The 57,671-nt window shown below is 72.0% G+C and carries 40 protein-coding genes and 1 pseudogene (2 of these 41 cut by a window edge); 18 read left to right on the top strand and 23 right to left on the bottom strand.

Features of this window, described 5'->3' with window-relative positions; genetic code table 11:
- Both ACWEN6_RS10595 and ACWEN6_RS10590 read left to right on the top strand, forming a co-directional pair.
- A protein-coding gene (locus ACWEN6_RS10595) for an NAD-dependent epimerase/dehydratase family protein (RefSeq protein WP_452569965.1) crosses the window boundary here: on the top strand, window positions 1-588 show its 3' portion. Its footprint begins 432 nt before the window's first position; the window shows 588 of its 1,020 coding nt (coding positions 433-1,020); its start codon lies off the left edge, out of view; it ends in the stop codon at window positions 586-588.
- Window positions 585-1,478 (top strand): SMP-30/gluconolactonase/LRE family protein, encoded by an 894-nt coding sequence (locus tag ACWEN6_RS10590; RefSeq protein ID WP_452569964.1) that lies wholly within the window; start codon window positions 585-587, stop codon window positions 1,476-1,478. Before ACWEN6_RS10595 ends, ACWEN6_RS10590 begins: the two co-directional genes overlap by 4 nt.
- An 86-nt stretch (window positions 1,479-1,564) precedes the next feature.
- On the opposite strand, the gene ACWEN6_RS10585 is transcribed toward ACWEN6_RS10590, so the two are convergent.
- From ACWEN6_RS10585 to ACWEN6_RS10540, 10 genes are all read right to left on the bottom strand, one after another.
- Window positions 1,565-2,611 carry a LacI family DNA-binding transcriptional regulator gene (locus ACWEN6_RS10585; RefSeq protein WP_452569963.1) on the bottom strand — a complete coding sequence of 349 codons (1,047 nt, stop codon included), beginning with the start codon at window positions 2,609-2,611 and terminating at the stop codon, window positions 1,565-1,567.
- Between the two features lie 119 nt (window positions 2,612-2,730).
- Window positions 2,731-4,026 carry a HAMP domain-containing sensor histidine kinase gene (locus ACWEN6_RS10580; RefSeq protein ID WP_452569962.1) on the bottom strand — a complete coding sequence of 432 codons (1,296 nt, stop codon included), beginning with the start codon at window positions 4,024-4,026 and terminating at the stop codon, window positions 2,731-2,733.
- Between the two features lie 371 nt (window positions 4,027-4,397).
- Entirely contained in the window at window positions 4,398-4,787 is a 390-nt protein-coding gene (locus ACWEN6_RS10575) for a TraR/DksA family transcriptional regulator (protein ID WP_452569961.1), read from the bottom strand.
- Between the two features lie 195 nt (window positions 4,788-4,982).
- A complete protein-coding gene (locus ACWEN6_RS10570; RefSeq protein WP_354930904.1) occupies window positions 4,983-5,420 on the bottom strand; it encodes a Rieske (2Fe-2S) protein in 438 nt (145 codons plus the stop codon).
- A gap of 123 nt (window positions 5,421-5,543) precedes the next feature.
- Window positions 5,544-7,574 carry an NACHT domain-containing protein gene (locus ACWEN6_RS10565; protein WP_452569960.1) on the bottom strand — a complete coding sequence of 677 codons (2,031 nt, stop codon included), beginning with the start codon at window positions 7,572-7,574 and terminating at the stop codon, window positions 5,544-5,546.
- Window positions 7,575-7,768: 194 nt separating this feature from the next.
- Complete coding sequence (gene yjfF, locus ACWEN6_RS10560; protein WP_452569959.1) at window positions 7,769-8,746, bottom strand: galactofuranose ABC transporter, permease protein YjfF; 978 nt, start codon at window positions 8,744-8,746, stop codon at window positions 7,769-7,771.
- Entirely contained in the window at window positions 8,743-9,801 is a 1,059-nt protein-coding gene (locus ACWEN6_RS10555) for an ABC transporter permease (RefSeq protein WP_452569958.1), read from the bottom strand. Before ACWEN6_RS10555 ends, yjfF begins: the two co-directional genes overlap by 4 nt.
- Complete coding sequence (locus tag ACWEN6_RS10550) at window positions 9,798-11,309, bottom strand: sugar ABC transporter ATP-binding protein (protein ID WP_452569957.1); 1,512 nt, start codon at window positions 11,307-11,309, stop codon at window positions 9,798-9,800. The genes ACWEN6_RS10555 and ACWEN6_RS10550 overlap by 4 nt, the downstream gene beginning before the upstream one ends.
- Window positions 11,310-11,373: 64 nt before the next feature.
- Window positions 11,374-12,363: an ABC transporter substrate-binding protein gene (locus ACWEN6_RS10545; protein WP_380829351.1), complete on the bottom strand. Its 990-nt coding sequence runs from the start codon at window positions 12,361-12,363 to the stop codon at window positions 11,374-11,376.
- A 695-nt stretch (window positions 12,364-13,058) separates the two neighbouring features.
- Window positions 13,059-13,547, bottom strand: a complete 489-nt coding sequence (locus ACWEN6_RS10540; protein WP_452569956.1) for an SRPBCC family protein — start codon at window positions 13,545-13,547, stop codon at window positions 13,059-13,061.
- Window positions 13,548-13,833: 286 nt separating this feature from the next.
- On the opposite strand from ACWEN6_RS10540, the gene ACWEN6_RS10535 reads away from it, so the two are divergent.
- From ACWEN6_RS10535 to ACWEN6_RS10500, 8 genes are all read left to right on the top strand, one after another.
- Window positions 13,834-15,978 carry a hypothetical protein gene (locus tag ACWEN6_RS10535; RefSeq protein WP_452569955.1) on the top strand — a complete coding sequence of 715 codons (2,145 nt, stop codon included), beginning with the start codon at window positions 13,834-13,836 and terminating at the stop codon, window positions 15,976-15,978.
- Window positions 15,968-18,091, top strand: coding sequence for a TOMM precursor leader peptide-binding protein (locus tag ACWEN6_RS10530; protein WP_452569954.1), 2,124 nt, complete (start codon window positions 15,968-15,970; stop codon window positions 18,089-18,091). Before ACWEN6_RS10535 ends, ACWEN6_RS10530 begins: the two co-directional genes overlap by 11 nt.
- Window positions 18,092-18,194: 103 nt before the next feature.
- Window positions 18,195-20,018, top strand: a complete 1,824-nt coding sequence (locus ACWEN6_RS10525) for a SagB family peptide dehydrogenase (protein WP_452569953.1) — start codon at window positions 18,195-18,197, stop codon at window positions 20,016-20,018.
- A gap of 72 nt (window positions 20,019-20,090) precedes the next feature.
- The gene (locus ACWEN6_RS10520) at window positions 20,091-20,270 is read left to right on the top strand and encodes a hypothetical protein (protein WP_354835813.1); all 180 of its coding nucleotides are present in this window, start codon (window positions 20,091-20,093) and stop codon (window positions 20,268-20,270) included.
- Between the two features lie 206 nt (window positions 20,271-20,476).
- Window positions 20,477-23,110 (top strand): lantibiotic dehydratase, encoded by a 2,634-nt coding sequence (locus ACWEN6_RS10515; RefSeq protein WP_452569952.1) that lies wholly within the window; start codon window positions 20,477-20,479, stop codon window positions 23,108-23,110.
- Window positions 23,111-23,265: 155 nt separating this feature from the next.
- Entirely contained in the window at window positions 23,266-24,321 is a 1,056-nt protein-coding gene (locus ACWEN6_RS10510; RefSeq protein WP_452569951.1) for a lantibiotic dehydratase C-terminal domain-containing protein, read from the top strand.
- Window positions 24,309-25,463, top strand: coding sequence for a thiopeptide maturation pyridine synthase (locus ACWEN6_RS10505; protein ID WP_452569950.1), 1,155 nt, complete (start codon window positions 24,309-24,311; stop codon window positions 25,461-25,463). Before ACWEN6_RS10510 ends, ACWEN6_RS10505 begins: the two co-directional genes overlap by 13 nt.
- Window positions 25,464-25,881: 418 nt before the next feature.
- On the top strand, window positions 25,882-27,198 hold the full coding sequence (locus ACWEN6_RS10500; protein WP_452569949.1) for an FAD-binding oxidoreductase: 1,317 nt from the start codon (window positions 25,882-25,884) through the stop codon (window positions 27,196-27,198).
- A 213-nt stretch (window positions 27,199-27,411) separates the two neighbouring features.
- Here the strand turns inward: ACWEN6_RS10500 and ACWEN6_RS10495 are convergent.
- Window positions 27,412-27,987, bottom strand: a pseudogene (locus ACWEN6_RS10495) (nitroreductase); the annotation flags it as partial.
- 323 nt (window positions 27,988-28,310) lie between these two features.
- Here ACWEN6_RS10495 and ACWEN6_RS10490 point away from each other — a divergent pair.
- From ACWEN6_RS10490 to ACWEN6_RS10470, 5 genes are all read left to right on the top strand, one after another.
- Window positions 28,311-29,207, top strand: a complete 897-nt coding sequence (locus ACWEN6_RS10490) for an alpha/beta hydrolase (RefSeq protein WP_452569948.1) — start codon at window positions 28,311-28,313, stop codon at window positions 29,205-29,207.
- A 544-nt stretch (window positions 29,208-29,751) separates the two neighbouring features.
- The gene (locus ACWEN6_RS10485; RefSeq protein WP_452569947.1) at window positions 29,752-32,130 is read left to right on the top strand and encodes a ricin-type beta-trefoil lectin domain protein; all 2,379 of its coding nucleotides are present in this window, start codon (window positions 29,752-29,754) and stop codon (window positions 32,128-32,130) included.
- 147 nt (window positions 32,131-32,277) lie between these two features.
- Entirely contained in the window at window positions 32,278-35,106 is a 2,829-nt protein-coding gene (locus tag ACWEN6_RS10480) for a carbohydrate-binding protein (protein ID WP_452569946.1), read from the top strand.
- A gap of 81 nt (window positions 35,107-35,187) precedes the next feature.
- On the top strand, window positions 35,188-36,936 hold the full coding sequence (locus ACWEN6_RS10475; RefSeq protein ID WP_452569945.1) for a lectin: 1,749 nt from the start codon (window positions 35,188-35,190) through the stop codon (window positions 36,934-36,936).
- A 266-nt stretch (window positions 36,937-37,202) separates the two neighbouring features.
- Window positions 37,203-39,044 carry a family 43 glycosylhydrolase gene (locus ACWEN6_RS10470; RefSeq protein WP_452569944.1) on the top strand — a complete coding sequence of 614 codons (1,842 nt, stop codon included), beginning with the start codon at window positions 37,203-37,205 and terminating at the stop codon, window positions 39,042-39,044.
- Between the two features lie 148 nt (window positions 39,045-39,192).
- On the opposite strand, the gene ACWEN6_RS10465 is transcribed toward ACWEN6_RS10470, so the two are convergent.
- Together ACWEN6_RS10465 and ACWEN6_RS10460 are read right to left on the bottom strand one after the other, a co-directional pair.
- Window positions 39,193-40,233, bottom strand: coding sequence for a LacI family DNA-binding transcriptional regulator (locus ACWEN6_RS10465; RefSeq protein ID WP_354926762.1), 1,041 nt, complete (start codon window positions 40,231-40,233; stop codon window positions 39,193-39,195).
- 354 nt (window positions 40,234-40,587) lie between these two features.
- Window positions 40,588-42,420 (bottom strand): RICIN domain-containing protein, encoded by a 1,833-nt coding sequence (locus ACWEN6_RS10460; protein WP_452569943.1) that lies wholly within the window; start codon window positions 42,418-42,420, stop codon window positions 40,588-40,590.
- A gap of 718 nt (window positions 42,421-43,138) precedes the next feature.
- On the opposite strand from ACWEN6_RS10460, the gene ACWEN6_RS10455 reads away from it, so the two are divergent.
- Complete coding sequence (locus tag ACWEN6_RS10455; RefSeq protein WP_452569942.1) at window positions 43,139-44,671, top strand: lectin; 1,533 nt, start codon at window positions 43,139-43,141, stop codon at window positions 44,669-44,671.
- 50 nt (window positions 44,672-44,721) lie between these two features.
- On the opposite strand, the gene larC is transcribed toward ACWEN6_RS10455, so the two are convergent.
- From larC to ACWEN6_RS10425, 6 genes are all read right to left on the bottom strand, one after another.
- Window positions 44,722-45,837: a nickel pincer cofactor biosynthesis protein LarC gene (gene larC / locus ACWEN6_RS10450; RefSeq protein ID WP_452569941.1), complete on the bottom strand. Its 1,116-nt coding sequence runs from the start codon at window positions 45,835-45,837 to the stop codon at window positions 44,722-44,724.
- Window positions 45,834-46,499 carry a nickel pincer cofactor biosynthesis protein LarB gene (gene larB / locus ACWEN6_RS10445; protein ID WP_354926770.1) on the bottom strand — a complete coding sequence of 222 codons (666 nt, stop codon included), beginning with the start codon at window positions 46,497-46,499 and terminating at the stop codon, window positions 45,834-45,836. The genes larC and larB overlap by 4 nt, the downstream gene beginning before the upstream one ends.
- Window positions 46,500-46,617: 118 nt before the next feature.
- Window positions 46,618-47,877: a nickel-dependent lactate racemase gene (gene larA, locus ACWEN6_RS10440; RefSeq protein ID WP_452569940.1), complete on the bottom strand. Its 1,260-nt coding sequence runs from the start codon at window positions 47,875-47,877 to the stop codon at window positions 46,618-46,620.
- Window positions 47,867-48,778: an aldo/keto reductase gene (locus tag ACWEN6_RS10435; protein ID WP_452569939.1), complete on the bottom strand. Its 912-nt coding sequence runs from the start codon at window positions 48,776-48,778 to the stop codon at window positions 47,867-47,869. Before ACWEN6_RS10435 ends, larA begins: the two co-directional genes overlap by 11 nt.
- Window positions 48,775-49,527, bottom strand: coding sequence for an SDR family NAD(P)-dependent oxidoreductase (locus ACWEN6_RS10430; RefSeq protein WP_354835851.1), 753 nt, complete (start codon window positions 49,525-49,527; stop codon window positions 48,775-48,777). The genes ACWEN6_RS10435 and ACWEN6_RS10430 overlap by 4 nt, the downstream gene beginning before the upstream one ends.
- 64 nt (window positions 49,528-49,591) lie before the next feature.
- Window positions 49,592-50,440: a fumarylacetoacetate hydrolase family protein gene (locus tag ACWEN6_RS10425; RefSeq protein WP_354835853.1), complete on the bottom strand. Its 849-nt coding sequence runs from the start codon at window positions 50,438-50,440 to the stop codon at window positions 49,592-49,594.
- A 166-nt stretch (window positions 50,441-50,606) separates the two neighbouring features.
- Here ACWEN6_RS10425 and larE point away from each other — a divergent pair, with 166 nt between their 5' ends.
- Window positions 50,607-51,416 (top strand): ATP-dependent sacrificial sulfur transferase LarE, encoded by an 810-nt coding sequence (gene larE / locus ACWEN6_RS10420; RefSeq protein WP_452569938.1) that lies wholly within the window; start codon window positions 50,607-50,609, stop codon window positions 51,414-51,416.
- Window positions 51,417-51,620: 204 nt separating this feature from the next.
- On the opposite strand, the gene ACWEN6_RS10415 is transcribed toward larE, so the two are convergent.
- Window positions 51,621-54,026: a ricin-type beta-trefoil lectin domain protein gene (locus tag ACWEN6_RS10415; protein WP_452569937.1), complete on the bottom strand. Its 2,406-nt coding sequence runs from the start codon at window positions 54,024-54,026 to the stop codon at window positions 51,621-51,623.
- 616 nt (window positions 54,027-54,642) lie between these two features.
- Between ACWEN6_RS10415 and ACWEN6_RS10410 the strand changes: the two genes are divergently transcribed.
- Window positions 54,643-55,389: a FadR/GntR family transcriptional regulator gene (locus ACWEN6_RS10410; RefSeq protein WP_452569936.1), complete on the top strand. Its 747-nt coding sequence runs from the start codon at window positions 54,643-54,645 to the stop codon at window positions 55,387-55,389.
- A gap of 250 nt (window positions 55,390-55,639) precedes the next feature.
- Here ACWEN6_RS10410 and ACWEN6_RS10405 read toward each other — a convergent pair whose 3' ends face one another.
- The 3 genes in view from ACWEN6_RS10405 to ACWEN6_RS10395 are tightly spaced (each overlapping or abutting the next) and all read right to left on the bottom strand, a layout consistent with a single transcriptional unit that may run on beyond the window.
- Window positions 55,640-56,470 (bottom strand): amidohydrolase family protein, encoded by an 831-nt coding sequence (locus ACWEN6_RS10405; RefSeq protein WP_452569935.1) that lies wholly within the window; start codon window positions 56,468-56,470, stop codon window positions 55,640-55,642.
- A complete protein-coding gene (locus ACWEN6_RS10400; protein ID WP_452569934.1) occupies window positions 56,467-56,811 on the bottom strand; it encodes an L-rhamnose mutarotase in 345 nt (114 codons plus the stop codon). Before ACWEN6_RS10400 ends, ACWEN6_RS10405 begins: the two co-directional genes overlap by 4 nt.
- A protein-coding gene (locus ACWEN6_RS10395; protein ID WP_452569933.1) for a mandelate racemase/muconate lactonizing enzyme family protein crosses the window boundary here: on the bottom strand, window positions 56,808-57,671 show its 3' portion. It continues 324 nt past the right edge of the window; the window shows 864 of its 1,188 coding nt (coding positions 325-1,188); the start codon falls outside the window, past its right edge; its stop codon occupies window positions 56,808-56,810. The genes ACWEN6_RS10400 and ACWEN6_RS10395 overlap by 4 nt, the downstream gene beginning before the upstream one ends.

The raw sequence follows: 57,671 nt of genomic DNA, 5'->3' as shown, positions 1-57,671 counted from the left end.
GACTTCCCGGTGACGATCGTGCGGCCGTCGCACACCTACGACGACGCCCAGCCGCCGCTGCCCGGCGGCTGGACCGCCTGGGACCGCGTCGCCCGCGGCGAGGAGATCGTCGTACCCGGCGACGGGACCAATCCCTGGACCCTCACCCACGCGCGGGACTTCGCCGTCGGCCTGGCCGGCCTGGCGGGGAACTGGCAGGCCATCGGCGAGGACTTCCACATCACCTCCGACGAGGCGCTGACCTGGAACGAGATCTACGACGTCATCGGCAGGACCGCCGGGACGCCGGTCCGCCCGCTGCACCTGCCCTCGGAGTTCCTGCCGGTCGTGGCCCCCGACTGGTTCTGGTCGGAGCTGATCGTCGGCGACCTGTCGCACAGCGCGGTGTTCGACAACACCAAGATCAAGCGCTTCGTGCCCGCGTTCCACCCGACGGTCACCTGGCCGGAGGGAGCGCGCCTCCTGGCCGGGTGGCGCGCCGCCCACCCCGGCGAGACCCGCCCGGACCCGGCCACCGACGCGATGCTGTCCCGGCTGGTGGAGGCGCACCGCCGCGCCATGGCGGCGGTCGCGCCGCCCGCGCCGTGACGCCCCGGACGGGCGGCGACCTGACCGCCGAGCCGTGGCTGCCGGTGTCCGGCGTCCACTGCGAGGGCGTGGTCTGGGACGACGCGGAGAACCTGGTGCGGTTCGTCGACATCCCGCGCGGGCGGCTGTTCGAGGCCGACGTCGCGACCGGCGCCGTCTCCTTCGCCGACCTGCCCGCCCCGGTGACCGCCGTGCACCCCACCTCCCGCCCCGGGACGGTCCTGGTCGCCGACGGCGCGGGCATGGCTCTCGCGGCGCAGGGCGAACTGGTCGAACGGCTCGCCTCGCCGCTGGCCGACCGGCCCGAGATCCGGATGAACGACGGCAACGTCGACCCGGCCGGGCGGTACTTCGCCGGCAGCATGGCCTACGACACCGCGCCGGGCGCGGCGAGCCTGTACCGCCTGGACCCCGACCGGTCGCTGCGCACCGTCCTGACCGGGGTCACCATCGCCAACGGCCTCGACTGGTCGCCCGATGCCGCCCTGTGCTACTTCGTGGACAGCCCGACGCGCCGCGTCGACGTGTTCGACTACGACGTGACCACCGGAGAGCTGTCCGGCCGGCGCGTCTTCGCCGACACCTCGGCCCTGCCCGGCGTGCCGGACGGGCTGACCGTGGACGCCGAGGGCGGCGTGTGGGTGGCCTTCTACGGCGGCTCGCGGGTGTGCCGCTTCAGCCCCGGCGGCGCGCTGGACCGCACGGTCACCGTGCCGGTGCCGCAGGTCACCTCCTGCTGCTTCGCCGGACCCGGCCTCGACCTGCTGGTGATCTCCACCTCCACCGAAGGGCTCTCCCCCGATGAGCTGCGAGATCTGCCAGGCGCCGGCGCGATCTTCCGAGCGGAGCCCGGATGCCGCGGCCGCCTGCCGAACAGGTTCGTGATCTGACCTGACCGAGAACTCGCCGGCCGCGGTGGGATCGAAACCCGGGTCGGGCCGGACGAAACTCCCGGGCGTGCGGTGTGGAGCGGCGGTCAGGGAGCCGGGCGGCGGACCGGCGGGGCCGTGCTCGCTCGCACGACCAGCTTGGTGGACAGCTCCACCCGGCCCTCGGGGACCCCGCCGCCGTCCTGGTGGGCGAGCAGCGTGCGGACGGCCAGGGCGCCCAGCTCGGCGATGGGCTGGCGCACCGTGGTCAGCGGCGGCGTGACCCACTGCGACATCGGCACGTCGTCGAAGCCGACGACGCTGAGGTCGTCGGGGACGCGCAGGCCCCGCTGCTGGATCGCGGCGTAGACGCCGAGCGCCTGCTCGTCGTTCGCGGCGAAGACCGCCGTCGGCGGGCCGGGCCGGTCGAGCAGGGACAGGGTCAGCCGCAGTCCGGAGGCGTAGTGGAAGTCGCCGTGCTCGATGAGCCCTTCGTCGGCCGGGATGCCGGCCCGCTCCAGCGCCGCCCGGTAACCGGCCAGGCGCGCCTGGCTGCACAGGAAGCGCATCGGCCCGGTGATCAGCCCGATGCGGCGATGGCCGAGGTCGATCAGGTGGCGGGTGGCGGCCAGCCCGCCGCCCCAGTTGCCCGCGCCGATGGAGGGCAGGTCGGACTCGCCGTCACCGACCGGGTCGACGAGGATCGCGGGCACGCCGAGCCTGACGATGCGCTTGTGGTCGGCCGCCGACAGCTCCGACAGGGCGAGGATGATGCCGCGCGGCGCGCGGCCGGCGATGTCCTCCAGCCACTGCCGCCCTCGGCCGGGGCCGCCGTCCAGCACCGACACCACGATCGCCGCCCGCGACGCCCGGGCGGCCTCCTCCGCGCCGCGGATCATCTCGGCCGCCCAGGGAGTGCCGGCGTCGTGGAAGAGCATCTCGATCAGGCCGGCGGGCCTGACCGCGGGCACCGCCCGCTTGGTGCGGGTGGTGGGGACGTAGCCGCGCGCGGTGAGCATGGCCTCGATCTGCGCCCTCGTCGACGGAGCCACGTCCGAACGGCCGTTGAGTACCTTCGAGACGGTCGCCCGTGACACCCCCGCCTCGGCGGCTATGTCGGCGACGGTGACCCGCCGTTCGATCGAGTGAGACACCAACGCTTGCTCCATCGCCGAAACTCGGCCTCGTTGTCGTGGTCACCATCGTACGGGGCTCCGAGCACCCGGACCCGGCGCTCGCCCGTTCGACGCGAGCCTCCCGTGACGGTGGCGGGTCACCGTTCCAGTGCCGGGAGCCGCAGGACGAACCGGGCGCCGCGCGGGGAGTCCTCGATGCGCAGCGTCCCGTGGTGGGCCTCGGCGATCTCCCGTGAGATGGCCAGCCCCAGGCCGCTGCCCGCGGGGTCGCGGCGACGGCCCTCCTCAAGGCGGGCGAAGCGGCCGAAGACGCGTTCGCGGTCCTTCGGCGCGATGCCGTCCCCGTCGTCGGTGACGACGAGCCGCGCCTCTCCCTCGGTCGCGCACACGCTCACGCCCGCCTCGGTGCGGGCGTGCCGCTGGGCGTTGGTCACCAGGTTCTCCACCACGCGCATCAACTGGACCCGCGAGCCCGCCACCCACACCGCGCCGCCGTCCCGGACGCGCACCGGGACCTTCCACACCCGGACGCCGACGACCTCGTACACCATGGCGGTGAGGTCCACCGGTTCGTGCGGCGCGGGCTCGGCGGCGCGCAGGCGGGCCAGCACCAGCAGGTCCCCGACGATCGCCTCCAGCCGGTCGGTGGTCGCCAGGGCCGCCCGCATGGCCTCCTGGGGGTCGACGTCCTCGGGGTGGCTGAGCGCCTCCTCCAGCCGCACCCGCAGGCCGGTGATCGGGGAGCGCAACTCGTGGGAGACGTCGGAGGCGAAGCGGCGCTGCTGCTTGACGGCGATCTCCAGCCGGGAGAGCGTCTGGTTGGCCGTCACGGCGAGCGTGGTGATCTCGTCGTGGCCGGGCGGCAGCGGGACGCGCCGGCTCAGGTCGGTGCCGGTGATCTCCGACATCCGCTCGCAGATGGTCTGCACCGGGCGCAGCGTGCGGCCGAGCATGACCCAGGTGATCCACCCGACGAGCCCGAGGATGGGCAGGCCGGCGACCGCGATGCCGTAGTCGAGTTCGCTGGTGGCGAGGATGGCCGGTTCGGGCACGCCCGCGTAGACCACCGGGGAGTCGGCCGCCGGGGAGACGCGGATCGCCATCAGCATCGCGCATCCCTCGTCGCCCGTGCACTCGGTGAGGTTCTGGAACCGGTCGTCGGCCGGGGGGCGCAGCGTGCTGAGCGGCGGCCTGCCGGAGACGGCCCTGCTGGCGTGCAGGACGCGCCCGGCGGCGTCGACGACCTGGATGAGATCGACCGCGGCGGACGCCGGGATGACGCGAGGCACCGCGCCGTTGCGCACCGCCGCGCTCCACTGGCTGGCGACACGCTTGGTGGCCTCGAAGGTGTCGACCTCGACCTTGTAGCGGATCGCCGCATCGATGCTCGCCCCGCCGATGGCGACGAAGACCGCCGACAGCGCCACGGCCATCAGGGTGCACCTCGCCCGGATCGACCGCGGGTGCGTCAGGCGGCGCCACATCATGTCCCGGTCCAGGCCATGGCGCCCGAGGAGCACGCTCACCAGGAGCGGCGCCGGTGGGCCGGCTCGGCCGGCGGACACAGTGGGGAGACGGGCCGGGACTGCGGCGGGGAGGACATGTCGTGGACGCTCCGATCAGGACGTTCGCCGGCGACGGGGAAGGCAGGTAAGCCTCTGACCTGCACCAACGGTACGGCAAACTGGAGCGCTTCCAGGAAAAAACTTGTTCAAGCTCACGAAGGAGCCCGGCATGGCCCGCGCCCGGCAGGGCGTCCCCGATGGTGTCGCCGGCGCGTTCCGGCCGCCAGGGGGCGACGCCCTCAGCGGTGGGCGGTGGCGCAGGGAACGCAGGACTTCGCCGCCGGGCGGACCTTCAGGCGTTCGGGGCTGATGGGGCGCCCGCAGCCCTGGCACACCCCGTAGTCGCCGTCGCGGAGCCGTGCCTGGGCCGCGTCCAGGTCGGCGAGGTGGCTTCGCGCCTGGTCGAGCAGCGCCTGGACGTGGGCGCGCTCGAACGCCGTGGACGACCCCTCGGGATCGTGCTCGTCGTCGGTGGCCACCAGGGCGGAGGACTCGACGATGCCCTCCCAGTCGCGCAGCAGCGAGGCGACGCGCGCGGTGGTCCGCTCACGCTCGGCGCCGAGGAGATCGCGGAGGGCCGCCCGCTCGGCGCAGGACAGGGCGGTGCCCTCGGGCCGCTGTGCCGCCATGTGGCCTCACCTCCGCCACCACCCTACGCGGCCGCCCCGGCCCCACCCGGAGACCCGATGCCCCATGCCGGCCCGCGGGCCCGATGCGCGGCACCGCCTGAGGACCCGATGCCCACCGCCCACAGGCCCGCGCCCCGTACCGCCCGAGGACCCGGTGCCCGGCGCCGGCCAGGGGCGGGGCACCGGGTGCGGCCGTCACTTCAGGCGGATGACGCCCTTGGAGACGGTGATCCTCTTGCGCGGGAGGGGACGGTCGGCCGGGCCGCGCGCCACGGCGCCGGTCGAGATCGAGAACCTGCTTCCGTGGCACGGGCAGTTGATCGTCCCGCCGCTGACGCTCGCGACCGCGCATCCCTGGTGGGTGCACTTGGCGCTGAAGGCGCGGAACACCCCCTTCGCGGGCTGGGTGACGACGTACTTCCCCTTGATGATCTTCCCGCCGCGAACCGGGATGTTCTTGGTCCTGGCGAGCACCGCGCCCGCGGTCTCGCCGGTCGCGTCCTCGCGTGAGGCCGTGCCCGCCGACGCCCTCGCCGGTCGCACGCCCATCAACGCCAGCACGGCGGCGAACCCGCCCGCCACGCTCCGCACGATCACCGAACGGCGCGTCGCGCCCGTCTCGTCAGCTCGCATGCCGACCTCCGCTCCTGGGGGTAAGGGAGACTCCTCCCCCGGAACGTACAGGCGCGGGACGCGGTTCGGGCCCCGGCGCGCCGTACGGAACGCGGGTCACGGTGAGCCGTGCGGGGCCAGGGGTCAGGGGGCCGGGAAGCGGGCCAGGTAGTCCTGGAGTTCACGGTGCCGGAACTGGTAGGCCACGCCTGCCACGCGAAGCAGCCCCGCGTCCTCATGACACCAGTGCAGGAACCGGCCAAGGCGCCAGGGCAACCGGCCACGCGTGCAGAGGATCAGCATCAGATAACGCGTCACCGCCCGGCGACCGGCTTGGACGAACCAGACCCAGACCAGAGGCGAGAGGAGCCAGAACAGCCCGTTCGTGAAACTGCCCATGAGCCAGTACCACATGAGCACGAACAGCAATGCGGCCTGTAGCCCGAGAACAAGTGAGCATGCGAGGTCGTTGCGTATCGGATCCCGGGGATCCACCACCCTTCCGGCGCCGGGGCTCAGTAACCAGAATCCGAGCCCGCCCACGATGACGGACGTGAGTCCCCCGGCGAGGCCGGGCGCCCACCCGCGGCTGAACCCGACCACGAGCCCGAGAACCGCTCCGGCCACGAGGCCGGAGATGGCCCCGCCCACGAGTTTGCGGTGCCCGAGAGGCGTTCTCATCCGCGGAAGTTCGATGCGCCAGGGTTCGGGCCACCGGACGCCCATCACACGGGTGAGCACCCAGGCGCCGATGAAGGCCAGCGTCAGCCGATGTGGCACGTGGAAGGCGAACAGCACCACCGCGAGGAACACGAAGGTGGAGACACCGGCGAGTGATTGCGCGAGGACGCGCGGGCGATCACCGGCCAGGGGCCACAGTTGGTGCAGGACCAGGTCGGTGCCACTGAGCACCCTTCCGGCGAACGGCCCCTTCTCGGCGTTGCCGTTCAGATAACGGGCCAGATGAGCCAGCCACCTGTGGATCTGATCCGGCGAGTAATGACGGGGATTGCGGCCGGCCGCGTCGGCGGCGGTGGTGGCGGCGGGAATGTACGCGGCCAGCAGATGGCGGCCGATCTTGGCGGGGGTGTCGAGATCCGGTGCCGTGAGTTCGGCGGGGTCACGCAGGTAGGCACCGGTGACCGGATCGAGCCGCCTGTAGACGGTGACGGCCAGTGTGAGCCGCCAGGGGGTGTCCAACGCGCGGGCCAGGGCGCCGTCGGGGTGGAAGTCCAGCGCGTCGAGGACCGGCCCCCATCGCACCAGGTCCTCGACACCCACCCGGGTCTCCAGGAAGGTCTGCGCGGTGCCGGTGTCCACGGGCTCGATCCGGATGTGGGCGGCGTCCTGGGCCCGGACCCTCACGTGCGCGTCATCCAGGGCGGCATACTGGTCGGTGCGGCAGGTGAGCACCACCTCCATCTTGCCGAGGCCGTCCTGAGCGGAGTTCAGCGCACGCAGGGCGTCAGCGGCGCGGGAGGTGTGACCGGGCGCGCCGATGTCCATCTCGTCCAGCCCGTCGATCACCGGGAGTATGCGTCCCGCCTTCACCAGGGCGGCGGCGGTACGTCGCGGCATCCGGAAGACCGTGACCAGGTGAGCGGCCACCCACGCCTGTAGCGAAGTGGCGGTGTCCCACTGCGTCGCGGACAGGCGGACCGGGACCCGGTCTCCTGGGGCAGGGGCGGCCAGCAGTCCCAGGAGCAGGCGCAGGGCCAGTACCGTCTTCCCCGCCCCGGCCGCACCTGTGATCACCAGCCGCCCGGGCCGCAGCCGCCGGTAGTACTCCACCACCTCGGTCAGGCACCCCGACGGCCGGACCCCGCCGGCCTGGTGGGCGCGGGTGGGCAACAGCACGAACCGCACGTCGATGGGTTTGTCGGCCTGGTCGTCGTCGCCCAGCAGTTTCCTCAGCTCACCGGTCTCCGCGCCTCGCACCTCGACGGCCAGCCGCCTGGCCCAATGGTCCAGGTCCATTTCACTGACGCGCTGCGCCCGCACCGCCAGCCAGACCGACACCACGGTCAACGCCAACCCCGACAGCCCGATGACCGCGCCGATCGGGTCGACGTCTCCGAGCTTCATCCGCGGCGACCCCGAGGCCGCCGCGGCCCCGATCACCAGCAGACCGCACACGGCCGCCCACACCGGGCCGGGCCCACGCTCCCATCTCATGAACGACCATCGTCGACGGGAACCAAGGCCCGTTCCCCTGACCTCCGGCGAATGTGACCAGAGTGCGATGAACGCGTGACACCGCCGCTCGCCGGCCGTCCGGACGGGCCGGGAGACCACATGCCGGCGCGCACGCGCCGGCATCAGGGACGGCCGTTCCGCGCGTCACGCCGCGGCGCCCGCCGGCTCCGCGGTCACCGCCTCCTGGCCGTGATCAGGCGCTGCATCAGGATGAAGACGAACAGCAGGAGCCCGATGACGATGCGCGTCCACCAGGAGCTCAGCGTGCCGTCGAAGCTGATGATCGTCTGGATCAGCCCGAGCACCAGCACTCCCAGCACGGTGCCGAGCAGGTAGCCGGTGCCGCCCGTGAGCAGCGTGCCGCCGATCACCACGGCCGCGATGGCGTCGAGTTCCATGCCCACCGCGTGAAGGCCGTAGCCGGACAGCATGTAGAACGACAGCAGCAGGCCGCCCAGGGCCGAGCAGAAACCGCTGATCGTGTAGACCGCGATCTTCGTCCGGGCCACGGGCAGGCCCATGAGCAGCGCCGACTGCTCGTTGCCGCCGGTGGCGTAGACGTTCCTGCCGAGCCGTGTGTAGTGCAGCGCGTAGGCCGCGACGGCCACCACGACGACCGCGATCACCACGCTGGGTGAGATCCACAGGTCGCCGAAGTTGATCTGCGTCTGGGCGAAGGCGGTGAAGGTGGGGTCGTCGATCGGGATCGACGCGGTACCGATCGTGTAGCACAGGCCGCGCGCGAGGAACATCCCGGCGAGCGTCACGATGAACGGCTGGATCTCGAAATAGTGGATGATCGCGCCCATGCCGAGGCCCAGAACCGAGCCGATGAGCACCACGAGCACCATCACCGCCCAGGGTGACCAGCCCTGCTTCAGCAACGTCGCGGCGACCATGGTGGAAAGCGCCACCACCGAACCGACCGACAGGTCGATGCCGCCCGTCAGGATCACGAACGTCATGCCGACCGCGACGACGAGCAGGAACGCGTTGTCGATGAAGACGTTGAGGATGACCTGCCCGGTCGCCAGCCCTTCGTACCTGATGCCGCCCACGACGAACATGGCGGCGAACAGCGCCGCCGTGACCAGGACGGGGACGTACTTGCGCGGCACCGGGGACGAACCCAGGACTGTCGCGATGGTCATGCCGTGACCCTCACCTTCTCTTCTGCCACCGGAGGCGCCCCGGCGGGCCGGCGGCGGCGGTGGAAGACCTTCGCGCGGAAGGCCGGGGACTGGATCAGGCAGACGATGGTGACCACGAGCGCCTTGAACAGCAGCGTCGTCTCCGGCGGCACGCCGATCGAGTAGATCGTCGTGGTCAGCGTCTGGATGATGAGCGCGCCGATCACGGTGCCGCCGAGCGAGAACCGGCCGCCCGACAGGGACGTGCCGCCCATCACGACGGCCAGGATCGCGTCCAGCTCGATCCACAGGCCGGCGTTGTTGCCGTCGGCGCTGGAGACGTTCGAGCTGATCATCAGCCCGGCGATCCCCGCGCACAGTCCGCAGAAGGTGTAGACGGTCAGGATCACGCCGCGTGCCCGGATGCCGGCCAGCCGGCTGGCCTTGGCGTTGCCGCCGACCGACTCGATGAGCATGCCGAGGGCGAGCCTGCGGGTGAGGAACGCGGTCAGCGCCAGCACCGCGAGCACGATGATGATCCCGAAGGGCACCGTGAGCCAGTAGCCGCCGCCGATCAGCTTGTACGGCGAGCTGTTGATCGTGATGATCTGGCCGTCGGTGATGAGCTGGGCCAGGCCGCGGCCGGCGACCATGAGGATCAGCGTCGCGATGATGGGCTGGATCCCGACGCCCGCGACGAGCAGGCCGTTCCACGCTCCGAGCACCAGTGACAGGGCCAGGGCGATGCCGACGGCCCCCATCACGCCGCCCACGGAGTTCTGGTCGCGAAGGTCGCTGATCTGCAGGCAGGCGAGGGCTCCGGAGATCGCGACGACCGAACCCACCGACAGGTCGATGCCGCTGGTCGCGATGACCAGCGTCATGCCGAGCGCCACCAGGATCAGGGGCGCGCCGAACCTGACGATGTCGATCAGACTGCCGTAGAGGTGGCCGTCCTTGATCTCGACGTTGAAGAAGTGGTCGGTGAAGACCAGGTTGAGCAGCAGCAACGCCACCAGGATCGCGACGGGCCAGAACAGGCGGTGTCTGAGGAACGGTCGCAGGTTTTCGGTCATGACGCGCCTCCGCTCGCGATCGTCTCCGTCAGGGCGTCGGTGGTCAACCGCTCGTCGTTCTCGACCTCGGCGACGAGTCTGCGGTCGCGCAGCACGGCCACCTTGTGGCTGAGCCGCAGGACCTCCTCCAGTTCGGCGGAGATGAACAGCACGGCCATCCCCCCGTCGGACAGCTCGGCCACCAGGCGCTGGATCTCGGCCTTGGCGCCGACGTCGATTCCGCGGGTGGGCTCGTCGAGGATGAGCAGGCGAGGCTCCAGGATCAGCCACCGGGCCAGCAGCACCTTCTGCTGGTTGCCGCCGCTGAGGTTCCTGACCGGCAGCTCAGGTGCGGCGGGGCGGATGTTGAGCGCGGTGATGTACTTGCCCACCAGCTCGTCCTGCCTGCGCCGGGGGATCGGCCGGGTCCAGCCGCGGGCGGCCTGCAACGCCAGGACGATGTTCTCCCGCACGGTGAGGTCGGGCACCAGGCCCTCCTCGCGCCGGTTCTCCGAGCAGAACGCGAACTTGCGGTGGATCGCCGCCCGGGGGCTGCGCAGGTTGACCGGCTCGCCGTCGATGCGCAGCGTTCCGGTGCCCGCGTGGTCGGCGCCGAACAGCAGCCGGGCGATCTCGGTGCGCCCGGAGCCGAGCAGCCCGGCCAGGCCCACCACCTCGCCCTGGTGGATGGTCAGCGTGAACGGCTCGATGGCCCCGGTGCGGCCCAGGCCGTCCGCCTCCACCAGCCGCGCGCCCTCGCGCGCCGGCGGCCTGCCCTCCAGCCGCTCCAGGTCGGCGAGCTCGCGGCCGATCATCTTGCCGACCAGGTCCACCTGGCTCAGCTCGCTCGTGAGGTGCTCCCCCACGAGCCGGCCGTTGCGCAGGATCGTCATCCGGTCGGCGATCTCGTAGATCTGGTCCAGGAAGTGTGAGACGAACAGGATCGCGATGCCCTGCTCCTTCAGCCGCCGCATCACCCGGAACAGCTGGGCGACCTCGCTCGCGTCGAGGCTGGAGGTGGGCTCGTCGAGGATGAGGACCCGCGCGTCGATGTCCACCGCCCGCGCGATGGCCACCATCTGCTGCACGGCCAGCGAGTACGCCGACAGGGGGGCCGCGACGTCGATGTCGAGGTCCAGGCGGCCCAGCAGCTCGGCGGCCCGGCGCCGCATCTCCTTCCACCGGATGCGGCCGAGGCGGCGCGGCTCACGGCCGATGAAGATGTTCTCGGCGACCGAGAGGTTCGGGCAGAGGTTGACCTCCTGGTACACGGTGCTGATGCCGGCCTGCTGCGCGGCGAGCGGGCTGGAGAAGGCCACTTGGCGGCCCTCCAGCTCGATCTCGCCGGCGTCGATGTCGTATACGCCGGTGAGCACCTTGATCAGGGTGGACTTGCCGGCGCCGTTCTCTCCCATGAGGGCGTGGACCTCTCCGGGCAACAGCCGGAAGTCCACCCCGTCCAGCGCCTTCACGCCGGGGAATTCTTTCCCGATCCCCCTCATCCGCAGGATCGGCGCGGGTGCGTCCATCAGGCGCCCCTCTCCTCCTCAGCCGGCGGGCCGCCCCGGTTGGACGGGGCGGCCCGGCGCGGTATCAGTACTTGCGCTCGGGGAGCGCCTGCTTCGCCTGCTCCTGGGTGAAGGCCGTCTCCTCGGTAACGACCCGGGCGGGGACCTCCTCACCGGCCAGGACCTTCTTGGTCAGGTCCATGAGTTGCGGGCCGAGCAGCGGGCTGCACTCGACGATGTAGTTGATCTTTCCGTCGGCCAGCGCCTGCATGCCGTCGTGGACCGCGTCCACCGAGATGATCTTGATGTCCTTGCCCGGCACCTTGCCCGCGCCCTCGATGGCCTCGATCGCGCCGAGGGCCATGTCGTCGTTGTGCGCGTACAGCACGTCGATCTTGGGGTTGGCCTTGAGGAAGGCCTCCATGACCTCCTTGCCCTTGGCCCGGGTGAAGTCACCGGTCTGCGAGGCGATCACCTTGAACTTGGGATCGGTGACGACCTGCTCGAAGCCGGCCTTGCGGTCGTTGGCCGGGGCGGAGCCCGTCGTGCCCTCGAGCTGCACGATGTTGACCGGGTCCTTGCTGTCCTTGTACTGGTCGACCAGCCACTGCCCGGCCTTCTTGCCCTCCTCGACGAAGTCGGAGCCGAGGAAAGTCTTGTACAGGCTCTTGTCGGGGGAGTCCACGGCCCGGTCGGTCAGGATGACCGGGATCTTGGCGTTCTTGGCCTCCTTGAGGATGGTGTCCCAGCCGGACTCCACCACCGGCGAGAAGGCGATGACCGACACCTTCTGCTGGATGTAGGAGCGGATCGCCTTGATCTGGTTCTCCTGCTTCTGCTGCGCGTCGGAGAACTTCAGCTCGATGCCCGCCTCCTTGGCGGACTCCTGGATCGACTTGGTGTTGGCCGTGCGCCAGCCGCTCTCCGCTCCGACCTGGGCGAAGCCCATGACGATCTTTTTGTCGCCCGAGCCGCTCGTGCCGGCACTGTCCGTGCCGCCCGAACCGCTGCCGCACCCTGCCATGACCAGCGTCGTGACACCGGCCAGCACCAGTGCCGAGATCTTCTTATACACGGGGGGTTTCCTTTCTGGATGTTAACGCTAACACGGCGAAACCGCGTCAACCATGCGTGTAACTCCCATGGACGGCCGGCATACGATCGCCGCATCCCTCCTGGCCACGGATGACGGAACAGATCACGTCGCGCTCACCCGCGCACGGATCCTCCGCCCCGGCGGGCCGGAGAAGCACGTCGATGCCGTGCCTGCCCACGGCCCCGAGTTTCTGCATGACGGTCGTGAAAGGAGAGCTCGCGGGCCCGTGAACCCGGCCCGCGACGCCGCCCGGTGCGAAACGCCGGCCGCCTTCGCCATGTCCACCATGACGGACGGGCGGCACCCGGCGCTTGGTCCCACCGGCTACTCCTCTCAATCGGCCTGGCACGACTGTGAGCGTTAACAGCACTTGTCGTCAAGGTAACGCCGGTCACGGTCTGATCACACCGAAACGGCCCGTCGGGGCGGGTCGTATTCGGCGGCCGATCGCCCGATCGGGGAAGTGCCGACATGCGCGGATCGGCGGGTGAGCCAGACGGGCGAAATCCACCAAAAAGGACGAAACAGGGAGGACCGGCGAGGAAAAGGCCCGGTCACCGGCATTGCCGGCGCCAAGGCCTCCACGTTCCGCCGCTCGGCGCCGACCTTGTCCCCCGGCGTCCCCCGGCATCCCTGGCGTCCCCGGCGCGCCCGGCGTCCCCCGCGCGCCCGGCCTACTCGGCGGTCGCGCCGGGAGCCGGGGACCGGCCCTCCTCGACGAGCGCGGCGAGCTTCGCCAGCGCCATCCGCGCCCCCATCTCGTTGTCGGCAGGGGGCACGCCGTCGGGGATCCCGTCGTGCGTGATGACGACCTCGGTGCCGCCGCCGGCGTCGGCGAGCGTCGTCGTCATCGTCATGGTGCCGCGCAGCGAGGGATCGCCGGTCTCGAACTCGAAGACCTCCACCGTGCGCTCGTCCGGAACCAGCCGCGCGAAATGGCCGTGGTAGGTATCGGTGTGCGAGGCCGATTTGCCGGTCGGCCCGGGCGCATCATAGGTGAGCGAAATCCGGAATCCCCCGCCTTCCCGGGCGTCGAACTCGTGGACGTGGCTCCTCATGCCCTCCGGCACCCGCCATTTCGCGATCGCCTCCTCATTCACCAGCGCCTGGTAGACGGCCGACCGGGGCGCGTTCACGTGCTGAGAGACCTGCGTCGAGTACATGGGCCGACCTTACTCGGCCTCCGAATTCCCCCGATGCGGCCGATCGTCCCACGTAGCACCATGGATGATGTTTCGGGGACGAGTCACGCGCCCGATGCCGACACGAACCCAACAGCGCCCGCATACCGTCCAATACCGACAAATCAGACAGACCATTTTCCATGTACTTCCGATAGGGAACCGTGAATTACGGCTCACCCCTATCCGAAATTCGCGCGATTCTACACATGATGGGCAACGTGCGGAAGATTTACATTTCGGTCATAGGATCTTAATATTGGGACCCATGGGAGCGCTCCCACGCGCCGATATGGCGATGCGGCCACGGTTGTCGGACGACGTGCGTTTCGTCGAGAGTCCGGACGGGGTCTACGTGCACAGCGACTACGGAGCATGCGTGCTGCGGGGCCGCCAGGCGTACGCGTGGCTCAGCAGGCTCGCCCCGGCGCTCACTGGGGAGCACACCCTGGCCGAGCTGACCGAGCGACTGCCGGGCGACAAGCGCGACATGGTGGAGAACCTGGTGCGCCGGCTGGCGGAGCAGCGGTTCGTCGTGGACGCGCGCCGCTCGCGGCCGCACGGCCTGACCGAGGACGAGCGCCGCGTGTACGCCGAGGAGATCGCCTTCATCGGCTACGTGCTCGACTCCCCGGAATGGCGGTTCGAGCGGCTTCGCGGCTCCCGGCTGGTGCTGGCCGGCGACGGGCCGCTGCTGACGGCGTTGCTCGCCGCGTGCGTCGGCACCGGCTGGCGCCGGATCAGCGTGGCCGGCCCCGGCCCCGCCGCTATCGGCCGGACGGTGGAGGAGGCCCGCCGCGATCCCGCGCAGGAGGTGCGGATCGTCCCGGGCGCGTCCCTGCCCGACGTCATCGCCAACGACGCCGACGTCCTGCTCCAGGTGAGCACGGACCTCGGCGCGCTCGCGCGGACGGCCCGCGGCTGCGAGGCGGCCGGCATCCCCGCGGGCCAGGCCCTGGTGCGCCCCGCCGAGGTGTGGCTCAGCCAGGTGGGCAGGCCGTCGGTGACGGCCGTCGAGTCCGGCTGGCACCGGCTGGCCGCGCTGCCGGCCGCGACCCCGGCCGCATCCGGCGAGAACCTGCTGGTCGGCCCGCTGCCCGAGGTCGTCGCCGCCATGCCGGCCCTGGCCTGTTTCTCCCACCTGACCGGCCTGGACGCCGTCGGCGCCGCCCCCGAGCCCGCGCTCACCCGGGTCGACCTGCGCAACCTGGACACCTTTCCGCACCGGTTCGTCCCCCATCCTCGTGTCGTCACCCGGCGGGCCCGTGGCCCCGAGGCGGCGCGGGCGCTGGCCGAGTCCCTGGCGTCGGCCGCGGCGGTCGGCGCGGGCGAGCTGCCGGACCGGGCGGCGGAGGCGATCGACTCCCGGCTCGGCCTCATCGGCGCGCTGGACGAGGAAGGACTGGCGCAGACCCCGCTCCCGGTCTGTCAGGCGACGGTCTCCGACCCGCTGGGCGCGCTGCCCGGGTGGGCGCCGCCCCCGCAGGTCGTCGGATGGGGCGAGGACCGCCGGACGGCGCGGCTGCGCTGCCTGCTGGCCGCGCTCGCCACCTACGGCGTCCTCGCCGCCGCGGACACCGACGGCCCGCACACCGCAGACCGGGACACCATGAGCCGGGACGCCATGAGCTGGGACGGCGGAGGCCAGGACGGCGGGAACGAGGACGTCCCACGCCGGGACGCCGAGCGTGAGGACGTCGCAGGCCGGGACGCCAGGGGCGGGGACGTTGGAGGCCAGGGCGTCGTGTGGGGGGTGGAGCTGCCGGAGGGCCGGCCGCGCGCGGTCCCCGTGGCGGCCCTGCGGCTCACCGGGACCGGCATGCTCCGAGCCCCCGAGGGCACCGGAGCCGGCCTCACCTGGCCGGAGGCGCTCGCCGCCGGACTCCGCGCCCACGTCGAGTCCTTGCTGGTCGCCCGCCTGACAGGAGGCACCGCGGGCACACCAGGCGCGCCCTCCGACGTGACGACCGACTTCGTCGCCGGCCCGGCGGTCGACCCGCCGGCCGGTCTGCTGTCCGATCCGGTGGCGGGGGCCCTGGCGCGCCGGCTCCGGCTGGCCGGGGTGCCGCTGGACGTCCGGGACTGCACGCCGGTTCTGGGCGTGCCCGCGCACGCCTTCACCGTCCCGGGCGGGGCGGTGCTGGTGTCGGCGGCGGCCACGGCACAGGCCGCCCTGCGGGACGGCCTGGAGCGGCTGCTGCTGGCCTGGCAGTCCCGTGCCGAACGGCAGAGCGCGTACTCCGCCGCGCGCCCCCTGTGGGCGCCGTCCGGCGACCCGGAGGAGGCCGTGCGGGTGATGACGCGGGCCCTGCGCGCGGCCGGCAGGGTGCCGGTCGCGGTGCCGCTGGACGGCGACCCCGAGGCGTCCCGGCTGCTCCCCTTCGTCACCCAGGTCGTGCTCCTTGACGACTGACACCGCCCCGGCGACCGCGCCCGCCGAGCCTCCTGGTCCGGTGACCGTGCAGGGAACGGGCAGGCTGTACGCGGCGATCCGCTCCCGCCTCATGGCCGCCGGTCCCGCCGGTCCGCGCGGCCGGTCCGATCTCGCGGCCCCCTCCGCCGATCTGTCGGACACCGGCGATCTCTCCGGACCCACCGGCCTTCCCCGTCCGGCCGGCCTTCCCCGTCCGGCCGATCTCTCCGGCGCCGCCGATCTCGCCGGTCGTGCCGCCGGCCGTGGGGTGGGGGCGATCGTCATCGCGACCGACGCCGATGACGTCCGGTCCTATCCCGCGGTGGCGCGGCGGGCGGCCGAGCAGGATGTGCCGTGGCTGCCGGTCCGGGTCGACGCGGGATGGGTGCTGATCGGCCCGGCGGTGCGCCCGGCCGCCCCCGGCTGCCCGACCTGCGTCGCGCGGCGGCGCGCCGGCAACCGGCCCGACGCGGTGGGACGCGACGCGCTGCGCGAGCGGCACGGCGCGGAGCTGGACACCCGGCCCTGCGCCCTGCTCACCCCGCTCCTCGCCAGGACGGTGGCGGCGCTGGTGGCCGACGAGGCCGACCGGCTGCGACGCGACCCCGCGTCCGCGCGGACCGCCGGCGCGCTGCTCAGGATCCACGTGCCGACGGGGCTGGTGCGCCGCCACGGGTTCCTGGCCGACCCGCTGTGCCCGGATTGCGGCGCCAGGCCGGACGACGGCCCGCACGCCGGCCGCTACATCCCCGAGCCGGCGCCAAAGCCGCACCCGGCGTCCTTCCGCGTCGGCGGCATCAGCGGCAGGGCGGCCGAACTGGAACGGCGGTTCGTCGACCCGGAGACCGGGATCGTTCAGGCTCTGGTCGCCGAGGAGCGCGGGGGCGGCCCCATGGCGGTCGCCCGGCTCAGCCCGGCGCGGACCGCGCACGAGAGCCACCACGGGTACGGCCGCAGCGACGACTTCCCCTCCGCGCGGGCGACGGCGATCGCCGAGGCCCTGGAGCGGATCGCGGGCATCCATCCGCGCGGCAGGCGGACCGCCGTGCGCGCCGCGTACGCCGACCTCGCCGGCCGCGCCCTGGACCCGCGGACGCTGGGCCTCTACCCCGACGGCTGGTACGACCAGCCCGACTTCTGGTTCACCCGCTTTCATCCCGAGCGGCCCACCGCATGGGTGTGGGCGTACTCCTTCCGCCGCGACGAACCGGTGCTGGTGCCGGAGAGCTACGCCTACTTCGGGCCTCGTCCGGCCGGCGACCTGGGGTTCGCCTACGAATGCTCCAACGGGTGCGCCCTCGGCGGCAACCCGGCGGAGGCGATCTTGTACGGGCTGCTGGAGGTGGCCGAGCGGGACGCGTTCCTCACCACCTGGTACGCCCGGATGCCCATCCCGCGTGTCGACCTGGCGTCGGCGGCCGACCGGCGCATCCCCATGCTGGCCCAGCGGGTGCGGGACCGGCTCGGGTACGACGTCCACGCCTTCGTCGCCATGCTGGAGCAACAGGTGCCGGTGTTCTGGGTGATGGCCGTCGAGGCGACGGGCCGGCCGGACCGGCCGCGGGCGCTGTGCGGCACCGCCGCCCACCTGTCGCCGGAGCGGGCGCTGCGCCGGGCGCTCGACGACCTCGGCCCGATGCTGGAGGGCCACATCGAGCGATACGACCCGCGGGAGGCGGCCCGGCTGGCGGCCGACTCCGGCGAGGTGCGGCTGCTGGAGCACCATCCCCTGCTGTACGGCCACCCCGAGGCGTTCGGGCGCCTGGGCTTCCTCCCGCTCGACGGGCCCGCGCTCACGGTGGCGGACGTCACGGCCCGGCTGGGCTGGCCCGAGCACGACGACCTCACGGCGGACCTGGCCGAGCTGGCCGGGCGCTACCTGGCGAGCGGGCTCGACGTCATCGCCGTCGACATCACCTCTCCCGAGGCGCGGGCGGGCGGCTTCTCCGGCGCGAAGGTCATCGTGCCGGGGGCGATGCCGATGACGTTCGGGCACCGGCACCGCCGCACCCACGGCCTGCCGCGGCTGCTGTCCTTGCCCCGGAGGCTCGGCTACCGGGACGACGACCTGCGGCCCGACGAGCTGAACCCCTACCCTCACCCCTTCCCCTGACCACGGCCAGGCCTCGACCACCGCACCAGCACCAGGAATGCGCGCACCGACAGTCCGCACACCAGGAGTTCGCAGGACCGGCGAAGGAAGAGAGGCAGACCGGATGCACGGCACCACGGCGACGGGCGCCCCCGGCGACGCCACCCGCCTCTACCTGGCCGCGATGCGGAACCGGGGGCCGCTGTCCATCGACCGCGCCAACGCCCCCACCCGCCACAAGCGGTACCCCGACGCCGAGCGCACCGTCCTGCCCTGGGCCACCCGGCACGACGCACCCCTCGACCCGGCCGGTGAGGGGGCCACCGGAGACGACACGGCCCTCCACCCGCCCGGCCGGACCGACCCCCGGAACGGCCCCGCGCTCGACCTGGTCGGCGAGTTGCTGCGGGAGCTGCTCGGCGTGGCCAGACTCGTGTGGTCGCACGAGTTGGACGACCTCGGCGATCCGCTCGGCGGGCCGCCCATGCTCCTCGTCGGCCGTCCCGCGCCCTCGGGGGGCGGGCTGTACCCCGTCGAGGCGTACGTCGCGGCCGGGGAGCCGCGCGTCCCCGGCCTGCCCGCCGCCCTGTACCACTACGACCCGGTGCACCACGCTCTGGAACAGGTGCGGCAGGGCGACCACATCCCGGCCCTGAGCGGCCTGCTCGCGGATCCGGCGACGCCGGACGTCACGCTCGTGCTGTCGGCGGTGTTCTGGCGGTCGATGTTCAAGTACGGCGACTTCGGCTACCGCCTGATCTGCCAGGAGACGGGCGTCCTGCTCGCCCAGGCGATGGCCGTCGCCGGGCGGCTGGGCATGACCGCCCGCGCCCGCCTGCGTTTCCCCGACGCGGACGTCGACCGTCTGCTCGGCCTCGACGGCGCGCGCGAGGCCACGCTGGCCGTACTCGCGCTCACCCTGCCGCCCACCGCCGCATCAGCGGCCTCATCGCTCTCGGGCTCGGACGACGCCGCGCCGCTCTCGCCCCCGCGTCCGTCCCAGGGGCAGGTCGCGCCGCTCTCGGGAGCGGTGGCGAAGGAGAGCACGCCGCTCCCCCTGCCGATGCCCGAGGGTCCCGCCGCCGGCCTGCACCGCGCCGGTACGGCCGGCCTCCGCCCCACCCCCTCCCCCGGCACCGTCCCCTCTCCCGGGGCCGCCCCGGCATCCATGGACGCGCCGTCCCCAGGTCCCGCACCGTCCTCGGCTCCCGTACCGTCGCCCGATGCCGCCCCGTCCCGCGGGGCGAGCCGGTTGCGGCCGCGTCCGCCGGTGGGGACGGGGGCCGCCATCCCGCTCCCCGAGCCCGCGCCCGGGGTGCGCCTGGCGGCCGGGGTGCCGCGCCGGGCGTCCCCGACGGCCGGGTACCGGCCGGTCGCCCTCCCGGGAGGCGCGCTCGGCGCGATCATGGTGGCCGCGGCCGGCGGCTACCCCGCCGACCTGCCCGATGCCGAGGAAGGGCCCGCGGCGACCGCCCTGTGCCTGCTGGCCCTGCGGGTGGACGGACTGCCCCCCGGCGGGTACTGGTACGACGCGGAGCGGCGGGAGCTGGTCGAGGTCGCCGGCGCGGAGCGGGTGGCCGCCGTGGCCGGCGCACGCCTGCTGCCCAACACCCGCGTCGCGCTGCGCGGGGCCGCCGCCGCGCTCGTCCCCGTGGGCGACCCGCTGGCGGGCGCCGGCCTGTTCGGCGACCGCTGGTACCGCCTGCAGCAGATCGAGGCGGGCCTGGTCGTCCATCGCGCGGCCCTGGCCGCCGCCGCGCTCGGCCTGGCCGCCCGCATCCATTCCGACGGCGCCAACGACACCACCGACGAGGTGCTCGGGATCGCCGCCACTCCGCTGCGGAGCCTGTCGTTCCTGGCGACGGGCACGCCCCTGACCGGCGGGCCGCTCCTGGCCCGCCAGATCCCGCCCGGCGCACGCGAGGAGGTGACGCCCATCCCCCGATGACGGCCGTGACCCCGTGGTCCGCGGCCGGTACGCGATCGAACCGCAAATGATCTTTCGCAGAAGGAGAACGACATGTCCAACAACAACCTGAACCTCGACCTGCGCGGTCTCGAGGTCGACTCCATCGACGTGCTGTCCGCCGACTCCATCGTCGTGGAGGGCCACGGCACCATCGAGACCGGCGCCTCCTCCTACACCGGTTACTGCTCGTCCTACCTGTCGGCCACCAGCTGCTGGGCCCCCGAGGCGTAGAGCGGCAGGGCACGACCGAATATCAGGACCGGTGAGCCCACGGGCCCGCCGGTGAGATGAGCAGGGCCGAGGGCGCCCACTCCACGGGCGCCCTCGGCCCCCCGGCGAACCACACGAGGAGCGCGTTTCCGTTGACCCACGTAGCGCAGTCCGCCCCCGCAGGCGGGGGCGGCGACCCGGTATGGCTCGCCTGTCGAGATTATGCCGTGTCGCCGGTCTTCGCGGTCCGCGTCGCGGGCCTGTCCCTGGCGGGGCTGGACCGGATGCGCTGCACCCGCACCTGGGAGCTCGTGGACGAGCTCGCGAAGATCTCGGCGTGGCTGCGCCGGGAGGGCGCCGAGCTGTCCGCCCCGCTGCACGAGGTGATCGGCGGCGCGGCGGGCGGGCCGCTCAAGCCCGGTCTGGTCGCGCTGCGGCGCGCGGTGTTCTCCGGGCGCCGCCCGTCCGGCCGGGCCGTCTCGGCCGAGGTGCTGGCCTCCCTGCCCGAGGAGCTCGCCGCGCGCGTCAGGGAGTGGACCGCCCGCAGGGACCGCGCGGACGCGCTGCGCGACGCGCTGCCCGCCGTGCTGGCGGAGGAGTCCCGGGAGAAGGTCGCGCTGCTGCGCGAAGCGGTCGCCGACGACGGCTTCCGGCGCGGGCTCTCCCAGGGCAGTGCGGTGCTGGCCGCCCGCCTCGACGCCTGGCTCGCCGGGCCCGCCGACCGCCCGCCGGACCGGCAGGAACTGCTGCGGCTGGCGAAGTACCTGGCGAGGGCGACCGTCAAGACCAGCCCGTACGCCACGTTCACCCTCAGCGGGCTCGGCCGCTGGACGGCGGGCGGCCCCGCCGTGGAGACCTGCGGCGAGCCACTGTGGCACGAGGTCGCCGAGCTGGACCGGGCCGTCCTGCGCCCGTTGTGGGCCGCGCTCGCCCGGCATCCTTCCGTGCGGCGGCGCGCGCGGCTGCGGATCAACCCGTCGGCGGCGGACGGCGGCGGACGGGTCTGGTTCCTCGGCCCCGGACCCACCGAACCGCTGTCCAGCGTGCCGGCGAGCCCCGGCGTGCGGCAGGCGCTCGGCTGGGTGGGCGAGCACCCCTTCCCCACGATCGCCGACGCCCCCGGGATCGAGCCGCTGGTCGACGCGGGCCTGCTTGAGCTGGTGCCCCCGTACGACGAGCAGTCGGCCGACCCTGTGGGACGGCTGGCGTCCTGGCTCGCCGAGGACGGGGCCTCACCACACGCGGCGCCCGTCGGCCGGGCCGCCGAAGCCCTGCGGCGGCTGCCCGGGCACCCCGCCGCCCCACGGCACACCGGCCGCCCCACGGCGCCGCCGCCGGCCGCCGGTCCGGAAGGCGGTTCGGAAGGCGGTTCGGCCGCCGGTCCGGAAGGCGGTCAGGAAGGTGATCCGGCGGCCGTGGTGCGGGAGGTCCTGGAGGAGGTGCTGCCGACCGGGACGGGCGGGCCGTCTCTGCCGGCCAAGAACCTGCTCTGGCACAGCGCCGTCATCCCCGGCGTCGCGGGACGGCTGGACGCCGCGGCCTGGCGCGGGGTGTGCGACGACCTCGACGCCGTGCGCGGGCTGATCGGCCTGTTCGATCCCGACCTGCCCGTCAAGATCGCCGCCACCGCCTTCTTCCTCGGCCGGCACGGCGCCAGCGGGCGGATCCGGGCCCTCGACCTCTACCGCGAGGTGCACGCGGCGACACCCGGGACCGGCGGCGCGCTGCTGCGCGAGATGCTGCGCAACCCGGTGGCGGTCCCGCGCGCGACGCCGGGCGAGCAGGCCCCGCCGGGCCTGCGTGAGCTGTCGGAGCTGCGGCGGCGGTTCTGGGACCTGGCCGGGGCCGGCCCCTCGGCGCGGGAGGCCGTGGTCGATGTCACCGCCGGCCGCCTGTCCGGCTTCGCCGCCTCCTGGCCGCGCTTCGTCCGGCCGCCCGGCTCGATCTGCTGCTACCTGCAGGCCGTGCCGGACGGGCCGGACGGCGTGCGCGCCGTCGTCAACTCGGTGTCCGCCGGATACGGCCGGGGGCTGTCGCGCCTGCACCGGCTGGTCACGCTGGCCGGCGGTGACGCCCCGCCCGCCGCGGAGCTGCGGGCCGCTCAGCGCGAGGTGCTGGTCGCCGAGTGCCGGGGCCTGGTGGGCGGCGGGCTCAACGTGCGCCCGGCCACGGCCGACCTGGCTGTCGACCACCCCTTCACGGCCGGGGACGCCGGGCTGCCGCTCCTCGCGCCCGCCGACCTGACGGCCGTCTACGACCCCGTGCGGGATCGGCTCGCGCTGCTCGACGGCGAGGGCCGCGCCGTACGGCCGGTCCACCTCGGGATGACCGCCCAGCACTGGCTGCCGCCGTGGTTGCAGTTCCTCGTGCGGGCGTTCGGCGAGCCTTCCGTCGCGATGGTGCCCGGGTGGGTGTTCCGCACCCGGGGCGATACGCCGGCCGAGGGCGAAGTGGAACGCTGGCCCCGGATGGACGTCGGGCGGGTGACGCTCGGCCGGACGGCCTGGCGGCTGCGGGCGGGCGAGTTTCCTGTGCCGGCCAAGGGCGAGGGCGAGGCGGCCTATCTGCCGCGGCTGGCCGCGTGGCTGGAGTCGCACGGCGTGCCCCGCCGGTTCTTCGCCCGGGTGGTCGGTCTCGGGGACGGTCTGCTGGTGGGGTTGCTGAGCAAGGACCGCAAGCCGATGTACGTCGATGTGACCGACATGCTGCTGCTGACCGGGTTCCTACGTTCGCTGCGCGACCCGGAGGCGCTGATGGTGCTGGAAGAGGCCCTGCCCGACCCGGCCGACGCCCCGCTGTACGGGGCCGGGCGACGCGTCACCGAGTACGTCGTCCAGCTCTCCGAAGGCCCCGGCCGATGACCGGAACGCGGACGGGCCCGGAGGCGGGGACAGGCCCGGAGGCGCCGGTGGACCGGGAGGCGCGGGCGGGCGGGCGGACGCGGATGGGCGCGGACGCGCAGCCGGGCTCGGGAGCCCCGGCAGGTGCGAAAGCGCAGGCGGGAGTGGAGGCGCGGATGGGCGGAGAAGCGCCGGTGGACGAGGAGGCGCGCGTGGACCGGGAGGCGCCTGTGGACGGGGAAGGGGAGGCCGCCGGCGGCTGGGTGAGTGCGCATCTGTTCCATTTCGGTGACATCGACGCGCTGCTCACCGGGGTGGTCGCGCCGGTGGTGCGGGAGGCGGCCGCCGACGGCCCGGCCTACCGGCACTTCTTCCTCCGCTACTGGGAGGGCGGCCAGCACGTGCGGCTGCGGCTGTGGGTCCCCGACCCCTCGCGGGCCGCGCACGTCCGCGACCTGGTACGCGAGCGCGCGACGGCCTACTTCGCCGCGTCGCCCTCTCCCCCGGTCGACGCGGACGCCTACCGCGCCTTCGCGGCGACCGTGGCCAGAGGCGAGCGGCGCGAGCGGTACGACGAGCGGCTGCGCCGCCCCGACTCGGTGGAGTTCATCGCCTACCGGCCCGAGCACGACGCCTACGGCGACAACGCCTGCGTGGCCGCCGCGGAGCGGCACTTCGCGGTGTCCAGCGCGCTCGCCCTCCACGTGCTGGAGGCGGGCGCGGCGATGGAACGGCGTGCCGCGATCGGGCTGGCCGCGCTCACCATCGTGCTCGCGGCCTGCGAACCCGACCTGCCCGCCGCCGCGGGCAGGTTCGCCGCCGCCGCCGAGGAGGCGAACCGGCGCCCCCGGACCCCGGGCGGCGAGGACGACTGGCTGCGCCGCGGGGACGCCGTGCTGGCCCAGACCCGCGCGCTGTGGGCGTTGCCGGAGCCGGGCGAGGGCCTGCTCGGCACGTGGGCGTCCTCGGTGCGCGCCCTGCGCGACGACCTCGGCGCGCTGCGCGCCGCGGGCAGGTGCGCCCCCGCGGACCCCGGGTCCCCGCACGCCTTCCTGGCCATGGCGGTGCCGCCCGAGCGGCGCACGGTGCCGCTGATCCTGCTGCGGTGCGCCCACCTGTTCCACAACCGGCTCGGTCTGCGCGCCGGCACGGAGCACCACGTGTCCTTCCTGGCCGCCCGCGCCCTCACCGCCCTGGCCGGCCGTTCCGACTCCCGGAGGTGGTCCCCCTGACCGGCTCGCCCGTGAACGAGGCCCCGGCCTGGCACTGCGCGCACGTCTACTACCACGCCCCCGACAAGGACGGCCTGCTGCTGGACGCCGTGCGGCCGCTGCTCGACGGGCTGCGCGGCCGGGTGGAGGCGGCGTACGTGCTGCGCCACTGGAGGCAGGGCCCGCACCTGCGGATCAACGTCAAGGCCGCGCCGCGGGTGTGGCGGGAGGTGGTGCGCCCGCGCATCGACGAGGTCGTCGGCGCCTACCTGCGCGAGCATCCGTCCACGACCGTGCTGGACCCGGACCAGAGCCTGACCCGGCACCGCCTGATGGCCGTGCGGGAGCAGGAGCACGGGCCGCTCACGCCGTGGCCGCCGGACAACTCCATCCGCGACGCGCCGTACGACTCGCGGCGGCACGTGCTCGGCAGCGAGGAGGCGGTGGAGCTGCTCACGGCGTTCTACGCCGACAGCACCCCGCTGTTGTTCGCCATGCTCGACCATGTGCGCGCGGGCGAGGACGGCAGGCTCGGCCTGGCTCTGAGCCTGATGCTGACCGTCGCGCACACCTCCCACCCCATCGCCCGCAGCTACCTGTCGTACCGCATGCACGCCGAGGGGTTCATCACCTGGGCGGCCGACCCCGACGCCGCGCGCGCCGGCTTCGAGCGCGACTTCGCCCAGCGGCGGGAGGCGCTGACGGGCCGGGTGCGGGACGTGGTCGCCGCGCTGGACGACCCGGCCGCGCCGCCCGTTCCGTTCGTGCGGGAATGGGCCGCGCTGCTCGAGCGCTACCGTGCCCGCGCCGGCGCGCTGATGGACCAGGGACGGCTGCCCCAGCCGATGACCCGGCCGGGCGAGGCGTTGGAGGCCCGGCTGGGCGACCTGCCGGTGCCGCGGCGGGAGCCGGGCGAGCTGCAGCGCCTGATCTTCGACAGCGCGGCCTACCACGAGGCGGTCTTCACCGACCCCGGCTTCCTGCGCTACCGGGTGCTGCTGAACTACACCTACCTGCACCTCACCCGCATGGGCCTGACCCCGCTGGACAGGTTCCGGATGTGCCACCTGCTTGCCGACGCCGTGGAGGAGGTCTACGGCGTCTCCGCCCTGGACTCTCTGCGCAGATTCGCCGCCGCCCGCGAGCCGCGCTCCCAGGTGTGACCGCCCGGGACCGCCGGCCCTCGCGACGGTGAGAACCGCACGAGCGACCGCCCCTGGTGATGGTGGCCGCCGCACGCACCGCCGGGCCCTCGCGACGGTGAGAACCGCACGAGCGACCGCCCCTGGTGATGGTGGCCGCCGCACGCACCGCCGGGCCCTCGCGGCGGTGCGGACGCGTCTCGCGCACCCCTGGACCGGTACCCCACCCCACCCCTATTCGGGTTGTGGGGGCGAGGCGCCGGGCGGAATCATGCGTGAGAGTGACTGCCTGGCCGATGACTCCGTCATCGCCGGAACGCGAGCGCGCTCTCTGTCAGCGACGAGCGGGTGAACAGGCCGCTCCGGAGGGGTTTTCCTTATGTCGATAAATGTGTCGATTGACACGATTTCGCACCTTCGTACAGTCCTCAGCGGCAGCGTGACCGAGCCCCATGACGAGGGGTACGACGAGGCACGCAGGGTCTACGGCGGGTTCGACCGCCGTCCGCTGGCCGTCGTCCGGCCGGCCGACGTGGACGACGTCGTGCGCGTCGTCACCTTCGCCCGCGAGACGGGCCTGGAACTGGCCGTGCGCGGCGGCGGCCACAGCAACGCCGGACACAGCGTCACCGAGGGCGGCATCGTGCTCGACCTCCAGGACCTGTCCGAGATCGAGATCGACGCCGAGAGCCGCACCGCGTGGGCCCAGGGCGGGGCGACCGCCGGCGCCTACACCGTCGCGGCGGAGGCGCACGGGCTCGCGACCGGCTTCGGCGACACCGGCTCGGTGGGCGTCGGCGGCATCACGCTCGGCGGCGGCATCGGGTTCCTGGTGCGCAAGCACGGCCTGAGCATCGACAACCTGCTGGCCGCCGAGATAGTGACCGCGGACGGCGAGGTGCTGCTCGTCGACGAGCGGAACCACCCGGACCTGTTCTGGGCCATCCGCGGCGGCGGCGGCAACTTCGGCGTGGTCACCCGGCTGCGCTTCAAGCTGTACCCGCTGTCGTCGGTCCTCGGCGGGATCCTGGTGCTGCCCGCGACCGCCGAGGTCGTCGCCGGGTTCATGGCGGCGGCGGAGGCCGCGCCGGACGAGCTGTCCACGATCGCCAACGTCATGCCGGCGCCGCCGATGCCGTTCCTGCCGGAGGAGCTGCACGGCTCGATGATCGTGCTGGCCTTCCTGGTCCACTCCGGGCCCGAGGAGGACGGCGAGCGGGTCCTCGCGCCGTTCCGCGCGCTGGCCACGCCGCTCGCCGACTTCATCCAGCGCATCCCGTACTCGGCCATGTTCCCGCCGGAGGAGCACGGAGAGCAGCCCTCGGCGGTGGCCTCGACGATGTTCATGGACGGCGTGGACCTGGAGATGGCCGAGACGATCATCGACTACCTCGCCTCCTCCGACGCCTCGATGCGGGCCATCCAGCTCCGGGTGCTCGGCGGGGCGGTGCCCCGCGTGCCGGCCGACGCGACCGCGTTCGCGCACCGGAACAGCAAGATCATGGTGAACGTCGCGGCGTTCTACGAGGGTCCCGAGGAGCGGGTCGTCCGCGAGAGGTGGGTCGCCGACTTCATGGCGGCCATCCGGCAGAGCGACTCCGGCGCCTACGTCAACTTCCTGGGCGATGAGAGCCAGGACCGGGTGCGCGACGCCTACCCGGGCGAGACCTGGAACCGGCTGCGGGCGGTCAAGGCCCAGTACGACCCGACCAACTTCTTCCACCTCAACCAGAACATCCCCCCGGCGACCGGCTGACCCACGCGGCGGTCCCCGGTCCTGGCCGCACCCGCGGAGTGACCGGCTCAGGGGCGATAGTGCGGCGCCGCAACGCCGCCCTGCCGCCCCTGATCCCGTTCGACCACCGTGTGGCACCGGTGTCCGGCCTCCGACGAACGTGACCGTCTCGTCGAGGGGCGCCCGGCCCGTACGGACGTGGGGCACCGTGACGTCCTCGAACCCGATCGACATGCCGCAGAACAGGATGAGCTCGTCCGGCGGCGAGAGGATCTCCGCGACGGTCCTGCGGTACACCGACCAGGCCATCTGCGGGCAGCTGTGCAGCCCTTCGGCACGCAGCAGCAGCATGACGGTCTGCAGGTACATCCCCACGTCGGCCCATTGGGGCCGGCCCAGGTCGCGGTCGATGTAGCAGAACAGGGCGGCGGGTGCGCCGAAGCACTGCCAGTTCTCCCCCGCGGCCCTCTGGCGCGCCTCCCAGTCCTCACGCGAGACCCCGAGCGCGCTGTAGCGCTCCCGGCCGAAGGCGGATCGGCGCTCCTGGTACGGAGACTTCAGCGTGGCCGGGTACATCTCGTACTCCCGCTCATCCCAGGAGTCGCCCGCGGCCAGGCGCTCGCCGGCGCGCTTCTTGAGCTCGGCCAGCGGCTCGCCGGTCAGCACGTAGACGTGCCAGGGCTGGAGGTTCGATCCGGACGGCGACCAGGCCGCGGCGGCCAGCACGCGCTCCAGCAGCTCCCTCGGGACCTCCCGGCCGGTGAATCCGCGCACCGCCCGGCGGCTCGTGACCGCCTCGTACACCTCCATGATCAACGCCCCCTCCGCTCGACGCATCCGAGTTCGTCACATCAACGATCGTATCAGTCGATACAGTATCATTCAATACTATCTGGCGGCACGCGGACCCTCGGCGGGGAGAAGGCGACTCGCGCCGCCCGTGCGCCCTACGCCCCCTCCCGTGGGACGGCCAAGCAGGTCAGGGGAAGGCTGGCCATGTCTTGGCCGGCTCCGGGTTGGTTCCCCGCCTCCCGGAGAGCAGACTCACGTCAGTGGAGTCCGAGGGTGAGCGGTGGCACCCGCCGTGCCCCCGGAACGCGATGGCGATCAGGAGAGAGCGCCCAGGGGGACCGATGAACCGCTCACGTGCCGGGAAGCCGACGAGATCCGTGGCCGCGCTCACCATGGTCGCCGCGTCGGTCGCCGCCGCGTCGGTGGCCGCCGCGCCCACGGCCGGCGCCCGGGCCGCCGCCACGGCGCGAGCGTCGTCCGCCCTCACGAGCACCCCTCTGCCGTGCCGGTCGCCGGGCCGGTCCAAGCCGACGGTCGTCCTGGTCCACGGAGCCTGGGCCGACACCTCGAGCTGGAACGGGGAGGTGGACGCCCTGCGCCGGGCGGGCTACGTCGCGCGCGCCATCGCCAACCCCCTGCGCGGCCTCGGCACCGACGCCGCGACCGTCGCGGACTTCCTGAAGACCATCTCCGGACCGATCGTGCTCGTCGGGCACTCCTACGGGGGCTCGGTGATCACCGAGGCCGCTGCGGGCGTTCCAGGGGTCAAAGCGCTGGTGTACGTCGACGCCGCCGCGCCGGACGTCGGGGAGGCCACCGGCCGGCTCAGCGGGCCGGACTCCGCGCTCAACGCCGATCCCGGCTCCCTCTACGACAAGGTCCCCTACCCGGGCGCGCCTCAGGGAGCGGCCGATCTGTACCTCAAGAGGGACGTCTTCGTCCGCTCGTTCGCCTCCGACCTGCCGCGCGACACCGCCCTTCGCCTGTGGGCGTCCCAGCGAGCCGCCTCGACCAGCGCGTTCACGACGCCGGCCACGGCCGCGGCCTGGAAGTCGATCCCGTCCTGGTACTTCATCAGCACCGGCGACCGGATCATCACCCCGTCCGCGGAACTGTCCATGGCCCGGCGGGCGCACGCCAGGGTCAGCCGGTTCGAGGGCGGGTCGCACCTCACGCTGATCTCCCACCCGGCCGCGGTGACCTCGCTGATCGGCTCGGCCATCTGCGCCACGCCCTAGAACCGGCGGCGCGCTCCATACAGATGCGTACCGGCCGCGGCCGGCCGCCGGTGAAGGTGTCAGCCTGCCGCCATCTCGGCCAGGTCCCCACGCGACTCACCGACGAGATCTGACGCGCGAGACGAGGACCGGCCCGGGACCGCCCGGCGATGAAACGTTCAGAGGCGGCGGCCTCCTTCCGACGGGCGGTCTCGCGTCGACGACATGCGGGACCGGCTAACACGGGCCGCACGGTCCCCACTGGGGTCGAATCGGTTCGCCGATACGTTCTTGACATGTTTCATACTTATTTCCACACTGAGCACTCACGGCGGCTGCCTCCTGCCGGGCCGGTGGTGAAGCGGCAGGAGCCCCGGCTGAGACACGGGCCGACGATGCCCCATGTCGTGACGCACGGAGCTCCCCCGCGTATCCCATCGAGACCAGCACTGGAGGTTCAGGTATGCGCGAGAACGCCAGACCGGTCAACCGGATCCGGCCTCGTTCACACCTGCTCGTTCGGACCGACCTCCTTGCCGAGACGACCCGAGAAGGGGTTCGCTACATGAGCCGACGAAGTAGAACAAGGGCATTCCTCCCGGCGCTCGTGGTCGCGCTGCTGACCGCCGCCCTCTCGTTGATCGGCGTCTCCTCGGCGCACGCCGCCGTCTCGATCACGATCAACGGCGGTTCCGGCGGCCGCACGCTCGACGGCGTGGGCGCCATCAGCGGCGGCGGCGGCAACAGCCGGCTGCTCGTCGACTACCCCGAGCCCCAGCGCGGCCAGATTCTGGACTACATGTTCAAGCCCGGGTACGGCGCCGCGGTGCAGATCCTGAAGGTGGAGATCGGCGGCGACACCAACTCCACCAGCGGCGCGGAGCCGAGCCACCGGCACACCTCCGCCGACCTGGACTGCGGCCGGGGCTATGAGTGGTGGCTGATGGAGCAGGCCAAGGCCCGCAACCCCAACATCAAGCTGGCCGGCCTCTCGTGGGGCGCGCCGGGCTGGATCGGCAACCGCAACTTCTGGTCCCAGGACATGATCAACTACCTGGTCGACTGGCTCAAGTGCGCGAAGAACAGCCACGGGCTGACCATCGACTACCTCGGCGGCTGGAACGAGCGGGGGCGCGACCTCAACTGGTACATCAACCTGAACGCCGCCCTGGACTCCAACGGTTTCAGCAACGTCAAGATCGTGGCCGATGACACCAACTGGGGCTCGGCCGACGACGCGGTGAACAACACCGCGTTCCGGAACGCCGTGGACATTTACGGTAACCACTACGTGTGCGGTTATCGCAGCGCGCAGACCAACTGCCCCAGTACCAACAACGCCATCAACTCCGGCAAGCAGTTGTGGGCCAGCGAGAACGGGTCCGACGACTACAACGACGGCGCCAAGGCCCTCGCGCGCGGCATCAACCGCGACTACATCGACGGCAAGATGACCGCCTACCTCAACTGGCCGATCGTCGCCGCCATCACCCCGAACATCCCGTGGCCCACGATGGGCGTCGCCATCGCGCCCCAGCCGTGGTCGGGGTACTACAACATCGGCAAGAACGCCTGGACGATGGCGCAGACCACCCAGTTCACCGCGCCGGGGTGGAAGTACCTGGACTCCTCCAGCGGGTACATCGGCGGCAGCCGCAACAACGGCAGCTACGTCTCGCTGAAGTCGACCAACAACTCCGACTACAGCACGATCATCGAGACCATGGACGCCGGCGCGGCCCAGACGCTGAACTTCAACGTCACCGGCGGCCTGTCCACCGGCACCGTGCACGTGTGGTCCACCAACCTCAACTCCAACAACTCCGCCGACCACATGGTGCGCGGCAGTGACATCACCCCCTCGGGCGGCGCCTTCTCGCTGACCGTCCAGCCCGGCCGCGTCTACACCATCACCACCACCACCGGCCAGGGCAAGGGCACCGCCACCAGCCCCGCGCAGGGCTCGATGCCGCTGCCCTACTCCGACAACTACGACGGGTACGAGGTCGGCAAGGAGGCCAAGTACCTGATGGACCAGCAGGGGGCCTTCGAGGTGACCGCCTGTGGCGGGGGCCGCGCGGGCAGGTGCGTGCGCCAGATGGCGCCGCGCATGCCGATCACGTGGGACGGTGACTACGACCCCTACGCGCTGCTCGGCGACGTGAGCTGGAGCAACTACACCGTCTCCTCCGACGTCCTGCTGGAGCAGTCGGGCTACGTCAAGCTCATCGGCCGCGGCGGCACCCAGCACTACAGCCCGGCCGGGCAGAATGCCTACTACCTGCGGGTGACCGACGGCGGCGCCTGGTCGATCCAGCGCAACACCGCCTCCAACGCCACCACGACCCTGAGCAGTGGCACCGTGGCGGCCCTCGGCACCAACCGCTGGCACACCCTGTCCCTCGGGTTCTCCGGGTCCACGATCACCGCCGCGATCGACGGCGTGACGGTCGGCACGGTCACCGACACGATGTGGGGCGCCGGCCAGGTCGGCCTCGCCACCGGTGCGACCGAGACGGCGCAGTTCGACAACCTGTCCATCACTCCCGGCTCGGGCGGCACCCCGACCAACGTGCTGCGGAGCATGGCGTCGGGCCGCTGCCTGGACGTCCCCGGCCAGACGCAGACCAACGGCACCCAGGTGGCGATCTGGGACTGCAACGGGCAGGCCAACCAGCAGTGGATCGCGACCTCGGGCAAGCAGCTCCAGGTGTACGGCACCAAGTGCCTGGACGCCCAGGGCACCAACGCCGGCGCCCGGGTCGTCATCAACGGCTGCAGCGGCGGCACCAACCAGCAGTGGAACCTCAACGCCGACGGCACGGTCACCAGCGTGCAGTCCAACCTGTGCCTTGACGTCACCGGCGAGGCGACCGCCAACGGCACGCTCGTCGAGGTGTGGTCCTGCACCGGCGGAGCCAACCAGAGGTGGACCCGTAACTGAGAGGCGCCGGGGGTGACCCCGGACGGACGTGCGCGCGGGCGGCGGCCCCCACTCGCGCGCACGTCCGTCGCCTCTGCGCGCAGAGCATGCGCGAGCTGATCTCGACAAACCATGGCGTTTCGCACGGCAGGAAGGACCCATCCCCCTATGTCCCGACGTTGGTGGCTCACGCTGCTGACCGCGTTCGCGCTGGTCGCTCCGGGAGCCCTCGTTCTCACCGCTCCGGCGGCCAACGCGCTGACCATCCCCGCGTCCGACTACCAGCAGATCAACCTCGCCTCCGGCGGCAACGAGCTCGGCGAGGCGATGTCGCTGGCCGTCTTGCCGAACCGGTCGGTGCTCCACACGGCTCGCGACGGCACACTCCGCGTCACCGACGTCAACGGCAACACCAAGGTCTCCGGCAAGCTCAACGTCTACACCCATGACGAAGAGGGCCTGCAGGGCGTCGCCGTGGACCCCAACTTCGCCACCAACCGGTGGATCTACCTGTACTTCTCGCCGCGGCTGAGCACGCCGAGCGGCGACGCGCCGGCCACCGGCACGCAGTCGCAGTTCGACTCCTGGAAGGGCGAGCTGCACCTGTCGCGGTTCACCCTCAACTCAGACGACACGCTCAACACCAGCAGTGAGAAGGTCGTGCTGGTCGTCGCGAACGACCGCGGCCTGTGCTGCCACGTCGGCGGCGACCTCGACTTCGACGCCCAGGGGAACCTGTACCTGACCACGGGCGACGACAGCAACCCCTTCGACTCCGCCGGGTACGCGCCGCTCGACGAGCGCACCAACCGCAACCCGCAGTACGACTCGCAGCGCACGGCGGGCAACACCAACGACCTGCGCGGCAAGCTCCTGCGGATCCACCCGGAGTCGGACGGCAGCTACACCATCCCGAGCGGCAACCTGTTCCCGCCGGGGACGGCGAAGACCCGCCCCGAGATCTACGCCATGGGCCTGCGCAACCCGTTCCGCATGTCGGTGGACAAGGCGACCGGCGTCGTCTACGTCGGCGACTACGGCCCCGACGCGGGCTCCACCAACTCCAACCGCGGGCCGAGCGGCCAGGTGGAGTTCAACCGGATCACCGGCCCGGGCAACATGGGCTGGCCGTACTGCACGGGCACCAACACCAGCAGCGAGACCTACAACGAGTGGGACTTCAACAGCAACAGCACCGGTCCGAAGTACAACTGCTCCGGTGGCCCCACCAACAACTCCTTCCGCAACACCGGCCTGACCACCCTTCCCGCGGCCAAGCCGGCCTGGATCAAGTACGGCGGCGACTCCGGCTCCCCGTCGGAGTTCGGCAGCGGCTCTGAGTCGCCGATGGCCGGCCCGGTCTACCGCTACGACGCCTCGCTCAACTCCTCCGTCAAGTTCCCCTCGACACTGGACGGCAGGTTCTTCGCCGGCGAGTACGGCCGCCGGTGGATCAAGGCGATCGAGGTCAAGAGCGACGGCTCGCGGGGCGAGATCTCCGCGTTCCCCTGGTCGGGCACGCAGGTGATGGACCAGGCCTTCGGCCCCGACGGCGCCCTGTACGTCCTGGACTACGGGACGGGCAGCAACAACCAGGCGCTGTGGCGCATCGAGTACATCGGCACGGCGGCCAACCGCAACCCGATCGCCAAGGCGGCGGCCGACAAGACCTCCGGCCCCGCGCCGCTGACGGTGAACTTCTCCTCCTCGGGCAGCTCCGACCCCGAGGGCGGCGCGCTGAGCTACTCGTGGAACTTCGGCGACGGGAGCACCTCCACCTCGGCCAACCCGAGCCACACCTACTCGAGCGACGGCGCATACACCGCGACGCTGACCGTCCGGGACCCGCAGGGGCTGACCGGAAGCGCGAGCGTCAGCGTGAGCGTGGGCAACACGGCACCGACGGTCACGCTGACGAGCCCGGGTGACGGCCAGCTGTTCTCCTTCGGCGACACGGTGCCCTTCACGGTCAGCGTCAGCGACCCGGAGGACGGCACGATCGACTGCTCGACGGTGTCGGTGACCTACTTCCTCGGACACGACAGCCACCGCCACCAGATCACCACCGCCAACGGCTGCAGCGGCACCCTGACGGTGCCGACCGACGGTGAGCACGACGCCGCGGCCAACATCTACGGCGTGTTCGTGGCCTCCTACACCGACAAGGGCGGCCTGACCACGACCAGCACCCGCACCCTGCAGCCGCGCCACCGCCAGGCGGAGCACTTCGGCGCCCAGCAGGGTGTCCAGGCGACCGCCCACACCCCGGCCGAGGGTGGCAACACCGTGGGCTACATCGACGACGGCGACTGGATCTCCTTCCAGCCGTACGCGCTGGGCAACGCCACCAAGATCACCGCACGCGTGGCCTCGGCCGGCGCGGGCGGGCGCATCGAGGTGCGCGCCGGCTCGGCGACCGGCACCCTGCTCGGCACCGTCACCGTGCCGGTCACCGGGAACTGGGAGACCTACGTCGACGCCACGGCCAACCTCAGCGGCGCGCCCTCCGGCACGACCACGCTGTACCTGGTCTTCCGCGGCTCCACCGGCGGGGGTTACCTGTTCGACCTGGACGCCTTCACCCTGGACACCGGGACCGTCACCAACCCGACCTCCACCACGATCAAGGGCACGGGGTCGGGCCGGTGCCTGTACGTCACCGGCGGGTCGCAGACCAACGGCACCGCCGCGGTGATCCAGGACTGCAACGGATCGGCCGCCCAGCAGTGGACGGCGACCAGCGCGACCGAGCTGCGGGTCTACGGCAACAAGTGCCTGGACGTCAACGGCGGCGCCACCGCCGACGGCACCGCGGTGATCATCTGGGACTGCAACGGGCAGAACAACCAGAAGTGGCGGTTCAACAGCGACGGCACCATCACGGCCGTCGGCGCCAACAAGTGCCTGGACGTCAACGGCGGCGGCACCGCCAACGGCACCAAGGTCCAGATCTGGACCTGCAACAGCGGAAACAACCAGAAGTGGACCCGCGTCTGACCCTCCCTGTTCATCGGCTCATGTGACGTCGTGGCGCGGCCCCCTGCCGCGTCACGACGTCACGACCTGGAAGGACCCCCCATGCTCCGACATCTGATCCCCGGCCGAAGCGCAGGGAGCGGCAGCAAGAGGTCGGCCCCGCGCCGGTTGGCGCTGGTGGCCGCGCTCGCCGTGGGCGCCGTCACCGGCATCGCCGTCGCCCCCGCCGACGCCGCCTCCTACAAGGTGCTGGTGTTCTCCAAGACCGCCGCGTTCCGGCACGACTCCATCCCCGCCGGCATCCAGGCCATCCGCGACCTCGGCGCGGCCAACGACTTCTCGGTGGACGCCACCGAGGACGCGAGCGCGTTCAACTCCGGCAACCTCGCGCAGTACAAGGCCGTCGTCTTCCTCAGCACCACCGGAGACGTGCTGAACGACTCCCAGCAGAGCGCCTTCCAGTCCTACGTCGACGGCGGCGGCGGTTACGTGGGCGTGCACTCCGCCGCCGACACCGAGTACAACTGGTCCTACTACGGCGGGCTGGTCGGAGCCTGGTTCAACAACCACCCGGCGATCCAGCGGGCCACCGTGCGCACCGAGGACCGCGCGCACGCCGCCACGTCCCATCTCGGGGCCACCTGGTCGCGCACCGACGAGTGGTACAACTACCGCACCAACCCGCGCTCCAGCGTGCACGTGCTGCAGAACCTGGACGAGTCCAGCTACAGCGGCGGCTCCATGAGCGGCGACCACCCCATCACCTGGTGTCACCCGCAGTCGGCCGGCCGCGCCTTCTACACCGGCCTCGGGCACTCCATCGACTCCTTCTCCGAGACCAACTTCCGGACGCTGCTCCTCGGCGGCATCCGCTACGCCGCCGGAGCGGTGAAGGCCGACTGCCGTCCGGAGACCGGGTACACCACCCTGTACAACGGCTCCACCACCGGCTGGTCGCAGGCCGGCTCGGGGTCCTTCGCCAACAGCGACGCCACGCTGACCTCGCAGGACGGCCTCGGCATGCTGTGGTACAGCGCCAAGGAGTTCAAGTCCTACTCGCTCAAGCTCGACTGGAAGCTGACCGGCGACTCCGACTCCGGCGTGGTCATCGGCTTCCCGTCCACCAGCGACCCCAACGCCGCCCTGAGCAACGGCTATGAGGTGCAGATCGACGCCAGCGACACCGCCGGTTACACGACGGGCGCCGTCAACGGGGCCAAGGCCGCCGACACCACCGCCCGCGACGCGGCGCTGAACCCGGCGGGGCAGTGGAACACCTACGAGCTGCTCGTCGAGGGCGAGCGGCTGCAGGTGTTCCTCAACGGCGTGAAGATCAACGACTTCACCAACACCGACTCGGTCCGGTCCCTCCAGCAGGGGTACATCGGCATCCAGAACCACGGGTCCGGCGACACGGCGGCCTTCCGCAACGTCCGCATCAAGGAGCTGGGCGGCACGACGCCGACCGGCAACGCGCTCCGGGGCGTGGGGTCGGGCCGGTGCCTGTACGTCAACGGCGGGTCGCAGACCAACGGCACCGCCGCGGTGCTCTATGACTGCAATGGATCGGCCGCCCAGCAGTGGACGGCGACCAGCGCGACCGAGCTGCGGGTCTACGGCAACAAGTGCCTGGACGTCAACGGCGGCAGCACCGCCAACGGCAGCGCCGTGATCATCTGGGACTGCAACGGGCAGAACAACCAGAAGTGGCGGCTGAACTCCGACGGCAGCATCACCGCGGTCGGCGCCAACAAGTGCCTGGACGTCAACGGCGGCGGCACCGCCAACGGCACCAAGGTGCAGATCTGGACGTGCAACGGCCAGAACAACCAGAAGTGGACCCGCGTCTGACCATCACCGTTCGCGGCGTACGACCCGGGGAGCCCGGCGGTGAGATTCTCACCGCCGGGCTCCCCGGATGTCGCCACCGCGTTCCACCGGCCCGCCACCACGGCGCAGGCCCTGGCGGACGAGCCGCGCGGACGCCGGGCGATCCCCGCCGTGGAGGTCGACAGTTGCTCACCACCGGCCGGGAAGCGGGGCGGGATGTCATCGCCAACGTCACCGCCGGCCCGGCACCACCTCAGTTGTTAGCGCTAACAATCCTGGAGTCGACGTTGAGAACCGCCTACCGGCTCCGAGCCGGGCACCGGCTCGGACGGGGCCTGCTGCTGGTCATCGGCCTGCTGTGCGCCGTGACACTCCTGCCCGGCCTGCCTGCCAGGGCCGACAACCCGATCGTGCAGACGATCTACACCGCCGACCCCGCTCCGCTGGTCTACAACGGCCGGGTCTATCTCTACACGGGACACGACGAGGACAACTCCACCTACTTCACCATGAAGGACTGGCGGGTCTGGTCCTCGGCCGACATGGTCAACTGGACCGACCACGGCTCGCCGATGAGCCTGTCCACCTTCTCCTGGGCCGCCTCGGACGCCTGGGCCGGCCAGACCGTCTACCGCAACGGCAAGTTCTACTGGTACGTCCCGGTCAAGGACCGCGCGAGCGGCCAGATGGCCATCGGCGTCGGCGTCTCCACCAGCCCCACCGGCCCGTTCACCGACGCCATCGGGCACGCCCTGGTGCGTAACGGGGAGATCGACCCGACGGTGTTCATCGACGACAACGGCCAGGCCTACCTCTACTGGGGCAACCCCAACCTGTGGTACGTCCGGCTCAACACCGACATGATCTCCTACAGCGGCTCCCCCACCCAGATCCCGCTCACGACCTCCGGGTTCGGCACCCGCACGGGCAACACCAGCCGTCCCACCCTGTATGAGGAAGGCCCCTGGGTCTACAAGCGCGGCGGCACCTACTACAACATCTTCGCCGCCAAGTGCTGCTCGGAGTTCATCGGCTACTCGACGGCCTCCAGCCCCACCGGGCCGTGGACCTACCGCGGCACCGTCATGCCGACCCAGGGCGCCTCGTTCACCAACCACCCGGGGGTCATCGACTTCAACGGCAACTCCTACTTCTTCTACCACAACGGCGCCCTGCCCGGCGGCGGTGGCTACACCCGTTCGGTCGCGGTCGAGAGGTTCACCTACAACTCCGACGGCAGCATCCCGACGATCAACATGACCACCACCGGGGCGCCCCAGGTGGGCACGCTCAACCCCTACACCCGCCAGGAAGCGGAGACCATCGCCTGGGAGTCCGGCGTGGAGACCGAACCCGCGAGCGAAGGCGGCATGAACGTCGGCTGGATCGAGAACGGCGACCACATCAAGGTCAAGGGGGTCGCGTTCGGCTCCGGCGCGACGTCTTTCAGCGCCAGAGTGGCCTCGGCGAACAGCGGCGGCAAGATCGAACTGCGCCTGGACGGCGTCAACGGCTCCCTGGTCGGCACCTGCACCGTCAACGGCACCGGCGGCTGGCAGACCTGGACGACCGTCTCGTGCCCCGTCAGCGGCGCCACCGGCACCCACGACCTGTACCTGCGTTTCACCGGCGGTTCCGGCACCCTGTTCAACGTCAACTACTGGCAGTTCGCCGGCGGGACGAGCAGCGGCGGCAACCTGCTGACCAACGGCGACATGGAAGGCGGCACCACGGGCTGGGGCGCCTCCGGCGGAACCCTCTCCTCCAGCACCACCACACCGCACGGCGGCGCACGGTCGCTGTCGATCACGGGGCGCACGGCGTCGTGGAACGGCACGACCCAGGACGTGACCTCCAAGCTCACCAACGGCAAGAGCTACACCACGAGCGTCTGGGTGCGCGCGCAGAGCGGCACGCCCAGCGCGAAGGCGACCCTGGCGGTGACCGCCGGCGGCACGACCGGCTACATCCAGCTCACCCCCGCGGCGGCGGTCAACTCCAGCGGCTGGACCCAGCTCTCCGGCACGGCGACCGTGTCGTGGAGCGGGACGCTGACCGGCGCGAGCTTCTACGTCGAGACGGCGGCCGGCACCGACGGCTTCTCCGTCGACGACGCCTCGTTCCAGTAACGCCCCACCGGCCGGCGCGACGCATCTCCCGGCCCCGCCTCTCCCCCGGCCCCGTCCCGATCGCCGGTCCCGTCCCCTATCACCGGCCCCGTCCCGATCACCGGCCGCCTCCCGATCACCGGCCGCCTCCCGCGGCCGGGGTCACCGGTCAGCGCGCTCCCGGATCTCCCGCCTCCGGCCGCCGACCGGCGGGGCCGGTGGTCCCGCGCAGGGAGACGGGAGGGGCGACCAGGACATGGCGGTGCGGGATGGCGGGATCGGCGATGCGCTGGATGAGCATCTCGACGGCGCGGGCGCCGAGCTCGTCGGCGGGCACGTCGGCGGCGGTGAGCGGTGGGTGCAGGTTCTCCGCCCAGTCGCGGGCGGCGACGCCGATGATGGAGAAGTCGCGCGGCACGGCCAGGCCCGCCTGGGCCAGGGCGCGGTACATGCCCGGCATGGCCGCCTCGTTGATCGTGGCGACGGCGGTCAGATCGGGGTGGTCGTCAAGGAGCCGCTCGACGCAGGTGACCCCCGACTGGGCCTCGTCGGCACAGCATCTCTGCACGCCTTGCAGGCCGCGTTCGGCCACCGCGCGCGTGAAGCCGGCCTGCGCGCGGTGGCCGGGGCCGTACCCGGCCGCCACCAGCTCCGCGGACCGGTTGACCAGGGCGATGCGGCGGTGCCCCAGGTCGGCGAGGTGGTGCACGCACCTGGCGATCAGCGTCTCGTAGTCGATGTCGACCCAGGACATCTCTTCGGGGTGGCCGGTCCGGCCGATGCCGACGAACGGCAGCCCGCTCTGCTGCAGACGGGTTACCCGGTCGTCCTCCAGCCGTATCTCCATGAGGATGACGCCGTCCACCCGCCTGCCGCCGACCACCCGCTCGAAGGAACGGTCGTGCTCGCCCCCCGACGGCGACAGCAGCACGTCCAGGTCGGCGCGCGCCGCGGCGTCGACGACGCTGGCCACGAAGCCGAGCTGCATGTCGGTCAGCCGCCTGCTGGCCGGAGGGATGACCAGCCCGAGAGTGCGGGTCTTGCCTTCCTTGAGCGCCTTGGCCACGGCGTTGGGCCGGTAGCCCAGCTCGTCGATGACCGCCTGGATGCGCCTCCGCGTGTCCTGCGACACCGGACGCTTGCCGCTCAAGGCGTAGGAGACGGTGCTACGCGACACCCCCGACCGCCTGGCGATCTCCCCGATGTTCACGGCGCTCCTCACCCCGACCGACCCGACACGCACATCGTAGGTCGAATCGAGCCCGCGAAGAACGCTTCCGGCACGGCGGCGTGCGGACGTGCTCCCTGGAGATGCGGGGTCAGAAGGTTTCGGTCGATGACGAATCGATTCGACGACCACCGAGAATAAGTGTGAAACACCTACCGGCGGAGATCACTCGAACTCGGGACGTGACGCACGTCCGCCCGGCGGCGGCTCCGCTCCGGCTCAGACGCGTGCCGGCCCGGCGGCGGGAGATCCCGCCGCCGGGCCGTCGCACTCACGGGCGTGGCGCCGTTCCCGCGTCATGAGTCCGTCATGCCCGGCGGGCCGGCGCCGGCCGGGTCAGCTCCGGGTCCACTTCTGACTGGTCGTGCCGGTGCAGGACCACAGTTGGACCTTCGTGCCGTTCGCCGTGCCGAAGTTGCTCGCCTCCACGCAAAGGCCGGACTGCACACCGGTGATGGTGCCGTCGGAGTTGACGTTCCACTGCTGGTTGGTCTGTCCGTTGCAGTCCCAGATGATCACCTGGGTGCCGTTGCTGGTGCCCTGCGCGTTGGCGTCCAGGCACTTGTTGCCGTACACCTGCAGCTGCTTTCCGGAGGTCAGGGTCCATTGCTGGTTGGCGCCGGTGCCGCAGTCCCACAGATTGAGCTGGGTGCCGTTGGTGGTGGACGCGTTCGGGACGTCCAGGCACCGGCCGGCGTTGACGTTGCGCAGCACCGACGCCGCCCCGGCGGTCGGGGTCGGGGTCGGGGTGGGACTCGGGCCGGGGCCGGAGGAGGGCGGCAGGAGCGTGATGGTGAAGGTGTCGTCGACGCTGGTGTGCGGCAGGTTGACCGTCGTGGCGTTGCCCGACAGGGTCGCCACAGAGTTCTGGACGGTGACCGGGCCGCTCACCGCGCCGCCGCCGTTGTAGGGGATGCGCTCGACGAGGACGCGTACCTGGTTGTTCTCCACGATGCCGCTGGTGGTGTTCAGGCCCTGCAGGTTGACCGCGACGTTCCCGGTGGTGGTGCCGCCGCCGACCAGGACCTTGGCGTTGCCGCTCGCCTTGGTGGCGAAGGCGTCGTAGTTGGCGCTCGGGGTGACCGAGGCGATCTGGCCGGTCTGGGAGCCGTAGAAGCGGTAGACCCACCATTCGCCCTTGGTCTGGTACTGCCCCGAGGAGTTGTGGATCAGCAGGTTGCCCAGGTCGTTGTGCAGGTTGCCGCCGCTGGCCCAGTTGGCGCGCAGGCCGTCGGCGCCGGCCCTCTCCAGGCGGGCGATGTACCAGGCGCCGTCGGCCGGGTTCTGCTCGTTGGACGCCCCGTACTCGTTGATCTGGTACGGGCGCGGGTGGGCGATGCCGCGGGAGTCCAGGGTGGTGTTCGCCGTCGCCACGTTCGCCACCGGGTCGCCGGGCAGCGAGTGCCAGCTGACGATGTCGGGGACCACGTTGTTGGCCTTGACGTAGTCGAGGTACTGGGTCCACCAGCCGCCGGTGGACGGGACGCCGGCGAGGCTCGGGCCCACAATGAGCTGGGAGGGGAAGGCCGCGCGGACGCGCTGGTAGGCGCGCCGCCACATCTCGAAGTACTGCGACTGGGGACGGTTCCAGAAGATCGTGATGTTGGGCTCGTTCCACAGGTCCCACTGGACCGGGGCGCCGGTCGCCTGCACGTCGCTGATCAGGCGGGTGAGGAAGTTGTCGAAGTCGGTCCAGTTGCCGTTGTCGCCGGGGAAGCGGGAGATCGGGTAGCCGTCGGCGCCCCACAGGTCGTGGACCAGCAGGACGAACTGCCCGCCGAGCGACCGGGTGCGCAGCAACTGGGCGCGGGTGGCGTTCCACCGGCGGTCGTACTTGCCCGACACCCAGCCGCCCGGGCTGTCCAGCTGCGCCCCGCCGGCGCGCATGTACCGGAACTTCACGTCGGTGAAGAAGTTGTCCGCGGGCGCGGCGCCGTTCTCGGTCATGCCGTAGATCCAGCCGGAGGCCCGGTAGGTCGGTGCGCCGCCGGCGGTGGAGAAGTTGACGGTGATGGACTGGTCGGCGGCCTGGGCCGGCGCCGTCGGCAGGACGGAGGCGGCCACGAGCGCGCCGAAGGAGAGCAGGGCGGCCAGGCCGTACCGGCGTCTGCGCCGCCTGCCGGGGGTGGTGTCCGCGGATGACTTGCCTGACGACACGCCGATGTTCATCTCGCACTCCTCACGAAAGGCTCCGGGCGGCGGGCGCGAATGTGAGCAGCTCGGCCCGGCGGACGGCTCGTGCTGGGGGGACAACCGATCCATCGAACCGATTCGCACGCAGCTTAGGTTTCGCTGCGGCGCGATGTCAATGGCGGGTGTCGGAGACATGAATGGGGTGTTTCGGTGCCCCGTCCGCCGCGAGCGAGCGCGGAAACCTGCGCGAAAAACGCCAGGGCACGACGAGCCGTTTTGCGGCGGCGGCGGGTGCGTCAGCGGCGTCCACCAGGCGGGTTCGGCGCCGAGCGCCCGCCGTCACCGATGAACGTTTCACCGCCGCTCATCGACGAACACATCCGCGGGCGGAGAAATGGGCAGATAACTCCGCCTATTACCGACAAATGCGACTAAACGACCCTGGCTGGATCTTGACAGAACGCGGCCCGTCCTATGTGCTTCGGTGCGCATAGGCACCTCCGGCTCAGCCGACGGAAGGGAGCGCTGGCCCGTCCCGATGTGTTAGCGCTAACAATGCCGTCCGCCCGCTCCGGCCGGACGGAAGAAGACCTGAATCGCGAATCGATTCGCCGGTCACGGGTGTGCCGCGCCCCCTCCGGCCGCGCGCACGGTGACCCTTCCGCCCGGGACACGGCGATCGCTGGCCCCGAGGCGGCCACGGCGTGCACGAGCCCTGTCACCGCCGTGCCTCCACCCCCCAAGGAGTTGAACAATGCGCTCATCACCTGTTCCCCCGTCCGGCCGTCGCCGGCCATGGTCGCCGGTGGCCATGGCCGCCTGTCTCATGGCGTTGCTGGCGGCCACGCTGCTGTGGTCGGTGCCGGCGTCGGCGGCGACGGCGCCGCTGGTCAGCGCGTCGTCGGGGCGTTGCCTTGACGTGCGGGGCAACGTCGACACGCAGGGGTCGGCGATGCAGATCTACGACTGCAACGGCCAGGCCAACCAGGCGTTCGAGTTCACCTCGGCCGGGGAGCTACGGACCTTCAACGGCACACGCTGCCTGGACGCCTACAACGCCCAGACCTCGCCCGGCACACAGGTGGTCATCTGGTCGTGCAACGGGCAGAACAACCAGAAGTGGCGGCAGAACTCCAACGGGTCGATCACCGGCGTCCAGTCGGGACTGTGCCTGGACGTGAACGGCGGGGGCACCGCCAACGGCACCGCGGTCATCCTGTGGACCTGCAACGGCCAGAACAACCAGAAGTGGAGCACCTCGGCCCAGCCGTCCCCGACGCCCACTCCCACGGTCACCCCGACGACCACGCCCACCCCGGGCACCGGACTGCCGTGTGACATCTACGCCTCGGGCGGCACCCCGTGTGTGGCCGCGCACAGCACGACGCGGGCGCTGTACAGCGCCTATAACGGGAACCTGTACCAGGTCAGGCGCTCGTCGGACAACACCACCCGCAACATCGGCGTGCTGAGCCAGGGCGGCGTCGCCAACGCCGCGTCCCAGGACTCCTTCTGCTCGGGCACCACGTGCGTCATCACCGTGCTGTACGACCAGTCAGGCAGAGGGAACGACCTGTGGTACCAGGGGTCGAGCCAGGTCCCCGGCTCCACCTCCAGCAGCCCCGCCCGGGCGACCACCGAATCGCTGACGGTCGGCAACAACAAGGCGTACTCGCTGTACATCAACCCCGGCAACAGCTACTGGCGCGACGGCCACCTGACCGGCGTCCCGACCGGCACCGCCCCCGAGGGCATGTACATGGTGACCAGCGGCACGCACGTCAACAGCGGATGCTGCTTCGACTACGGCAACAGCGAGACCACCCGCAAGGCCGACGCCGCGGGCGCCATGGACGCCATCTACTTCGGCACCAGCTGCTGGTTCGGCGGCTGCTCAGGTTCCGGTCCCTGGGTCCAGGCCGACCTGGAGTGGGGCTTGTTCCCCGGGGGGAGCAGCTCGTGGAACCCCAACCAGCGGGCCTTCAACAGCAAGTTCGTCACTGCGACGCTGAAGAACAACGGCACCTCCCGCTTCGCCATCAAGGGCGGCAACGCGCAGTCCGGCGGCCTGACCACCCTGTGGGACGGCTCCCTGCCCAACGGATACAGCCCCATGAAGAAGCAGGGGGCCATCGTCCTGGGCAGCGGCGGCGACTGCTGCAAGCCGGGCGGCGGCGCCAACCTCAGCGCGGGCACCTTCTACGAGGGGGCCATGGTCGCGGGCTACCCCTCCGACGCCACCGAGAACGCCGTCCACGCCAACATCACCGCGGCCGGCTACCGCTGACCCCGGTTCGCTCCGCCTGTTAGAGGACACCGGAAGTGCCCGCACGCGGGTCACAGGGCGTCGAGGGCCTCTCGCGCCAGCTCCCGCAGCGGCCTTCCGGTGGCCTCGGCCAGGACGACCAGGTCGTCATGCTCGGGTTTGACGCCCCACGGCCCGCGTTTCATCCGCACCTGGTGTCCGTACAGCTTCACGGTCTCGAAGTGCCGGGGCAGCGCGACCTTCTCGACCACGTGGCGGCGCAGGCCGAGGCTCCCCGTCTCGGCGAGAACGAGCTCCTGCAGGTGCTCGGCCGCCTCGAGCGGCGCGAGCACGTGCAGGACGTGCGCGGGACGGCCCTTCTTCATGACGGCGGGGGTGGCCCAGGCATCGGCCGCGCCCGCGGCCATGGCGCGCGCGATCACGTGCCCGAGGACCTCTCCGGTGACGTCGTCGAGGTTGGTCGACAGGACGACCTGGCGGCCCGGCTCGGCGAGGGGCCGGCCGACCATGGCCACGGTCACGTTGGGCCGGTCCGGCAGCACCCGGGTTCCGGCGCCGTATCCGGTGGCGAGCAGTTCCATCTCCGGCGCCGGACCGTACACCGCGCCCGCGGCCCGCAGCAGGGCCGCCCCGGTCGGCGTGACCGCCTCCCCCGCCTCCCCGCCTCGCACCAGTGCCCCTTTGAGCAGGGCGAGGGTGGCCGGAGCGGGGACGGGAAGCGTGCCGTGGCGGGTTCGCACGGTGCCCCCGCCTAGAGGCAGCGGCGCGCAGTGGACGCGGGTCACGCCGAGGTCCTCCAGCGCCGCCGCGCAGCCGACGATGTCGATCAGCGAGTCGTGCCCGCCGAGTTCGTGCAGGTGGACCTCCGCGGCCGGGACTCCGTGCAGTGCGCCCTCCGCCTCGGCGATCGCGGTCAGCGCCGCCTCGGCGACGGGCAGTCCGGCGCGGGAGGCCATCTCGATCAGGGCCGAGGCGGGGCGCTCGGTGGCGTCGTCGTCGACGTCGATGCGGACCCGCAGGGCGACCAGCGCGCCGGTGCGCACCCGCTCGGCCTCCAGCCGCCAGCCGGTCAGGCCGGTCATGGCGACGGCCCGTCGCACGGCGTCGATCGAGGCGCCCGCGTCCAGGAGCGCGCCGAGCAGCATGTCGCCGGCCAGGCCGGTGAACGGATTCAGGTAGAGGATCACCTTGGCCGCCTGGTGAGGCGGTAGGCAGCCAGCGCGGCGCCGAACCCGGAGTCGATGTTGACCACGGTGATCCCGGCCGCGCACGAGGTGAGCATGGCGAGCAGGGCGGTCACGCCCTCCAGCGCGGCCCCGTAGCCGGTGGAGGTGGGCACCGCGACCACCGGCGTCTCGACGAGCCCGCCGACGACGCTGGCCAGCGCCCCCTCCATGCCGGCGATGACGATCACGCTGTCGGCCGCGCGCAGGTCGTCGGCGGCGGCGAGCACCCGGTGGATTCCCGCCACGCCCACGTCCCTGACCATCGTGGTGCGCAGGCCGAGCGCGGCGGCGACGGCGGCGGCCTCGGCGGCCACCGGGCCGTCCGCCGTCCCCGCCGTGACCACCGCCACCGTGTGGCCGATCGGCCGCGCCTCGCGCCAGACGAGCAGGCGCGCGGCCTCCTCGTACCGGCCGCCGGGGACCAGCGCGAGCACGGCCGCGGCCGCGCCGGGCTCGACGCGGGTCACCAGGACCGGGCCGGTGTTGCGGTCGAGCAGGGCGGTGACGATCCCGGCGATCTCGGCCACCTGCTTTCCCGGCCCGTAGACGATCTCGGGCAGTCCCTGGCGGGCCTCCCTGTCTATGTCGACCCGGGCGTACCCGAGGTCCGTCGACTCGCTCATGCGGGGCCCGTGCGGCGGACGGCGGACGGCCGGGCGGCGCGGGCCCCCGGCCGCGGCGACCGGATCGGCGGGCGGATCGACGGGCGGATCGACGGGCGGATCGGCGGACGGCGGAGCACTACACCTCCTCGGCCAGGTACGGGATGGTCATCGGCCCCTCCGGCAGGACGCACACCCGGCCCGGCAGCGATTCTACGGTGGCGGCGATGTCGTCGGTCTGCTCCAGGTGGGCCGTGGCCAGATCGGCGTCGCTCAGGTGCGAGGTGTGCATGATCACGCGGGCGGCGCGCTGGATGCGGGCCTGGATCTGCACCTGCCACTGGTCGGGAACGGTCACCGTGCGGCGCGAGATCTCCTGGAACAGCGCCTCCGGCGAGGCGGCCGAGGTGAGCACCTCCCGGTAGGAGCCGTGGTCGGGGAACCCGTCCCGGCACTCGGCGGCGCAGATGATCGTCCCCCCGGGCCGGACGACCTGGGCGGCGGCGCTCATGCCCTTCACCGCCTGGTAGAGGTTCTGGTCGAGCGGGAAGCCCGCGTTGGTCGTCACCACCACCTCGAAGGGCTCGGCGACCGGCCGCATCGCCGCGGCGCGGGCGGCGGCCGTGGCGGCGGCGTGCATCGGCGCCAGGTCGCCGCCGAACGCCCGCACGATCTTCTGCTCGCGGTTGAGCACGACGTCCAGGGCGAAGGTGACCCCGGTCCCGGCGGCTATCGCGCGGACGTCGTCGTGGACGGGGTTGCCCTCGATGACCCCCCAGGTGGCGCGCGGGTCGCCGATGCGGGCCGCGTCGTGCAGCGTCAGCACCGTCTCCAGCGCGGCGAGCCCGGGCGCGACCAGCTTGGGACCGCCGGAGAAGCCGGCGAAGAAGTGCGGCTCCACGAAGCCGGTGGTGATCCGCACGTCCGCGTCGGCCCACTCACGGTTGAGCCAGACGGGCACGTCCTTGCCGAAGCGGCCCATCCAGCGCAGCGACGAGGCGTCGCGCGCGTCGTGGTTGACGATCCGCACCGCGTCCACCACCTGATCGCCGAACATCGCCCGCAGCTCGGTGTCGGTGTTGCCCCGGTGGGTGCCGGTGGCGACCAGGATCACCACGTCACCCAGGTCGACGACGCCGTCCAGCTCGGCCAGGATCGCCGGGATCATCAGATGGCGGGGCTGCGGCCGGGTGCCGTCGCACGCCGAGATCGCGACGGTCTGCCCGCGACTCACCCGTTCACGCAACGGCGGACCGGCGACCGGCTCGCGCAGGGCGCGCCGCAGTTCCGCCGTCTCGTCACCGGCGGCGGCCCTGTCCACCGGGGTGATCACCGTGGTGCGCTCGGCCGGCAGGTCCACGGCGAGCCCGCCGGTGCCGTAGGCCAGGTCAACCCGCATGGTCCAGCTCCTTCCACAGCGCGTCCGGCAGGTCCGTCTCGGTCAGCCTCACGTCCTGCGTGATCTCCTCCGGGCTGCGCGCGCCGATCAGCACCGTGGTCACGGCCGGATGCCGGTGCGGGAACCGCAGCGCCGCCGCCGGCAACGGCACCCCGTGCGACGCGCAGATCCGCTCCAGCTCGCCGGCCCGTGCGAGGACCTCGGGTGGAGCGGCGTCGTAGTCGTAGGTGGCGCCCCCGGCGAGCACACCGCTGTTGAAGACCCCGCCCGCGATGACCGCGACGCCGCGACGCTCGCACTCGGGCAGCAGTTCCGCCGCCGCCGACCGGTCGAGCAGCGTGTAGCGGCCGGCCACCAGGACCGCGTCGACGCCGGTCTCCCGGACGAACCGGGTCAGCATCTCGGCCTGGTTCATCCCGGCCCCGATGGCGCCGATCACGCCCTGGTCGCGCAGCTCGGCCAGCGCCGGGTACGCCTCGCCCGCGGCCTGCTCCCAGTGGTCGTCCGGGTCGTGGATGAACACCAGGTCGAACCGGTCGAGCCCGGTGCGCCGCAGGCTGTCCTCCAGCGAGCGCAGGACGCCGTCGCGGCTGTAGTCACGCATCCGCACATACCCGGTCCGGCCGGGGAAGCCGTCCTCCTCGCCGTCGCCGGGAACCAGCACCCGGCCGACCTTCGTGGACACGACCGCCTCGCCGGCGCCTTCGGGCAGTCCCCGCAGGAAACGCCCGAGGCGCTCTTCGGCCAGCCCGCTCCCGTAGTGCGGCGCGGTGTCGAAGTAGCGGATCCCCGACTCCCACGCCGCGGCCAGCGTCCGCTCCGCCTGCGCCTCCTCCACCGGGGCGAACAGGCCGGCGAGCGGTGCGGTGCCGAGCCCGTACGCCCCGAGGCCGGCTCTCATGACCCCGTCGGCCGTAGCCGCAGGCCGGCCATGCCGCCGTCGACGGCCAGTTCGATGCCGACGGTCGAGCCGGAGGCGGGGCTCGCCAGGTAGGCGACCGCGGCGGCGACCTCCTGCGCGCCGACCAGGCGGCCGTGCGGCTGCCGGGCGGCCAGCGCGGCCCGTTCGGCCTGCGGGTCGGGGGCGGCGTCCAGCAGCCGGCCGATCCAGGGGGTGTCCACGGTGCCGGGATTGACGCAGTTGACGCGGATGCCCTCGCGGATGTGGTCGGCCGCCATCGCGCGGGTGAGCGCGAGCACCGCGCCCTTGGACGCCGAGTACAGCGCCCGCTGGGGCAGTCCGGCCGTGGCCGCGATCGAGCAGGTGTTGACGACCGCCGCGTGCGGGGACCGGCGCAGGTACGGCAGGGCCGCGCGCGTGACGCGAACCATGCCCACGACGTTGAGGTCGAACACCCGCAGCCACTCAGCGTCGTCGTTGTCGGCGACCGTGCCCTGCGCGCCGATGCCCGCGTTGTTCACCAGCACGTCGATGCGGCCGTACCGCTCGGCGACCGCCGTGACCGCCCGGCGGACGGCGGCGTCGTCGGTGACGTCGCAGACGAACTCGGTGTCCCTGAGGTCCAGGACCGCGACCTGCGCGCCCCGCGCGGACAGCTCCTCCGCGACGGCCTGCCCGATGCCGGAGGCGCCGCCGGTCACCACGGCCACCAGCCCGTCGAACTCGCCCCGCGGCTCGCCCCCGCTCATCGTCCCTCCCGCGCCGGTTCGCACGCGCGCGGGCCGGTGCGCCCGGGAAGCGCTCGGCCGCCGCTCACGCCTGCCCCATCCGCTGACGCTGGCGGCCCAGGCCGTCGATCTCCAGCTCCACCACGTCGCCCTCGCGCAGGTACGCCTCCGGGCCCATGCCCATCGCCACTCCCGCCGGGGTGCCGGTGTTGATCACGTCGCCCGGCTCCAGCACCATGAACTGGCTGAGATACCAGACCACGTGGTGCACGCCGAAGATCTGGTTCTTGGTGTCGCCGTTCTGGCGCGGCTCGCCGTTCACCCACAGCCGCAGGCCGAGCGCCTGCGGATCGCCGACCTCGTCCGCCGTGACCAGCCACGGGCCGAGCGGGTTGAACGTCTCGCACGACTTGCCCTTGTCCCACTGGCCGCCGCGCTCGATCTGGAACTCGCGCTCGGAGACGTCGTTGGCGACGGCGTATCCGGCGATCACCTCCGCCGCCTCCTCGGGCGAGGACAGATAACGGGCCGTGCGGCCGATGATCACGGCCAGCTCGACCTCGTAGTCGGTCTTGACGCTGCCGCGCGGCACCAGGACCTCGTCGTCGGGGCCGACGATCGTGTTGGACGCCTTCATGAACACCACCGGCTCCGCCGGGACGGCCGCCCCGGTCTCCTCGGCGTGGTCGGAGTAGTTCAGGCCGATGCAGACGACCTTCCCGGGCCTGGCCACGGGGGCGCCCACGCGCTCGTACGGCCCGGCCTCGGGCAGGCCGCCCTCGGAAAGGGCCGAGCGCACCCGCTCGACGCCGCCCCCGGCCAGGAACCCGCCGTCGATGTCCGGTGTGATCGACGACAGGTCCAGGACGCGGCCGTCGGGCGCGAGCACGCAGGGACGTTCTCCGCCCGCCGGGCCCACTCGCAACAGCTTCACGAACTGCCTTCTTCCGCTTGGTTCAGGGATGGTACGAATTATGGCGAGCCTGGCAGATTCATCGGGTCGCGGTAAAGCCTCACACCCCGAGTGGATCGTCCAGATCGCCGACGACCTCGTATGGCACCATTATTCACGTCACATTGATCGGATGTTTGGATCACAGATGGATGACCTCCTGCGCCGGCTGAACGACCGGCTGAGCGCCGAGACCGCTCTGGTCGTCGCCTACTCGGGCGGCGCGGACTCCGCGTTGCTCGCCTTCGCCGCCGCCCGCGTGCTCGGCGCGCGGGCGCTCGCGGTCACCGCGGTCTCCCCCAGCCTGGCCGCCGCCGAACGGTCGGCCGCCCGCGCGTTCGCCCGGCGCCACGGCCTGGCGCACCTGGAGGTCTGCACCGACGAGGCCGAGCGGCCCGAGTACGCGGCCAACGGCCGCGACCGCTGTTACCACTGTAAGTCGGCGCTGTTCGACGCGCTCGCCCCGCTGGCGGCCGCGATGGGCGCCCGCATGGCGCTCGGCACCAACCTCGACGACCTCGGCGATCACCGGCCCGGTCAGCGCGCGGCGGCCGAGCGCGGCGCCGTCACCCCGCTGGTCGACGCGGGGCTGACCAAGGCCGACGTCCGCGCCCTCAGCCACGAGCTGGGCCTGGTCACGGCGGACAAGCCCGCCGCGCCCTGCCTGGCCTCGCGGGTGAGCTACGGCGATCCGGTGACCCCGGAGATCCTGCGCAAGATCGAGACCGCCGAGGCCGCCCTGCGCGACCTGGGGTTCCCCGTCTGCCGCGTCCGCGCCCACGCCCAGGGCACGCTGGCCCGCGTCGAGGTCCCGGGCGAGGAGATCCCCCGCGCGGCCGAGGTCCGCGCCCGCATCGACGCCGCCGTCCGCGACGCCGGCTTCACCTTCTGCTCGCTCGACCTGTCCGGCTTCGCCTCCGGCCGCCTCAACGCCCTGCTTCCGCTGCTTCCGATCTGACCGGCGCCTGTCCTCCGGGAGTACAGATGAGACGTCGGATGTATGACGTATGTTGAATTGTTATGATCAGCGCTCGGGGTCCACGGCGGTGGACGGCGCGGGCGAGCGACGTCCAGGCGGTTGAGAGAGCGCTCCGCCACGGACCGGCAAGCCCCGCCGAGGCAGATCGCCTCGGCGGGGTCGCCGCGTCTCAGCCGTAGAGGCTCAGCTGCGGGTCCACTGCTGGTTGGTCCCGCCGTGGCAGGTCCAGATGTGGATCTTGCTGCCGTTGGCGGTGCCGTTGTTCGACACGTCCAGGCACTTGCCGGAGCCGACGGCGGTGACGCTGCCGTTGCTGTTGAAGGTCCACTTCTGGTTGTTCTGGCCGTTGCAGTCCCAGATGATGACCGCTGTGCCGTCAGCGGTCCCCGCGCCGTTCACGTCCAGGCACTTGCTGCCGTAGACGCGCAGCTCACCGGCGCTGGTGGAGGTCCATTTCTGGTTGGCCTGCCCGCTGCAGTCCCAGATGTCGACCTGGGTGCCGTTGGTCTGGCTGGAGTTGGGCACGTCCAGGCACCTGCCCGACCCGGTGCCCCTGATCGCGGTCCCCGTGCCCGGGCTCGGTGACGGCGAGGGAGAGGGGGTGCCGCTCTGGGGTCCGGCCGACGCCATGACGGACTGGGCGCCCGACGGCCAGTTGCCGTTGGAGACGGTGACGTTGTTGTTGACGACGTTGCCGCGGTCGCCGTTGGTGATGTTGGTGCTGCTGTTGCTCGTCCAGTTGCCGGTGACGGTGAAGTTGCCCATGTTCTCCCCGCCCCAGTAGTTGGCGGTCGCCCAGGTGCCGATGGAGGAGAACACGTTGTTGCGGACGGTGTAGTACTTGGAGCCCTCGTCGAAGTACACGCCGAAGAAGCCGTTGGTCCGCAGGCAGTAGTTGTCGCTGATCACCGCGCTCGGGTTCCACGAGAGCGTGTAGATGCACCCGCCGTCGGTCATCTGCTGCATCACGTCGTGCACGTAGTTGCCGACGAGCTGGTTGTTGGAGGCGGTGGTCGCCGTGGTGTAGCGCGGCTGATAGTTGTACAGACCGCGGTTGGTGTAGGAGGTGTTGCCGCCCGGCTCGTTGGCGCCCCAGCCGTACCCGATCGACATGCCGGTGTAGGGCAGGTTGTAGACCTCGTTGTGCGAGATCAGGGCGGTGCTGACATAGGTGGGCAGCACCGAGACGATGCCGCGGTAGTCCAGGCCGAGGTCGTGGATGCGGTTGTTGCTGACGGTGATGTTCCGGTTCACCATGCGCTGGTCGCTCGGGTGGTGGGCGTCGGCGCGCACGCCGCCGATCACGATGCCGCCCGCCGAGTTACGGGCGATCTCCGACCGGGTGACCGTGATGTTGCTCGCGCCGAGGCCGACGCCGCTGGCGTGGGCGTTGGCGTCGTTGCCGATGCCGATGGCGGTCTGGCCGAGGTTGGTGAACTGGGAGTCGGTGAAGGTGATGTTGTTGGCCGCGGAGACCTGGACGGCGGCGGGCATCTGGAACCAGTTCGGCCGGGCGGCCTCGAACTGCTGGCAGCCCTCGTTGCAGGAGCCGAAGCTCGGCCAGTTCCAGTTGCCGGCGATGTAGGAGCCGGTCTGCTGGTCCACGAATCCCTGGTTGCTGCTCGGGCCGAGCCAGCTCGTCCCGGTGAAGGTGATGCCGCTGAAGGTGATGTGGTGCGCCGGCGCGTCGTAGGTGCCCCCGACGTCGACCAGGGACTGCAGCACCGGCAGCTCGACGCTGAGGTTGCTCATGTTCTGCCCAGAGGCCGGGATGTAGTACAGGACGCCGGTCCCGGGGTTGATGTACCACTCGCCCGCCGAGTCGAGGAACTCGTAGGCGTTCTCCAGGTACAGCGGCCCCGCCCGGTGCGGGCTGGCGAAGACGTCGTAGCCGAAGTTGTTGTTGTTCCAGGCGGGCTGCTGCATCGTGATCATGCCGCCGCTGATGCTCTGCACCGGCACGTACCGGTCGGTGAAGGAGCCGATGCTCTCCATCTCGACCCGGTTCTGGTTGGCGAGGTTGTTCAGGTAGCTCAAGGCGGAGTTACTGAACCTCATGCCCGTGCTGCCGGCGGTGAAGTCGCCCCGGTTGACCTGGGTGCGCGCGCGGGTGGCGAGGGCGCCGTTGACGTAGAGCTGCCGGGCGTCGATCCCGGTCCCGACACTGGCCCGCCAGATGTTCTTGCCCGAGTCGGCGATCGACCAGCCGGTGACCGCCCGGGCGCCGCTGATCACCGGGTGCGCCGACGCGGCCGCCCGCCACACCACCTGGTATCCGTTGGCGCCGGAGTCGGCGGCGGTCAGCCGTAACGGCGCGGACTGCCGGTACACCCCGTCGGCCAGCTCCACGACGATGTCACCGGACATCCCGCCGACGCGCGACCGCACCGCCGTCTGCGCGCCGGTCAACGAGCAGGGCTGGGCGGCGGTGCAGTCGGTGCCGGTGCCGGAAGGGGAGGCGTAGAGCGTCGTGGTGGCCGCCGAGACGGGAAGGACGGGCGCCACCAGCGCGGCCGCGGCGGTCAGTCCCAGCGCGGCGACCCCGGCCGACACCAACCTCCGCACCACGGATTTCGACAATTGCAACATGGGACCTCCTGATAGGGGTGGGGGTGCGGAAGGCGGAACGCCCTACCGAAGCCGGTCCAGCGGGTTCGGCGCAGGTCTTCGTCAAGCGGTGCCGGGAGGCGCGCGGCCGCTCCGCGACCGGCACCGCCGGCCACGGCGCTCGCCGCCCATCGCCGCTCACTTTCCCCAGAGCGGCCGGTGATCCCGGCCCTCTGCTGCGGAAGGTAATTCGTATGACGTAAGCCGTCAATAGGGTGTCCGCAGCCGCGCCCGCCGCGCCAGAGCGGAGCCGTGGGCCAGGCGCCGGCGGCACGCCCGGTAGACACGCAGGCCAAGCCGCCGGGCCCGTTCACCTCTCCGTAGGGATGCGGGCCCGCGGGGGCATGAAAGCTTCATGGAGGCGGCCCGGCCGGCTCCGCTCCAACGCGCGCGACCGCCGCCTGCCGGGCTCTTCGTCACGGCGCACCTGCGGCGATCATGACCGAGGCTGACCGGAGCGACATCGGACAGGGGGCTCGCCAAACATCACCCGTATGATGTGTAATGTCTTTACGGTGGAGTACAGTGGGGGTCAAGTCGTGACGCCGTCTGCGGCGCGCCATCCGGAGGGGACATGACGGCATCACAGCATGCAGAGGTGAGTGCTACCACTCCCCCGGCGTGGGCGCGACGACCGGCCAACCTCGCCAAGGCGGTCACCGCCGAGCTGGTCGAACGCATCGTACGCGGAGTGCACCCTCCCGGCGTGGCGCTGCCCCGCGAGGCCGACCTGTGCGAGACCTTCTCGGTCAGCAGGACCGTCATCCGCGAAGCGGTGAAGATCCTCCAGGAGAAGGGCCTGGTGCAGGTCCGTCAGGGCTTCGGCACCCTCGTCACTCCGCCGACGAACTGGGACATGCTCGACGAGCTCGTCCTCGGGGTCACCATCGCCGAAGACGAGTCCCTGGCCATCCTCGACGACCTCGTCGTCACCCGGCGCCTGCTGGAGTCCGACATGGCCAACGTCGCCGCGCGCCTGGCGGACGAGGAGACCGTCGAGCGGCTGCGCGCTCTGGTCGACCGCATGGACGAACTGGTGGAGGATCCGCTCACCTACGCCGACCACGACCGCGCCTTCCACGACACGATCATGCAGAGATCCGGCAACCGCATCGCCCGGGGTGTGGTCCGCTCCCTGGAGAAGCAGGCCATCAACACCGCCCGCTACATGGGCCGCACCGAGCCCGCGTTGTGCGTGGCCTCCAACCAGGGCCACCGGCGCATCTACGAGCGCATCGCGGCCAGGGACCCCGCGGGCGCCGCCGAGGCGATGTTCACGCACATCACCGAGGCGTGGCTGGTCCGCCGTACCGGTCGAAGCGCACCCGTGCGCCTGCAGCGATAGCACCGGGCGCACTCGTGCCCGTGCAGCGATAGCACCGGGCGCACTCGTGCCCGTGCAGCGATAGCACCGGGCGCACTCGTGCGCGTACAGCGATGACTCCGGCCACGGCCGTCCCGATCACCTGACGCCCCGCCAGGGACGCCGCACCGCCGCTCACGAGGTGGGTGAGGTCACCGAAGCGGCGGTCCGCCGGGGCCGATCACGGGCACGCCCCGGCGGCCCCGGTCCAGCCGATCCGTGCCCCCCGCCGTCAGGCGCCGAGCCGGTAGAACGCCGACGCGGTGCCCGACCAGATCGCCTGCCTTTCCGGCACGGTCAGCTCGCCGATCAGTTCCTCCACGGCGCCCCGCCAGGCGACGGCACCGGCCCCGAGCTCGGCGAGGGGCCAGTCGGACCCGTACATCAGCCGCTCCGGACCGAAGGCCTCCAGCGCCACGCCGACCACGCGGCGCAGCCCCGCCCGATCGCCGATGCGCAGCATTCCGGCCATCCCGGAGATCTTCGCGTAGGCGTTGGGCCGGGCGGCGAGCTCGCGCAGGCCGGCCTCCCAGCCGGCGGTGTCGCCGGTCTCGGCGATCCCGCCGAGGTGGTCGACGACGAAGCGGACCTCAGGGTGCGCGGACACGACGGCCGCGGCCGACGGCAGTTGCCACGACCGCACGACCAGATCGAAGCCGAGGCCGCGCGCGGCCAGCCCCTTCAACCCCGTCGCCACCTCGGGCCGTGACAGCCAGCCGGTGTCGGGATCGATGTGCACCAGGTGGCGGATCCCGACCAGCCGACCCCGCGCGGCGGGGTCCAGCGCGTCCACCTGCGCGGCGACATCGCCCGTCAGGTCGATCCAGCCCACCACCCCGGCGATGCGCGGGCTCGGGTGGGCCAGCAGCCGCCGCGTCTCGGCGGCGCTGTTGCTCGACTGCACGACGACGGCGGCCTGAATGCCCGTCGAGTCGAGCATCCGCTCCAGATCTCCGGGCGCGAAGTCCCGGTCGATCGCCGCCATCGTCGCCGGGTCGATCCACGGCTGGGGGTCGGTCCGCCGGTTCCAGAGATGGACGTGCGCGTCGAGGGAACGGCTCACGGCAGATGCCAGATCTCGTCGAGCGGCTGCCACAGGGCGCCGGGATCGCGCTCCTCGACGATGCGCACCTGGCACGGATCGGTGTGGGTCCACCACTCGCGTGTCACGGGGTCCTCGGCGATGCGGGCCATGTCGGCGGCGTGATCCTCGCCGACGTACTCGTAGTAGGCGAACAGGGTGTCGCCGACGATGAAGATGGAGTAGTTGGTCACGTTCGCGTCGCGCAGGGTCTGCTCCACCTGCGGCCAGACGTCGCGATGCAGTTCCAGGTACTCCTCGCGGCGCTCCGGCCGGACCCCGACGACCAGGGCGTGACGCTCGACGCGGCGCCCGGCGCTCACGACCCCACCCGTTCCACCGCGGGGGCGCCGATGGGCTCGTCCTGACGCGAGTCGGGGACGATGCGCAGGCCCGCCCGGTTGGGACGGACATGCGGCCCGGTGGTGGCGGCCGGCGGGTTGGCGGCGCGCACGGCGTTGATGTGCTCCTCGTCGACCTGGATGCCGATGCCCGGCTCGTCGCCGAGGACGATCCCTCCGTCCGCGAACTCCTGGTCGATCGTGAGACCGACCGGCGAGGAGAGGTCCTGGACCTCGAAGGTCAGGTGGTTGGGCACCGCCACGGCGGCGTGCGCCAGGGGGTTGCCGTGGTAGGCCACCGGGCTCACCGGCAGGTCGAGGCTGTGGGCCACGGCGGCCACGCGCAGGAAGTGGGTGATGCCCCACACGTTGCCCACCTGGACGATGTCGACGGCGTCGGCGTCCAGCAGCGGCCGGTACTGCTCGAGGCCGGTGAGGTTCTCGCCGGTCGCGACGGCGGCGCGGATGCCCTGCCGGACCGAGGCCAGCCCGGCCGCGTCCCAGCGCCGCACCGGCTCCTCGATCCAGGTGAGGTCGACCGTGCGCTCCAGCGCCGTGACGAACCGGACCGCCTGCGATCGGTTCCACGACTCGTTGGCGTCGAACATCAGGGCGGGATGCGCCGAGTTGCGCCCGAGGACGTCCCGCAACGCCTCCAGCCGGCGCAAGTCGTGCGCCAGGTTGCGGCCGCCCTTGAGCTTGCCGGCGCTGAACCCGCGGTCGGCGAAGCGCTCGTACAGGCGTACCAGGGCGTCGTCGTCGAGGGCGATGTCCAGCCCGGAGGCGTAGCCGGGGACGAACCGGTCCAGGCCGCCGAGGGTGCGCCAGAGCGGCTCCCCGGC

Source organism: Sphaerisporangium sp. NPDC004334 (genome assembly GCF_053602655.1).
This window is presented reverse-complemented; position numbering and strand designations above follow the sequence as displayed.

What these genes read in the sequence shown, in the direction of transcription:
- larA (WP_452569940.1), bottom strand. Translation starts at nt 47,877, where the DNA reads ATGCGGGTTGACCTGGCCTACGGCACCGGCGGGCTCGCCGTGGACCTG.
- ACWEN6_RS10480 (WP_452569946.1), top strand. Translation starts at nt 32,278, where the DNA reads ATGTCCCGACGTTGGTGGCTCACGCTGCTGACCGCGTTCGCGCTGGTC.
- ACWEN6_RS10540 (WP_452569956.1), bottom strand. Translation starts at nt 13,547, where the DNA reads ATGTACTCGACGCAGGTCTCTCAGCACGTGAACGCGCCCCGGTCGGCC.
- ACWEN6_RS10475 (WP_452569945.1), top strand. Translation starts at nt 35,188, where the DNA reads ATGCTCCGACATCTGATCCCCGGCCGAAGCGCAGGGAGCGGCAGCAAG.
- ACWEN6_RS10415 (WP_452569937.1), bottom strand. Translation starts at nt 54,026, where the DNA reads ATGTTGCAATTGTCGAAATCCGTGGTGCGGAGGTTGGTGTCGGCCGGG.
- ACWEN6_RS10460 (WP_452569943.1), bottom strand. Translation starts at nt 42,420, where the DNA reads ATGAACATCGGCGTGTCGTCAGGCAAGTCATCCGCGGACACCACCCCC.
- ACWEN6_RS10430 (WP_354835851.1), bottom strand. Translation starts at nt 49,527, where the DNA reads ATGAGCGGGGGCGAGCCGCGGGGCGAGTTCGACGGGCTGGTGGCCGTG.
- ACWEN6_RS10575 (WP_452569961.1), bottom strand. Translation starts at nt 4,787, where the DNA reads ATGGCGGCACAGCGGCCCGAGGGCACCGCCCTGTCCTGCGCCGAGCGG.
- ACWEN6_RS10580 (WP_452569962.1), bottom strand. Translation starts at nt 4,026, where the DNA reads ATGGCCGTGGCGCTGTCGGCGGTCTTCGTCGCCATCGGCGGGGCGAGC.
- larB (WP_354926770.1), bottom strand. Translation starts at nt 46,499, where the DNA reads ATGAGCGAGTCGACGGACCTCGGGTACGCCCGGGTCGACATAGACAGG.
- ACWEN6_RS10490 (WP_452569948.1), top strand. Translation starts at nt 28,311, where the DNA reads ATGAACCGCTCACGTGCCGGGAAGCCGACGAGATCCGTGGCCGCGCTC.
- ACWEN6_RS10525 (WP_452569953.1), top strand. Translation starts at nt 18,195, where the DNA reads ATGCACGGCACCACGGCGACGGGCGCCCCCGGCGACGCCACCCGCCTC.
- yjfF (WP_452569959.1), bottom strand. Translation starts at nt 8,746, where the DNA reads ATGACCATCGCGACAGTCCTGGGTTCGTCCCCGGTGCCGCGCAAGTAC.
- ACWEN6_RS10535 (WP_452569955.1), top strand. Translation starts at nt 13,834, where the DNA reads ATGGGAGCGCTCCCACGCGCCGATATGGCGATGCGGCCACGGTTGTCG.
- ACWEN6_RS10570 (WP_354930904.1), bottom strand. Translation starts at nt 5,420, where the DNA reads ATGCGAGCTGACGAGACGGGCGCGACGCGCCGTTCGGTGATCGTGCGG.
- ACWEN6_RS10565 (WP_452569960.1), bottom strand. Translation starts at nt 7,574, where the DNA reads ATGAGATGGGAGCGTGGGCCCGGCCCGGTGTGGGCGGCCGTGTGCGGT.
- ACWEN6_RS10455 (WP_452569942.1), top strand. Translation starts at nt 43,139, where the DNA reads ATGCGCTCATCACCTGTTCCCCCGTCCGGCCGTCGCCGGCCATGGTCG.
- ACWEN6_RS10435 (WP_452569939.1), bottom strand. Translation starts at nt 48,778, where the DNA reads ATGAGAGCCGGCCTCGGGGCGTACGGGCTCGGCACCGCACCGCTCGCC.
- ACWEN6_RS10555 (WP_452569958.1), bottom strand. Translation starts at nt 9,801, where the DNA reads ATGACCGAAAACCTGCGACCGTTCCTCAGACACCGCCTGTTCTGGCCC.
- ACWEN6_RS10520 (WP_354835813.1), top strand. Translation starts at nt 20,091, where the DNA reads ATGTCCAACAACAACCTGAACCTCGACCTGCGCGGTCTCGAGGTCGAC.
- ACWEN6_RS10550 (WP_452569957.1), bottom strand. Translation starts at nt 11,309, where the DNA reads ATGGACGCACCCGCGCCGATCCTGCGGATGAGGGGGATCGGGAAAGAA.
- ACWEN6_RS10485 (WP_452569947.1), top strand. Translation starts at nt 29,752, where the DNA reads ATGAGCCGACGAAGTAGAACAAGGGCATTCCTCCCGGCGCTCGTGGTC.
- larE (WP_452569938.1), top strand. Translation starts at nt 50,607, where the DNA reads ATGGATGACCTCCTGCGCCGGCTGAACGACCGGCTGAGCGCCGAGACC.
- ACWEN6_RS10510 (WP_452569951.1), top strand. Translation starts at nt 23,266, where the DNA reads ATGGGCGGAGAAGCGCCGGTGGACGAGGAGGCGCGCGTGGACCGGGAG.